This window comes from Anaeromassilibacillus sp. Marseille-P3371 (assembly GCF_900169665.1).
Taxonomy (GTDB): domain Bacteria; phylum Bacillota; class Clostridia; order Oscillospirales; family Acutalibacteraceae; genus Anaeromassilibacillus.
Map to the genome: position 1 here is coordinate 1402820 of NZ_LT835157.1, position 57671 is coordinate 1460490.

The following is a 57671-nucleotide window of genomic DNA, read 5'->3' on the forward strand; positions in this document are numbered from 1 at the left end:
GCGATGCTGGTGTTCGGCTACGTCTTCCAGGCGTTGTTGTATTCCTATGAGGTTCGTGTTTCGTACCTGTCGCTTTTGGTTATTGGCCTTGTGGGGTCTGCGCTTTCTGTTATAGGGGATTTGGCATTTTCATTGATTAAACGCAGTTGCCACATTAAGGATTTTAGCGAAATCATTCCTGGACACGGCGGGATTTTGGACCGCTTTGACAGTGTGATTTTTGTGGCGCCGTTTATCTATTTTCTTGTGCAGTTTTTACCGATCGTGATATAAAACGAGAGAACGGTTCATAATACTTCATAGAGGGGCCGGCCGGAGCTGAATTTGCAGACGGCCCGCCCTTCGCCCTGAAAGGGGATTTTTCATGAAACAGATGCTATCTATATTGGGATCTACGGGTTCCATCGGCACACAGACCCTCGACGTGGCGCGTCGTCTGGGGATGCGTGTCTGTGCGCTTGCGGCGAATCGCAACGTGGAGATGCTTGAAAATCAGATACGAGAATGGAAACCGCAACTTGTTGCGGTTTTTGACTTAGATGCGGCTAAAAGGCTCCGGCTTGCAGTCGCAGATACCCCGGTCCGTATCGTACAGGGGATGGAAGGGCTTTGCGAGGCGGCGTCCATCGCCGCCGCGGACGTTATCTGCAATTCTGTGGTGGGAATGGTGGGGTTGCGTCCAACATTGGCGGCAATTGCAGCCAAAAAGGATGTGGCGTTGGCCAATAAAGAGACACTCGTCGCAGGCGGCGCCCTGGTTATGCAGGCGGCGCGTGAAGCTGGTGTCCGAATTCTGCCAGTGGATAGCGAGCATTCGGCAATTTTTCAGTGTTTACAGGGATGCCCGGAAAAAAAGGCGTTGGGGCGTATTATCTTAACAGCATCCGGTGGCCCATTCTTTGGGAAAAGCCGTGAAGAGTTGAAGGCTGTTACACCGGAACAGGCGTTAAAACATCCCAACTGGAATATGGGGGCAAAGGTAACCGTCGATTCGGCTACATTGATGAATAAAGGTTTGGAAATCACAGAAGCGTTCTGGTTATTTGATGTTTCGCCGGAGCAGATCGATGTGGTGGTCCATCGGGAAAGCATCATCCATTCTCTGGTTGAATACGTTGATCATTCAGTGTTGGCGCAACTGGGGGTACCGGATATGCGAATTCCTATCCAGTATGCTCTTACGTGGCCGCAACGTTTTCCTTCGCCGGTGGAGCAACTCGATCTGGTGAAGTGTGGGGTATTGCACTTTTCTGAGCCAGATGAGGATACTTTTACCTGTTTGCGGGCTTGCAAGCAGGCACTTTTTCGCGGCGGTTTGGCATCTACAGCCGCAAACGGTGCAAATGAAGAGGCGGTCCGGCTCTTTTTAAACCGGAAGATCTCCTTTTTACAGATTGGAGAACTGGTCATGCAGGCGATGGAGCATCAACCGGATGCACAGGTCGCATCCGTTGAAGATATATTGTCCGCCGATCAGGCAGCACGTGAATTTGTGCGCCATATGGTGGGAGTTTGAGGTGATTGTTATCGTACAGGTTTTATTGGTCATTATCGCAGTTCTGCTCTTTGGCTTTATCATTTTTATCCATGAATTTGGCCATTTCATGACAGCAAAGTTAAGTGGAATACGGGTCAATGAATTTGCAATTGGCATGGGACCCACATTGTTCCGCTTTCAAAAAGGGGAAACGACCTATGCTCTTCGGTTGTTGCCCATCGGCGGTTTTTGTGCTATGGAAGGGGAAGATGAGGACAGCGACGACGAGGGTGCTTTTAATAATAAGCCGGTTTGGAAGCGAATTCTTGTAGTTGTTATGGGCGCGGTGATGAATATCATCCTAGGTTTGGCTTTGATGATGATTCTACTTGTACAGCAGCCGGCTTTTAGCTCTACGACCATAGGAGAATTTCAAGAGGGTGCAGCGACCCAGGCTGCTGGGTTGCAGGTCGGTGATACGTTCACAAAGGTGGATGGCTACAAGGTTACGACGGACCGCGATTTGAGCTTTGCCCTTGCGACAGCAAATCCGGATGCTGTAGAAATTGAGGTGCTGCGCGACGGTCAGACGTTGACTTTTTCAGATGTGAAGTTCCATACAAAGGACAATGATGGAACAAAAGTCTTGATGTTGGACTTTTATGTGAATCCTATTCCAAAGAATGTGGGGACTTTAATTACAAAGTCGTTTCAGGATACGGTTTCCACTGTGCGCATGGTGTGGTATAGCCTTGCTGGGTTGGTGACCGGTAAATTTGGCTTGAACGACATGGCGGGGCCAGTCGGCGCGGCAAGCGCTATTGGAGAAGTTGCTTCGCAAGGATTGCAGCAGAGCTTTGGAACAGCCATCAACAATATTTTATATATGATGATGATTATCACGGTCAATTTGGGCGTAGTGAATCTGCTTCCTTTCCCGGCGTTGGATGGAGGCAGGTTGGTATTTCTCCTGGTGGAAGCCGTGCGCCGTAAGCCGGTCAATCCAAAGTATGAAGGTTGGGTAAACGCTGCGGGATTTGTCCTTTTGATGTGCCTAATGGTGGTTATTACCTTTAGCGACATCCTGCGGCTTGTGACAGGAAAGGGGATTGGCGCATGAGACGGCAGTCCAAGCAGGTATTTGCAGGAGCGGTAGCCATCGGAGGTGGGGCGCCGGTCAGTATACAGTCCATGCTAAATATTCCCGCCTCGGACATAGATGGAAACGTGCGGCAAGCGATGGAGCTGGAACGCGCTGGATGTGAAATTCTGCGCGTTTCCATCCCAGATCGGCAGGCTGTTTCCCTGATACCGGCGATCAAAAAAGCGATTGGGATTCCATTGGTAGCGGATATACATTTTGATTACCGGCTCGCCCTGGAGTCCGCAGCCGCGGGAATTGACAAAATACGTATCAATCCTGGAAACATCGGGGGAAGCGATCATGTTAGAGCGGTAGCGCAAGCCTGCCGCGAAAGGGGAATCCCAATACGCATTGGTGTAAACTCCGGTTCTGTCGAAAAGGAGATTTTAGCAAAATACGGTGCCCCGACTCCAGACGCTCTGGTGGAGAGCGCGCTTTATCATGCCTCTCTATTGGAGCGCTTTGACTTTACAGACATTGTTCTGTCGATCAAGTCCTCCGATGTGGATACGATGATTCGGGCGTATGAGCTCTGTGCAGAGAAATGCAGGTATCCGCTTCATTTGGGAGTGACAGAGGCGGGCACAGAACGAATGGGATTGGTAAAATCTTCGATCGGGATCGGTTCCCTCCTGCAGCGCGGGATTGGAGATACCATCCGCGTATCTTTGACAGCGAATCCGGTAAAGGAAATTGCCGCCGGTATGGACATCCTGAAGGCGTTGAATTTGCGCCAAGAAGGGATTCAGTTCGTTTCCTGTCCCACCTGCGGCCGAACCAAAATTGATCTGATTGCTATTGCAGATGAGGTGGAACGACGTTTAGCACATTGCAAAAAGCCGATTAAGGTTGCGGTGATGGGCTGTGTGGTCAATGGACCGGGGGAAGCCCGTGAAGCGGACATCGGGATTGCCGGTGGTGATGGCGTAGGGCTGCTCTTTAAAAAGGGAGAAATTGTTCGCAAGGTCCCAGAGGACAAGCTGGTAGATGAGCTTGTTCGAGAAGTAGAAGCTCTTTGAAATTTGTGAAATGGTTGGGGGATTTTTCTGTCGTTCGATGGAGATATATGCGTCCCTTTTGTTGCGACTTTGTTTGTAAAAACATCCCCTTTATCAAATGGAAAATATCCGAAACAGGGAAAGGGTGTCCGTTGCGCTGCCCAAAAAGTGCATGGTTCAATACTTGTATATGTATTTTCGATCTTCGGAGGATGTTGGAACTTGAAAACTTTTGGTGAATTCTTTGGCCCTTACATAGAGCTCTCTGGATATCCGGAGAGTATGCATCGCGGTGAACTGACTGGTTTGCAAATTGATACGCGCAATCGCGTGTTGACGGCGAAGGTGGCGTTTCCAGCACTTGTAGACCGCAATACGCTGTTTCGAGCAGAAAAAGAGATCTCCCGTTGTAAAACCTTGCAACTTCATCGGGCAGTGCTGGACCCGCAGTTCCCGAGAGAGAGTTTTACGGTGGACTATTATCCAAATCTGGTTCAGGAATTAAAACGGCGTGATGCCAGTATCAATGGAACATTGAATCAGTCCTCCGCACGCTTAGAGGGGGACCGGTTTATCGTAACGCTTAGCCACGGAGGCGGAAATTTGCTGCTTTCCCGGCATGCGGACCGAATGCTTTCCGAGATCATTCGAGAGGAGTTTGGCGTTTCAGTCCAGGTGGAGTTCGACGGAACCTTAACACTTGATAGCGACAGCATAGTCTACATAGAAAAGCAGAAAAAGCAGGAGGAAACGGTACGCCGCGAGGCGGTGGTGCAGGAGATGGAAGCATATGAGCAAAGCATGGAGAAGGCTTCTTCTCCCACAAAAAAGAATAAAAGCATCAGTGTTCGAACCCAAGAGACGATGTTGCCTACCATTTTGATCGATACAGCGAAGGCTTTGTATGGGCATCCTGTCAAGGCTAAGCCTATGCCAATCAGCCGGATTACGCCGGATATTGGCAGCGTTACCATTTGGGGAGAGATCTTTTCGGTGGATTCAAAATTGACGCGCGATCAAAATCGAAAGATCTACTCGATCAATCTTACTGATTATACGGGCTCGATCACTTTGAAGATGATTGAGCTTACTACCCAATGTAAAATGCTGGATACGCTGAAAAAAGGGATGTCAGTCATTGTGCGCGGCGATGTGGAATATGACAAATATGACCATGAGATCGTTTTGCGGCCCAAAGGGCTATCTACTGTAGAACAACTTAAAATTGTAGATGATGCTCCTGAAAAGCGTGTGGAACTGCATTTGCACACCAATATGTCCAGTATGGATGGCGTGAGTTCTGCGGAGGACTTGATTAATCGCGCCTATGAATGGGGCCAGCCTGCCATTGCGATTACAGACCATGGCGTTGCACAGGCATTCCCAGACGCGATGAATGCTTTGGAGCGAATTACCGGAAAGGGCGGAAAATTTAAGGTGATCTACGGCGTTGAGTCGTATTTCATCAACGACATGGTTCCAGCGGTCACAGGCAATTCCGAAAACACGCTGGATGACGAATTCATCTCCTTTGATATTGAGACAACCGGTTTGAGCCCTAATAAGGAGCGAATCACGGAAATAGGTGCGGTACGCATTCGCAACGGTGAAGTGGTGGACAGTTTTGACACATTTGTCAATCCACAGATGCCTATTCCGCCCAAGATCACAGAATTGACAGGGATCACGGATGAGATGGTGAAGGACGCTCCTTTGGAAAAGGAAGCGCTGGAACAGTTTTATGCTTTTTGTGGGAAGGATGCGGTTCTGCTTGCACACAATGCAGAATTTGATACTTCCTTTATTCGGATTGCTTCGGAACGCTGTGGGCTGGGGTTCCCTTATGCCTATATTGATACGCTCCCCATGTGTCGGGCAATGCTCAAGGATTTAAAAAATCACAAGCTGGATACGGTGGCAAAGCATTTGAAATTGGACCCATTTAACCATCACCGCGCTTGTGATGATGCAGCCGTACTGGCTAAGATCTTTATTGTCCTGATGACTCGCCTAAAAGAGGATACCGGAGCAAAGACAGTTAAGGATATTAATACCTCATTGGCCGGGGGCGACCCAAAGAAGATGCGCCCTTATCATCAGATTATTTTGGTAAAAAATCAGACAGGTTTGAAGAATCTATATAAATTGATTTCTTTTTCCCATCTCGACTATTTCTTCAAAAAGCCGCGTATTCCCAAGAGCGTATTGACCAAATACCGCGAGGGGTTGCTCATAGGTAGCGCTTGCGAGGCTGGTGAACTGTACCGTGCAATCTTCAATGGGCAGCCTTGGAATACGCTGTGTGACATTGCCGGATTTTATGACTATTTAGAAATCCAGCCGTTGGGAAACAATTTGTTTATGGTACGCAATGGCGACGTGCCGAACGAAGAGACATTGCGTGAATTTAACCGTACCATTGTCAAGTTGGGAGAAAAGCTCAACAAGCCTGTGGTTGCCACCTGCGACGTACACTTTTTAGACCCCAAAGACGGGGATTACCGCAAAATATTGATGGCTGGACAGGGGTTCGACGACGCCGATCATCAGGCGCCACTTTATATGCGCACCACAGCGGAAATGTTGGAAGAATTCGCCTATCTTGGTAAAGAAAAAGCCTATGAGGTGGTTGTCACCAATACCCAGAAGATTGCCGATATGGTGGAGCAGGTGCGCCCCATTCCAGAAGGGGTATTCCCGCCTTTCATTGATGGCGCAGAAGAACAGCTGAATGAAATCTGCTGGAAGCGAGCGAAAGAAGTCTATGGAGATCCGCTCCCGAAGATTGTCCAGGATCGTTTGGACCGGGAGCTTGGGTCGATCAACAAACACGGTTTCTCGGTATTGTACATGACTGCACAAAAATTGGTGGCCGACTCCGAGGCCCACGGATATCTTGTCGGTTCACGTGGTTCGGTTGGTTCATCCTTCGTCGCCAGTATGTCCGGTATCTCGGAAGTCAACCCCCTTTGCCCGCATTATATTTGTCCAAACTGTAAAAATAGTGAGTTTATCACGGACGGAAGTTACGGGTCCGGCTTTGACCTCCCACCCAAAAAATGCCCTAAGTGCGGAACGGATTATAACCGGGACGGCCATACCATTCCCTTTGAAACCTTCCTTGGCTTTGACGGCGACAAGACGCCGGATATCGACTTGAATTTTTCTGGCGAATACCAATCCGGCGCACATCGGTATACGGAGACCCTGTTTGGTAAGGATCACGTTTTTAAAGCCGGTACGATTGCAACGGTTGCGGATAAGACAGCCATTGGATTTGTAAAGAAGTATGCGGAAGAACATAATACGGTGTTGCATCGCGCGGAGGAACAACGCTTGGCGATCGGCTGTACAGGTATCAAGCGGACGACTGGACAGCATCCTGGCGGCATGGTCGTTGTCCCCAAGGGACACGACATCTTTGAGTTTTGCCCTGTTCAGCACCCGGCAAACGATCAGAATTCTGACAACATAACGACACATTTCGACTTCCATTCCATCCACGACACGATCTGTAAGTTGGATGAGCTTGGGCACGACGTCCCGACCATCTATCATTATTTGGAAGAATACACGGGAATTCCTGTGATGTCTGTGTCCATGAGTGACCCGGAAGTCATGTCGCTGTTTGAATCGCCAAAAGCCCTGGGCGTCACAGCAGAGGACATCGATTGCCAGACTGGGACGTTTTCTCTTCCTGAATTGGGGACGCCGTTTGTCCGGCAGATGTTGGTAGATGCAAAACCAAAGACTTTTTCCGATCTATTGCAGATTTCCGGCCTGTCGCATGGTACGGACGTGTGGTTAGGCAATGCGCAGGATCTCATCAAGAAGGGAACCTGTACCATTTCAGAAGTCATCGGTACGCGTGACAGCATTATGACCTATCTCCTGCACAAGGGGCTGGAGCCCAAAATGGCGTTTAAAATTATGGAGATTGTGCGTAAGGGGAAAGCTCCAAAGCTCTTGACAGACGAGCACAAGCAGGCCATGCGGGATCATGACGTGCCGGAATGGTATATTGAATCCTGTTTAAAAATCAAGTATATGTTCCCAAAGGCGCATGCGGCAGCCTATATGATTTCGGCCTTGCGGCTTGGATGGTATAAAGTACACCGGCCGGTGGAGTATTACGCCGCCTATTTTAGTGTACGCGGGGAAGACTTCGATGGCGCGACTGTGATTCAGGGGCGTGAAGCGGTGCGCCGCCGTATGAATGAAATCAGCATGAAGGGAAAAGAGGCGAGCGCCAAAGAGGAAGCGGCCTATTCCACCTTTCAGATTGCGAATGAGATGCTGGCGCGTGGTATTGAGGTGCTTCCTGTGGACCTTTACCAGTCGGATGCGAAAAAGTATCAGGTGGAAGATGGAAAAATCCGCCTACCGTTTTCCTCGTTGGCTGGTGTTGGAGAGGCAGCTGCAACAGCTTTGGCAGAAGCGCGCGAGACAGGAGGGCCATACATTTCCATCGATGACCTACAGACTCGAGCAAAGGTGACGAAAGCGGTCATCGAGATGTTAGCGCAGGCAGGCGCTTTAAAAGATCTGCCGGCGAGTTCCCAGATGACATTGTTCTGATATAAAAATGAGGCGAAACAGATGAGACAAAAGCAAAGGATTGCACCTACGGCTCGGATCGCACGCGGCGCTGTTCTTGTGGGAGATATTTCTCTCGGCGAGAAGAGCTCTGTATGGTACAATGCGGTGGCGCGTGCGGATAACGCGCCGATTCAGATCGGCGCGCACTCAAATATTCAGGATTGTTGCGTACTGCATGTGGACGAAGGCCACCCAATTCGAATTGGAGACGGCGTAACCGTAGGCCATGGAGCCATTCTGCACGGTTGTACCATTGATGATAATTCCCTAGTTGGAATGGGAGCGGTGGTACTCAATGGAGCGCATATCGGTAAAAATTGTATCATAGGAGCTTCTGCGCTGGTCACCCAGGGGATGCAGATACCGGATGGTTCCCTGGTGATGGGGGTGCCTGCAAGGGTGTGCCGCCCTCTCTCGGAGGCGGAAATTGAAAGTAACCGTCATGCGGCGGAAGAATATACCCGCGCCATGGAATGCATGGACGGATAGGAACAATAAGGGGTGGCATAGTGGATGAAAAACCAGATCTTTTTCAGCCATGCGAGTGCGGATAAAGAATTGGTGGAACGTGTGATCGACTTTTTCGTTTCATCGATGGACATTCATAGGCAGGAAATATTTTGCACATCTATGAAAGGGACTTTGCCCCCTGGAAAACCGTTTATCCCCAGCATACAAAGGGCAATTACAGGCTGCAAAGCAGTTGTCATCCTTCTCACACAAGCATATTTGGAAAGTCCATTTTGTTTAGCAGAATTGGGGGCAGCTTGGGCACTGAACCAAGAGATCTACCCTTTGACCGTGTCGCCAGTCACGTACAAAGATTTGGAACGAACGCCCTTAGATGGAATTGAATGTCTGGATCTTCAATCCAAAGATGATCTCGAAATCTTATATGACCGCTGGGCCAAATGCGGGATTGCGTCTAGGAATTTCGGTGTGTTTCAGAAGGGATTAAACCAGTTTTTGTCCGATAGTCCTATGGATGTAGGTATATCAAGGGACAAAAAGGGAAAGGTGGAGCCGTCCCAGGGATTAAAGCGTTACATCGAGACATTGGAAATGAAAGCAAAACGGGGGGATTTGCAGTCCCAGTTCCTTTTGGGCTACATGTATTCCGAAGGGATTCTTGTCCCATTGGATGAGAGAAAAGGAATCGACTATTTACGGGAGGCTGCCGGTCGGAACGAGCCGGCGGCACAGTACCGCTTGTCCAGTTTGTATTACAAGGGGATTGCCGGGCGGCAGGATTTTGATAAAGCCTTTGAATGGGAAGAGAAAGCGGCCCAAAATGGATATGTTCCAGCGATGGAAGGTTTGGCGTGGTTGTACAGAACGGGATTAGGCTGTAAACGTGATTTAAAAGAAGCCGAGCGCTGGTATGAGCGAGCAATCGAAAATGGATATTCGAGTGCTTACCGGCCTTTGGCGGAAGTATGCGAGCTGCTTTTGCAATTTGATGATGCGGTAGGATGGTGGGAAAAAGCCGCAGAGCGGAATGATTCCTATGCTTGTTATCGGTTGGCAAAGCTTTATAAAGAGGGGTACGGGGAACATCCCCCGGATTATTTGAAAGCCGCGGAGTGGTTCCGAAGAGCATCCGAGCCAGAGTTTAACCAAATTGAGGCGCAATTTGAATTAGGTCAAATGTATTATTTGGGATATGGCTTTGTAAAGAGAGATTTTAAAGAAGCATTGCGATGGTTTCAAAAGGCAGCAGAAGCTGGACAAGTGGATTCGCAATACAATACAGCCTATCTCTATCAATATGGCTTGGGTGTAGAATCGAACCTAGAAACAGCCATTCGATGGTATGAACGGGCAGCCCGGCATGGACATGCGCTGTCCCAAGTCGATGTAGCAAATCTTTATGCCAGCCAGCGTACCGCTTGGGGATATGAACGTGCAAAGTTTTGGTATGAGCATGCTTGCAGCCAAAACTGCTTTGAAGCATATCGAAAGCTGGGCGACCTGTACTATTGGGGCTTGGGGTGCGAGGTTGACCGGGCAAAAGCCGTGCGTTATTATCGAAAAGCCGCGGAACAGGGCGATATACTTTCGAAAATCAAATTGGATGAGCCGGTTGACTAAAGGTAATTACAAAAAAGATAGGAGAGTGTGAGTTGGGTAACTACACGACGCTGTTGCTGGATGTGGATGGCACACTGCTGGACTTTGAAGAGGCGGAGCGCGTTGCATTGGAGGCGACTTTTCGCCGTCATGGCTATCCGCTGGATCACTCGATCAAAAAGATGTACCATAGTATCAACCGTAAACTTTGGAAGCAATTTGAGCGTGGAGAAATCTCCCGGGAACAAGTCATCTATAGCCGGTTTGTCGATCTGTTCCAAGCGGCCGGTATCGAAGGAGACGGCCGTGCATTTGAGGATGAATACCAGGAAGAATTAGGGCGTGGGGCGTTCTTGATTCCTGGCGCGAAGGAGATTTGCGCCTATTGCGCACAATTCTGTGATCTGTATATTGTGACCAATGGGGTATCACGCACGCAATACAGCCGTCTGCGCGACTCTGGACTGGATCGCTTTATGAAAGGAATTTTTGTCTCTGAGGATGCAGGGTATCAGAAGCCGATGAAGGAATACTTTGATTATGTATTTGCACGCATTCCCGGATTCTCCCCGAAGAAAACGCTGATTGTCGGCGATTCATTGAGCTCTGATATTCAGGGTGGAAACAATGCCGGAATCGATACCTGTTGGTATTGCCCGAAGGGTGGAGAGGTTCCTGCGGGGGTCCGGGTAAATTATACGATCCACCGCCTGGATGCTCTGAAGGATTTGATTGGATGAAGGCCTGCATAAAGCAGGCCTGTTTTTTAGGAATAGCCTCTGAGGTTTCCTTCTGGAAAGATGTTGCAAAAAGGTTGACACAGTTGATTTGCTATGATATTATATTACCACGCTAAAGCGAGGCGCGAAATGCTTTGCTCCAATTTGAATCAGAAACGGTAGGTTTTTATGAAGAAATACAATAAGATCACGCCAGAAGGGACAAAGGATTTGCTCTTTGAAGAATGTCTAGCGCGGCGCTACGTAGAGCAGACATTGTCCCAGGTCTTTTCGTCCCGTGGCTTCAACGAAGTGGTTACGCCGGGGTTGGAGTTTTACGACGTATTTGATCCGGATTTCTCGGGTATTAGCCAGGAGACCATGTATAAGATGAGCGACCGGCATGGCCGTTTGATGGTGATGCGGCCGGATTCTACGATTCCAATCGCACGTCTGACCGCCACTCGATTGCAGAAATTGCCGAAACCAGTGCGCCTGTATTATAATCAAAAAATTTATCGCAGCAATCCGGGCCTGACGGGCCGAAATAACGAGGCAACACAGACCGGTATTGAGCTGTTGGGCGCACCGGGGCGCCGGGCGGATTTGGAAGTGATTGTCACTGCGGTAGAAGCGTTGAGCCGTTGCGTGCCGAATTTCCGCTTAGAGTTGGGACACGCGGGTTTTTTCCGGGCCTTAGCTGCACAGCTGCCTATCAATGATGACTTGCGGGAAGATATCCGCAGTACAATTGAATCCAAGAACTATGCGGCGTTGAATACAATTTTGGATAAATTGGAAAATAGTTGTTCAGTTGATGCGATGCGCCGTTTGCCGCGGTTGTTTGGCGGCGAAGAGGTCTTTGCACAGGCTGCACCACTCTGTAGCGATGACGCGTCTAGTAAGACGCTGGCTTATCTACATGAGTTGTACCGCGCGTTGGTAGACCTAGGCCTCGGCGACCGCATGATTGTAGACTTGGGGCTGGTACAGCGCAATGACTATTATACAGATATTATTTTTAGCGCCTATGTGGAAAATGTAGGCGATGCCGTTCTGTTAGGGGGGCGCTATGACAACCTTTTGGCGCAGTTTGACGCACCGATGCCTGCGGTCGGATTTGGAATCAACGTGGATGTGCTGGCGGAATTGTTGCTCAAGCAGGGCCGGATTCAGGCGCCGCCTCCAGTGGAGATTTTGGTACACAGCGACGAAGGATATGAGATCAAGGCGTTGCAGTATGCATCCCGTTTGGCAGGGGAGGGGCGTAAATGTGAAAGTTCCGTGTTTGAGACGAGGAAAGAAGCGCTCGATTATGCGAAGATGCGTGGGATTCGCCGGGTTGACTGTGTGTGTGACACGGTGGAAACCATCGATATCGTAGAGGAGACAGTATGAAACCATTAAGAATCGCCCTGACCAAGGGCAGGCTTGAAAAAGACACCGTAGCCCTGTTGGAACGCATTGGCTACGACTGTGGTGCAGTACACAATAAGGGACGAAAATTGATTTTGCCAGTGGGAAACAGCTTGGAAGTGGTTCTTGCAAAGGCGGCAGACGTCATTACCTATGTAGAGCACGGCGTATGTGATCTGGGAGTGGTGGGAAAAGACACCATTATGGAAAATGGCACCAGCTTTTATGAGGTGCTGGACCTAGGTTTTGGACGCTGCAAATTTGCATTGGCTGCACCGAAAGGCAGCGATTTTTTCAGCGGTTATACCAGCCGCACCATTGCTACCAAGTACCCCAACGTTGCGCGCAATTACTTTGAAAGCAAAGCGATGGATATTCGTTTCATTAAGATTGAAGGCTCGGTGGAACTGGCGCCTCTTTTAGGGCTGTCCGATGCAATTGTCGACATTGTAGAAACCGGCACAACGCTAAAAGAGAATGGTTTGGAAGTCGTGGACACCATCTGCGATATTTCAGCTCGACTGATTGTGAACACTGCAAGCCTAAAATTGCGCAAGGCGGAAATTGAAGAACTAGTTGCGCAAATGGAACAGGTAAAGGAATATCAGTAAGGAGGACGGAAACGTTGATCCAGTATGTGAAGGAAGGCGGGGCGTTTGGCCGCGCTTTTATCGAACAATTGAAGGAACGCAGCGCAAACTCCGGTAAAAAAGTGGACGATGCTGTTGCAGAAATCATAGCAACTGTACGCCGTGACGGGGATGCAGCTGTGCGCATGTATACAGAACGATTTGACGGAAGCGCGCCAGAAAAACTGGTGATTGAGCAGGCGGATATGCGGGAATTGGTCCGGGCATGCGATCCGGCCTTTGTGGCGGCGTTGGAGCGGGCGGCAGATAATATCCGGGATTTCCATGCACGGCAAAAGCAACAGAGCTGGTTGCAAACGGAGTCCAATGGAGTCATCATGGGCCAACGTGTGCGCGGTCTGGCTCGCGTGGGGTTGTATGTACCCGGTGGAACGGCCGCTTATCCGTCCTCTGTACTCATGAATGCGATTCCCGCCAAAATCGCCGGAGTACGGGAGCTGGTGATGGTAACTCCGCCTGGGAAAGACGGAAAGCCTAACCCAGATATTATGGCTGCCGCCTTAGTTGCCGGCGTGGACCGTGTATTCTTGGTAGGCGGCGCACAGGCAGTTGCTGCTCTGGCATTTGGCACAGAGAGCATTCCGAAGGTGGATAAGATTGTCGGCCCGGGGAATATTTTTGTGGCTACTGCTAAGCGCCAGCTCTATGGGACCGTGGACATCGATATGATCGCCGGTCCAAGCGAAATTTTGATTCTTGCGGACGATACAGCGTATCCAGAGTTCTTGGCAGCTGATCTGATGTCCCAAGCAGAACACGACCCCTTGGCTTCTTCAATTTTGCTCACGACTTCGGAGCGCATCGCGGAGGAGACGATTGCGGCTATTTACCGTCAAATAGAGCGCCTATCCCGAAAGGAGATCATTCAGCAATCTCTTGACAACTTTGGGGCGGTGATGTTGTGTGGCGATATGGAGGAAGCAGTTGCATTTGCAAATGAACTGGCGCCAGAGCATTTGGAGGTTTGTGCCGCCAATCCGATGGAATTCATTGGGAAGATTGATAACGCGGGATCGGTATTCCTTGGAAACTGGTCGCCGGAACCGCTGGGCGACTACTTTGCCGGACCCAACCATGTACTTCCCACCAGTGGGACAGCGCGATTTTTCTCGCCGCTTTCCGTGGACAGCTTTGTCAAGAAATCCAGTTTTATCTATTATACAGAGGATGCTTTGATGCAGGCCAAAGAGGATGTTATCAAGTTGGCTGAGACAGAAGGCCTGACCGCGCATGCCAATTCCATCCGTGTGCGCAGTAATCGCGTGTCGTCTGATTGATGTGCGTGAATAAGAACGGAGGGACGACAATGCCGTATATGCTCAACAACAAATTAAAGGATCTGCAACCGTATGATCCGATTGCAGGGAATTATTCCATCCGTCTGGATGCCAATGAATCCTTTTTAGAGTTGCCTATGGAACTTTTGGAAAAAGCGCAGTACTCCATGGCAGATGTAGCGTTCAATCGGTATCCCGACCCATATGCCACCGAACTTTGTGAGAGCTTTGGGGCTTACTATGGCGTGGACCCAGCACTTGTGACAGCGGGCAATGGTTCAGACGAATGGTTGTTTATCATTGCTACATCATTCCTGATGCGGGGGGACAAACTCTTGACCGTGGAGCCGGATTTCTCCATGTATCGCTTTTATGGTTCCTTGGCAGAGGCGGAAAGCGTTGTTTATAAGAAAAAAGAGGATTTGTCCATCGATGTAGATGATTTGATCGTCCAAGTTCGTGAAAGCGGCGCGAAAGTCGTTTTGTTTTCCAATCCTTGCAATCCGACTTCCCTGGGATTGCGCCGGGAAGAGGTGCGAAAGCTGATCACCTCCGTTTCTGCGCTCGTCGTATTGGATGAAGCGTACATGGACTTTTGGGATCAATCCCTTTTGGGGGAAGTCGCACAGTATGACAATTTGATCATCCTGCGGACATGTTCCAAGGCGTTTGGTATGGCGGCGATCCGCCTTGGATTTGCTGTTGCAAATCCGACGCTGACGCGGACATTACGTGCAGTGAAGTCGCCCTACAATGTGAATGCCATTACGCAAAAAATGGGCGCTTTGGTTATGCGCTCTCCGGAATTGCTCCACCGTGCACTGGATGAGATCATCCTGTCTCGTAAGGCATTACAAGCTGGCTTAAAAGATCTGGAAACGAGGTATCCTGAGCAGATGTACGTCTATGACAGCTGCACCAATTTTGTGTTGGTGAGGATGCCGCGGGCGAAAGAAATCTTCGAAGGACTTCTATCGAAGGGAATTGCCGTGCGTTTTATGGGCGATACGCTCAGAATTACTGCGGGCAGCGAAGAAGAAAATGCGCAATTGTTAAAAAATTTAGAATCTCTTGTTTCATCCTCCACAAATCCATAAAAATGGTGTAAAATAAATTGGATTCAAAAAGCGAGGTACAGCTATGAGAACCGCACAGGAAACTCGAAAGACAAAAGAAACGGATGTTGCAGTATCGCTTTCACTGGATGGCGGCGCTGTGGACATTTCGACCGGAATCGGTTTCTTCGATCATATGTTGAGTGCTTTTGCCGTACATGGCGGGTTTGGACTACAGGTCAAAACCATAGGAGATCTGTACGTGGATGGGCATCACACCGTGGAGGACACTGGAATCGTCTTGGGAAAGGCGTTTGCACAGGCCTTTGGAGATCGATCCGGTATTGCACGTTTTGGTAGCTTTTATGTGCCGATGGATGAGGCGTTGGCCTTTGCAGCGGTCGATGTCAGCGGAAGGCCGTTTCTGGCTTTTCGGGCAAACTTTTCGCAGGAGCGTACAGGGGAATATGATTTGTGCCTGACAGAAGAATTCATGCGTGCGTTTGCTACCAATGCTGGTATAACCCTGCATGTCCGTTTGGAGTATGGCGCCAATGCGCACCACGAAGTGGAGGCTATCTTTAAGGCGGTCGCACATGCTCTCCGGCTTGCATCCACCCAAACCGAGGAAGGAGTTCTTTCCACCAAAGGTTCCCTGTGACGTTCGGTCTGTAACTCCTTTTTGTAACGGAATCTTATGGAAATACGGAATAGGAGGTAGGCAAGAAGTATGGTTATTCTGCCTGCAATTGACATCAAAGATGGTAAATGTGTTCGCTTGGTACAGGGGAAGTACGACTCCGCTTATACCGTTGCGGAGAGTGCAGCGGATACGGCCAAAGCCTTTGAAGCGATGGGTGCGACGTGGCTCCACATGGTGGATTTGGACGGTGCAAAAGATGCTGTTCCAGTCAATACGGACCTGATCTTTGAAGTATTGAAGCAGTGCAACTTGAAGGTTGAGTTGGGCGGCGGAATCCGTAACATGGAGACAATTGATTATTATATGCAGCATGGAATCTCCCGTGTCATTTTAGGTTCTGCTGCATTGAACAATCCTGCACTTGTCAAGGAAGCTGTTTCGAAATATGGGGATAAAATTGCCGTCGGAATTGACGCGATCGACGGAAATGTTGCAGCGGAAGGCTGGACGCAGACCTCCACAGTGAATTATATTGATTTGGCGAAGCACATGGAAGATGTCGGAGTAAAGTATATTATTTTCACCGATATTTCTCGTGATGGAATGATGGATGGCCCCAATTTTACAATGCTGGACAAGCTCAACCGGTCGGTTTCCTGTAAGGTGATTGCCAGCGGTGGGGTCAGTAGTTTGACGGATATTGTGGTACTCACGGCATTGAAGCTGCACGGTGCGATTTGTGGCCGTGCATTGTATACCCGTGACCTCAGTCTACGCCAGGCGGTTGACCTTTGTAAAGGAGTCAAGGAGGCATGACGGAAGCGATGAATCGAATCGATGATGCCTTTATCGAGCGCTTCTTCCAGAAAGCAGACCTTCTGCCTGCCATTGTACAGGAAGCCGGTACAAATGAAGTGCTGATGCTCGCCTATATGAACCGGGAATCCATGAAAAAAACCCTTGAGACAGGATATACCTGGTTTTACAGCCGTTCCAGACAAGAGCTTTGGAATAAAGGGGCAACTTCCGGCCATTTACAGAAGGTAATCTGTATTCATGGGGATTGCGACGATGATACGTTGTTGGTACAGGTAGAACAGACAGGGCCAGCTTGCCACACTGGCGCGCATAGTTGTTTTTTTCATAAGATTTGGCAGAGAGAAGCACCAATCTGAAGATATGTAGAAGGGATGAGTGGTTATGAACGACACCTTCAAAAACTTATATGAAACTGTTTTGAGCCGAAGGGATAGTCATACGGAGGGGTCTTATACCTGTTATCTTTTTGAGCAGGGTTTGGATAAAATCCTGAAGAAATGCGGAGAAGAGTGCAGCGAGGTTATCATCGCGGCGAAAAACGGCGAGAATCGCGAAACTGTGATGGAGATCTCAGATCTGCTCTATCACTTGACTGTTTTGATGGTACAATCCGGCATTTCCATGGAGGAAGTGGAGGCCGAATTGGACAAGCGCAGCAACAAGACCGGTAATTTGAAGAAATTCCATACAGTGGATAAAAATAGTTAAAGGTAAAAAGCCAAAAAAAGAGTCCAGCAGAACATTTCCTGCTGGACTCTTTTTGTACCTCGAAAATCCCCGGCAGAACCGGTGGAAAAGCCTTGTAAAAAGGCTTTCGCTTCAAGCATCAGGCAAAGTGAGTCGTTAACGACAATCTTTGTTGACAGAAAGTTACCGCGAGAACGGTGATGCCCGTTTACGGGCTATGGGGCAAGTGATGCAAGCGGGAGAATGTAGCTCCATGCCTTTTGAGACGCTTGCCGGTAATAGGTGCTGATAGGACCCTTTTAAACCACCGGACTAGCCGATGGTTATGACTACGAATCCCTTTGATACGTTGCAGATAGATCCAATAAAATGATTTTAGACGCATAGGAATGGCAATCGTAGGAAACCATCTACGGCCGCTACAGTTATATACATAATATACTTGCGCCCAAAATGAAAAGTAGGATTCCTAAGATAAACGAACAGATCCATCGAACAGCCTCATGCTGGAAAACTCGTATACCTTTTTGAGCCAAGTTCTGTAGGATTACATAAATTACAGCGATTAGAACCATGCCAATTGCAGCTCCAATCGCTCTGGCCAGAACGATTTGCAACATTTTTGTGCCCACCCCTGGAATTAAAAAGCAGTTGAACGCCTTGAATCATATGCCAGAGTTTGAGTGACATGATACCGGAATATAGCCTGCCTTTTGGTGATCCAATTTCTATGATTACATCTATGTTGGATTTGTAAATGTGCATTCCTCGGAATCAGGATACCTTTAGCAGATAATCCCACGAGGGGATCGTCTTGCATCCGAAACGAAGAGAAGCAATATGGCCTTTTAACGGCGATCGTATGCTATATCGATGGAATGAAAGTCCAGCATGCGCCTATGAATGCGGCGAAGTCGGTCGGATTCCTGCGCTAGACACTCGGCTTCCAGATCATTGAGCGATTTTATGTGGAGCCCGGACTCGCGCTGCTTGGCGGAAGAAAGAATACGGACTTCCTCGTACGGGATTCCAGAGAGATATTGCGTGATCTCGTATTTGAGACTCTCAAAACGGAAGGTGACCACAGCTTCCGTGATGCGAAAATTCTCTGCCAATTCCCCTTTAAAGCGTAGATAGTCTTTCCATGTATGTAGTGCTGGATACCGTTCCCGAACAAGGGGGAGGAGAACACGTGCGGGGAGAAGAAGTTCGGCGGCCCCTTCATTCGCCTGCCACTCCAAAAAACGGTCCTGATTGGGGCGCGCTTTTTCAAAGCAGTTGAACGACTTAGCCGGGCCATCGCGATGGAGCGTGACATGAATCAATTCATGGCCACAGGTAAAATTATTTTCACGCCAGGATAGATTTCCATTGAGAAGGATAATGTCCGGACCGCCGTCGGTGGAGAGACAGGAAACTCCCTTAAGGCCGGGGGTTTTGAAAGGAGGAAATCCCAGGGCAAGGTTCGGGAGTGCTTCACATAGCGAGATCATGTCCAATGGTTGATCCGACTCCGGAATGTTTAGGCGTTTGCGCAATGCACAGATCGCCCGATAGAGCTCCGCTTTTGTGCAGTGCCGGTTCATTTCTGTGCGTGTCTCCTTTTTAGCTTCTTGATCATGTCAATGGCCAAACGGATGTCATCCGGGTCAATATCATTTTCTTGCGCTTCGCGTGCGAAATTAAAGTACACATTGCTGAGTTTCCCTTCTTGGGGAGGGACCTCCCAACCGATCAGGTAATCCGGTGTGACTTGAAGGACTTCTGCCAATCGGGCAACTTTATCTGCACTCAGGCTTGCAATTTCGCCGCGTTCCCAACGGGAAACGGTGGCGGCACTGACACCTACCGCTTGGGCGACTTTTTCCAGAGTAAGTCCTTGATGGATTCTCCGGTTCTTAGCGCGATCCTTCCACTCCATGCAATCCCCTCCTTATGAACGAAATTTGCAGATGAGCATTTTGCCACGATCGTGGAAAAACGTACATTTGTTTTTTATTATGGCACAGCTTTTGCTTTTTTGCAATCATTATTCTGATTTTTTGGAGGTTTTGTATTGCTTTCTTTGCCAATTTATGTAATAATATAAAACGTTGGATAAAAGGGAGGATACATATTCTCTTTCGAAGTGGAGTTTTTTGAGAGTTTGTTCGGAAAGACTTGACAGAGCTGAAAAGTGTATGTATAATAACTTTTATGTAATTGAGTTACTATTAACCCCTGCCTTTCGGCGGATGGGAGGGAAAATAAATGGCTGAAATCAGAATTAAGGACAATGAGTCCCTGGAAAGCGCGCTCAGAAGATTCAAGAAGCAGTGTGCAAGAGCGGGTGTCATTGCTGAAGTTCGCAAGAGAGAAGCTTATGAGAAGCCTTCTGTCAGGCGGAAGAAGAAGTCCGAAGCGGCCCGTAAGCGTAAGTACAGATAACGTTTACAGGAATGAATTTCACAAAAAGCGGGCTTAAAGCCCGCTTTTTTAACGTTTTAAGAAAGCGTCCGCCAGACGCTTTCGATCCAATACGGGAGGTGCCCGATGGCGTTGCTTTTGCCCACAATAGCAGTAGAGAATTTGCTGGATGTCACACCGGCTATGCTGACCGCATTGGAGGTGGACACCATCCTTCTGGATGTGGACAATACGTTGGCTTATCACGGTTCTCAGGAGCCTTTTCCGGGAACGGTTGAGTGGTCGCATGAGATGCGCCGCCAGGGATTTCGCGTGATGATTCTATCAAACAATTTTGCGAAACGGGTGGCCCCGTTTGCAGCGAAGTATGATCTGCCGTTCTTATCCTTTTCGATCAAGCCATTTCCGATTGCGTATCTTCGCGCAATTCGCAAACTAGGGGCTAAAAGGGAAAAGACGGTTGTGATCGGTGACCAGGTGTTTACGGATGTGGTGGGGGCCAATCTCTCACGAATGAAATCGGTTTTACTCACCCCACGTGGAGCAGAAAAGGGCTTTTCTATCCGTATTCGCCGTGCATTGGAGAAGCCGGTCCGCAGGCGGCTTGCCCAGCGACAGGGGAAAAAGGGGGGAGACGTATGAAACGAGTTTTGGTGATTCTAGGTCCGAACCTCAATATGGTAGGCGTCCGAGAAAAGGGCGTCTATGGCGATGAGACAGCAGAAAGTATCAATCTACAGATTTTGGAACATGCAAAAAAGCTGGGATATACGTGCGACATCTTTCAGTCCAACCACGAAGGTGACATCATTGATAAAATTCATGCCAGTCGGGGAAACTACGATGGAGTGGTGCTGAATGCTGGCGCGTTGACCCACTACAGTTATGCGTTGCACGACGCGATTTCCTGTGTGCGCATTCCGTTTGTGGAAACACATATGTCCAATATCCATGCACGGGAAGAATTTCGGCATAAATCTGTTATTGCGGATGTATGCGCAGGTCAGATTTGCGGTTTTGGCAAATACAGCTATTTTTTGGCATTGGATGCCCTCAAGAATCTGATGTGAGATTCGCGTATTGTGAAAAATTTGTCTTGAAAAATGGCAGGAAATATTATACACTAAAGGATAGTAAATTAGTTATTGGAGGATACGGTCATGATATCTGCAGGAGATTTTAGAAATGGCGTGACTTTTGAAATGGATGGCAACGTTGTTTCCATCATCGAGTTTCAGCACGTGAAACCCGGCAAAGGCGCTGCTTTCGTCCGCACCAAAATTCGTAACGTCATTACAGGCGCCGTTACAGAAAAGACGTTCAACCCGAACGACAAATATCCAACCGCTTTCGTAGAGCGCAAGGACATGCAGTATCTGTACAATGATGGGGACCTGTATTATTTTATGGATTCTGAGACCTTTGAGCAGATTCCGATCAACAAGAGCGTTTTGGGCGACAACTTTAAGTTTGTCAAAGAGAACATGGATTGCAAGGTTCTCTCCTATAAGGGGAATGTGTTTGGTGTAGAACCGCCGAACTTTGTCGAACTCGAAGTGGTCAAGACAGATCCGGGCTTTAAGGGCGACACCGCAACCAATGCTACCAAGCCGGCTACCTTGGAGACAGGCGCGGAAATCAAAGTCCCGCTTTTCATCAATGAGGGAGAGACAATCCGTATTGATACCCGTACAGGTGAATATATGGAGCGCGCATAACGCACAATACATTGGGATTCTTTTGAAGGAAGTGTCGTTTTCGATGCTTCCTTGCCTACGTTTTTGCTTTTGGCCGCTTAAAGCGGTGGGAAGAATTGATTTGAATGAAATTAAAGGAGGCACAAGTCATGACGAACACTGAGAAAGTTGCGTACATCCGTGGTTTGGCAGAGGGCCTAGAGCTCGACGACAACAAGAAAGAGGTCAAGGTTCTGAACGCGATCATCGAATTACTGGACGATATGGCAATGTCCCTGTCCGACCTGGAGGACGGCTATAATGATATGGCCGATCAGCTCGATGCGGTTGACGAGGACTTGGGCTCGCTGGAAGATGACTTTTATGGAGACGAAGAGGACGATGAGGATGAGGACGAGTGCTATTATGAAGTGACTTGCCCGAATTGTCATGAGACGATCTGCCTCTCCGAGGACATTATTGAGGATGGTCAGATGGACTGCCCGAATTGTGGCGAGACGCTGGAGTTCGACATCGATGAGTGCGATGAGGACAGTTGCGGCTGTGGCTGCGAAAGTTGCAGTGAATAATTTTTAGAGCTTCGGACGAGAGGGCACCGTATCTGCTTGGGCGGATACGGTGCTTTTTCCAATATCATCTTTCTTGCAAAGCTTTTGCAAAAAAATAAAAGAGTTTTTATGAAGCAAAAGGAGGAATTTGCCATGAATTTCATGAAACGTTTGACAGCGATGGCGCTTTCATTGTGTATGTTGGGGGCGGTTTTGACTGGATGTGGCTCACAGCCGGAGGAGGCCAGCAGTCAAGCGCCGGAGAGTGTGCCAGCGTCTTCATCGGAGGGCTCAGAAGATCCTTCCAGTTCTCCGAAAGAAACGATCACAATCAAAATTGCCGCGCAAAAGGGACCGACCGGACTTGGTATGGTTAAGTTGATGCAGGACAGCGAAGAAGGTTCCACAGTAAATACTTATGACGTGACGATTGCCTCTTCCCCGGATGCGGCGGTTTCTATGATTTCCAGTGGAGAAGCGGATGTTGCGGCACTGCCCACCAATACAGCTGCCATTCTTTACAATAAGACGTCTGGGAATGTTCAGCTTGCTGCTCTCAATACATTGGGCGTACTCTATATTGTGACAAATGGAGAAGACATCAGCAGCATAGAGGATCTAAAAGGAAAGACGGTTTATTCTTCGGGTCAGGGTGCCACTCCGGAATATGCTTTTAACTATATTCTGACTGAGAATGGTTTGACACCCGGGACAGATGTAACCGTAGAATATAAGGCAGATCACAGTGAATTGGCAGCAAGCATCCTGTCCGGTGATGCAAAGATCGCAGTGTTGCCAGAGCCCTTTGTCACACAGGTGACGGCAAAAGATCCGAATGTCCAAGTCGCTTTAAATCTCACCGATGAATGGAATAAAGTTGCAGGGGACAAGAGCGTGTTGACCATGGGATGTCTGGTAGTGCGTAAGGACTTTGCGGAACAGAATAAGGAGGCCTTTGACGCCTTCCTGGATGAATATAAAGAATCGGTTGATTTTACAAATAATCACGTCGATGAGGCGGCAGAACTTTCCGAAAAATATGACATCATGCCAGCAGCAGTTGCAGAAAAGGCCATTCCAAACTGCAATATTGTTTACATGGATGGAGAGGAAATGCAGAAAAAAATGCCAGACTTCCTGAATATTCTGTTCACAGCCAATCCAAAGTCCGTTGGAGGAGAGTTGCCGGGTGAAGATTTCTACTATATCAAATAAGGCGGCCTCATCCCAGAGCCGTATAGCAATATGCATGCGGAAAGTGTTGGTAGCTTTATTTTGGTTGATTCTCTGGCAGATTTTATATTTGGTTGTCAAACAGGAGATACTGATTGTATCTCCTGTTCGCGCATCACAGCGGCTTTTGGAGTTGGCAGGGGAAGGGGAGTTTTGGCTCACAGCGATGTATTCCATGCTGCGAATTGTTTCCGGATTTCTATTGGGCGTAGGAATTGGAACTCTTTTGGCAGCCTTGACGTCAATGTCGCGCTTCCTGTACGACCTTTTCCATCCGATTGTCAGTATTATAAAAGCAACCCCAGTGGCTTCTTTTATATTGCTTGCTTTGGTTTGGATTGAATCCCCTTACGTGCCGGTCTTTACATCTTTTCTGATGGTATTGCCCGTTGTATGGGGGAATGTATCCAATGGAATTGCAAAAACCGATCGGAATCTTTTGCAGATGGCAGCGGTCTACCGTTTTCATACAATGAAAACCATCCGTCGAATCTATCTGCCGTCCGTCATGCCTTATTTTACGGCTGCCTGTACGACCGGCATGGGGCTGTCTTGGAAGGCGGGCGTTGCCGCAGAGGTCTTGGCCAACACGAAACACTCCATCGGCGGCAATATCTATAATGCAAAGATCTATATTGAAACGGCCGACCTCTTCGCATGGACTGCAGTTGTCATCGTCATTAGCGTTGTACTGGAAAAGTTGATGGTGAAGCTGATGAAAGCCGTTGGAAAAAAATACAATCTTTCGTGAGGAACCTACATGAATGTTACCATACAAAATGCCTGTAAGGCGTATGAAGGGCGGGCAATATTGGATCAATTTGATTTAGAATTCCCTCAAAAGGGTACGATTTGCCTATTAGGTCCTTCGGGTTGCGGAAAAACAACTCTGCTAAATTGTATTGCAGGTTTGGAGATGTTGGATTCTGGCGCTGTTTTGGGGATAGAGGATCGCAAAATCGCATACATGTTCCAAGAAGACCGTTTATTACCTTGGATTAGCGCACGTGAAAATGTGGAAGTTGTATTAAACCATCCACATATAAAAACAGCCGAACGATGGTTAGAAGCCGTTGGATTGAAGGATGATATGGAAAAGCGTCCAGCGGAATTGAGCGGTGGGATGCGTCAACGTGTGGCGCTTGCCCGAGCGTTGGCATTTGGTGGGGAGATCTTTCTATTGGACGAGCCGTTCCGAGCTTTGGATCATAAGACGCGCCTGCGGATGCAGACTCTGCTTCAAAAGCACACACAGGAGGCCCTCAAAATTCTGGTGACACACGATTTGGAGGAGGCACGTTCTTTGGCAGATCAGATTCTCTATTTGGAAGGACCACCCTTGCGTGTCGTACATTCGGAAATACAAGGGGCTCAACGCAAGAATGCCTGATATTGGCTCCATTTTTGTAGCGATTTGGAAGAAGATGTTCCTTTTATGGGAAATCTATGCTATAATCGAAAACAGACCCTTTTGTAAAAGGATGCCAAAGACCGCGTCCTGGTAGTTGCCAGGTCGATAAGGATGCGGCGCTTCAGCGCTGTGGATCATGATACTGTGGGGGAATGGTAATGAGACAAAAGAGGGCGAATATATGGTCGGCCCTGCCGCAGGTGTTTTTTGACATTGTTTGGGTGTATTTCAGCTATTGGATTGCTTTAATGCTCCGGTTCGATGGGAAAGTGCCCTGGTGGGAATTTGAGTATTTTCAAATTCAAATTCCGTGGGCGACCGGTATCTGTCTGATTGTGTTTTTTCTGTGTCGATTCTATACAACGATGTGGCAATTTGCCAGCCTTGATGAATTGATTCAGATTTTTTTTGGAGTATCCATCTCGAGCGTTTTAATTGCTGCGATGGGGTTCACCATGGCAGATCCTGTGTTTCATACAAATCGTTTGCCGATTCCCGTATATTTGATGGGGTGGGCATTGATGTTCCTGTTTGTCGGCGGTTCTCGGTTTGCCATTCGATTGTGGCACCGGCGGAAGCGCCGCCTGTCCCAGCAGGATAGCGAAGAGTTCCATCGGGTTATGGTGGTTGGGGCCGGTGAGATGGGGTCTATGGTCATAAAGGATATGAAATCCGCCCCAGAGAGCAAGGGAATTCCAGTTGTAGCAATCGACGATGATAAAAGCAAGCGAGGGACCCGCATCCACGGCGTAAAAGTGGTGGGTGGCCGGGAAAGCATTCCGCGGATGGCTGGCCGTTATAACGTCGATCAAATCGTTCTGGCCATTGCCTCGGCCAAGCGGGAAGACCGTCAGGATATTTTGAGCATCTGTGCGAAAACCGGGTGCAAATTAAAAACGATTCCTGCGCTGTATGAGATGATCGAGGGGGATATGGAGCATCCCGCAGTGCGCGATGTAGATATTTTAGACTTGCTGGGGCGCGATGAGGTCAACCTCAATGTGGAGGAAATCAGCGGTTATTTGAAGAATAAAACGGTATTGGTTACAGGAGGCGGCGGATCGATTGGTTCGGAATTGTGCCGTCAGATTGCACACTTCCATCCCAAGCGCCTGATTATATTTGATATTTATGAAAATAATGCCTACGATCTTCAGAACGAACTCTTAATGAAATTTCCAAATTTGAATTTGGAGGTTTTGATCGGTTCTGTACGTGACCGGGCACGTGTTGAGCATATATTTGAAGTATGCCGGCCCGATGTGGTTTTCCATGCTGCTGCGCACAAGCATGTCCCGTTGATGGAACTGAGCCCAGGCGAGGCGGTCAAAAACAATGTCTTTGGTACGCTCAATGTTGCTCAGGCTTGCGATCAATACGGAGTGAAACGGATGGTCATGATCTCGACGGACAAGGCAGTCAATCCTACCAATATCATGGGAGCGACCAAACGTATCTGTGAACTGATTATTCAATATTGCAGCCGCCACAGCCAGAATACAGACTATATGGCCGTGCGATTTGGCAATGTTTTGGGAAGCAACGGCAGCGTTATTCCGCTGTTTAAGCGGCAAATTGCAGCCGGTGGGCCAGTAACCGTTACACATCCTGACATTATTCGCTATTTTATGACCATCCCGGAAGCGGCGCGGCTGGTCATTCAGGCCGGCGGAATGGCACACGGCGGAGAAATATTCATTCTCGATATGGGAGAGCCAGTCAAGATCGTGGATTTGGCCCGCAACCTGATTCGTTTGTCAGGATTGGAGCCGGATGTGGATATTAAGATTGCGTATACCGGTTTGCGTCCGGGAGAAAAGCTCTATGAGGAGCTTTTGCTGGACAGCGAGGGCGGTTGTCAAAAGACTTCGCATGAATTGATCTACATTGGCAAGCCGATCCCATTTGACGAGGATACCTTCTTAAATGATCTGGAACAATTGCGTGGCGTAGCCGGGGTGGACAATGTAAAAATGATTGAGATTGTACACCGGTTGGTGCCAACTTATACAGGTCATGCAGAGCGCAGCGATGCCTTAGCTGCTGAATAAACATTTTTGTAACAAAACTGAAAGATTTTGGATGCCTCCCTTGTATTGTGTATGTATAGGGGAGGCATTTTTACGGTTATTTCCAGTCGCTGCCGAGTGAATTTTTTCTTGAATTCCCACGCATCATCGCATATAATAGACTTCATGGAACAGAATTCTAAAGTTTATGACTAAAATTTGTTCGGATTCAGAGCTTTTACATAGGAAATCAAGACAAATGTTTCCTGAGACAGAGAAATCAATAAGAAAAGGAGCGTACACACGTGAAAAAATGGAGAAAGATTGCGGCAGCTGTACTCGCGGCAGCCATGTTGTGCAGTAGTGTCGCATGTTCGAGCGCCCCGCAGAAACTGGAGGATTCATTGGTGACAAATGATTTTGTTTCCAGTGAAATTTCAGTAGAGAATTCTTCCGCGCCTCAATTGTCCAGCGAGTTGGAAGAGGTGTCCTCTGCAATGAATTCATCTGTATCCGAAAAGGCTGTCACAGAGAGCTCTCAAACGGAATCGACCGTAGAGACCAGTAAACCAGAGCTGGTGGAGGGCACTGTCAGTAGTCCATCTTATAATGCGCCGGCGACTACTACGCCCGTTGTACAGGAACAGGAGATGCGGGCGGTTTGGGTTCCCTATCTTAGCTTGGATATGACCAAGGAAGCGGATAAGAGTTATGCTGCTTTCCAGAGAAAGTTTAATGACATCATTGCTAAGGCCAAAAATAGCGGCGCGAACACACTGGTTGTACATGTGCGTTCTCATGGAGACGCATACTATCCTTCCAACTATTATCCGTGGACGCATTTCTTGAGCGGTACCCAGGGGGTGGGACCGGGATACGATCCTTTGGCTTACATGGTTTCTGCAACGCACCAGGCTGGTATGAAGTTCCACGCATGGTTTAATCCACTGCGGATCAAAGCAGGAAATTATCCGCCGGTTGTCGCTTCAAATAGCCCATACAACCAGTGGAAAAATGATCCGGTCAAATCCAATTGGACGTTCACAAAGGATGGGGCCATTTATATGAATCCTGGGTATTCTCAGGTGCGTGATTATATTGTAAATGGAATAAAAGAGGTCGTCCAAAAGTATGATGTCGATGGAGTACAATTTGATGACTATTTCTATCCGTTCAATGTGAATTCGGCAGATGTAACTCTTGACAAAGCGGCCTATCAACAGAGTGGTTCAACCTTGTCCATTGGGGCATGGAGGACGCAGAACATCAATAGCTTGGTGGCTGCTGTATACAAGATGGTAAAGGAGACAAAGCCAAATGTTGTGTTTGGCATTTCTCCACAGGGCAATATTGCAAACGATCTCAATGCAGGTGCAGATGTGTATACATGGTGCAGTAAGCCAGGCTATATCGATTATATTTGTCCGCAAATTTATTGGACCTACGATCATCCGACCGCTCCATTTGAGACTCTGGCGAAAAAGTGGAAGAGCCTTGTAACGGCAGATCATGTAAAGATTTACATAGGCTTGGCCCTTTACAAAGCGGGAACGAATTCGAGCGGATGGGAAAAGGCAGATAATATCATCGCCCGGCAGATTCAAACCGCCCGCAGTCTGGATTGCGACGGATTCATGCTTTACTCTTGGGCATATCTTGATCATCCACAGACTGCAAAAGAGATGGCAAATGTGAAGAAGCTCCTGAACGGTTGATTTCTGTATCAGGAGAAATACGGCCCGCCAGCAGGAGTTCTCTGTTGGCGGGCCGTATCACATAAATTCTACAAATCATTACATTCTTTTCACAAATAGAGAAATTCTGGGAAACGTGTGTTATAATAACCTCACGGCGTAAGCGGAAGCCAGCGCCGCAGGAACTTGCAGACTTCCGATGCCAGGGAGGACATTGAAACGTTCAGAGGATGATCGGGCAGGTGCCTTTGAACTGGTTTTAAACTCCATGCGAGTAGGAGAATGCCATAGATAGCTTCATGGCATAAGTGGAATCCAGTGCCGCGGGAACTTGCAAGCTTCCGATGCCAAGGAGAACATTGAAACATTCAGAGGATGATCGGGCAGGAGGCTTTGAACTGGCTTTAAACTCCATGCGAGTAGGAGAATGCCATAGATAGCTTCATGGCATAAGTGGAAACCAGCGTCGCGGGAACTTGCAAGCTTCCGATGCCAAGGAGAACATTGAAACATTCAGAGGATGATCGGGCAGGGGGCTTTGAACCGGCTTTAAACTCCATGCGAGTAGGAGAATGCCATAGATAGCTTCATGGCATAAGCGGAAACCAGCGTCGCGGGAACTTGCAAGCTTCCGATGCCAAGGAGAACATTGAAACATTCAGAGGATGATCGGGCAGGGGGCTTTGAACTGGCTTTAAACTCCATGCGAGTAGGAGAATGTTATAGATAACCTCACGGAGTAAGCTGGAAAGGATTTTACAATGTAAAGCCGGCAAGGGATGAAACACTGGATGAGATTCCTTTGACAAAACCAGGAATAAGATCAGAATTGGCTGCTTGGCGGCGATTTTATACATGGGGAGAGACGCATGAGTCTAATCAATGTAAAAGATATTCGAAAGGTTTATCGAGTGGATGAGGAAAAAATTGTTGCGCTTGGCCGGATTAATCTGCGGATTGAACAAGGAGAAATCTGCTGCATCCTTGGAACTTCCGGTTCGGGTAAATCTACTTTGCTGAACATTATGGCGGGGTTGGAAAAACCGACAAAGGGTAGCGTATGGATAGCGGGGAAAAATGTGACGCAGTTCTCTGAGAAGCAATGGGCCTTGTTTCGTCAAAGAAATATCGGCTTCGTGTTTCAGTCGTACAATCTGATGCCTACCCAGACTGCGATTGAGAACGTGGCGATGCCGTTGATGTTTAAAGGCGTCAACAAGCGCACAAGAACCAAAGAAGCGATACATATGCTCAAAGCGGTAGGTCTTGCCAGCCGTATGATGCACCGGCCGACACAGATGAGTGGCGGCCAGCAGCAACGTGTCGGCATTGCTAGGGCATTCGTAGCAAGGCCGAAGATTGTTTTTGCCGACGAACCCACCGGAAATCTGGACAGTAAGACAAGCCGGGGGGTTATGGAAATCATGGTTCGTATGGCAAAACGATACCATGAGACATTGATTATTGTTACGCATGATGTCAATATTGCGAAATATGCAGATCGTATTATCAACCTGCATGACGGCAGTATTGTCAGTGATGAACCGAATCAGTCCATTGTTACCCTTGAAAATGAACAAAAAGAGCCGGCTTCTGCGGCTGTAAATGAATGAGGAGGAGCTTTATGAACAGGATCGTGAAACAGGGAATCTCGCTGTTTACTATGCTGGTGCTGCTTTCCGCCATGTTGGCGTCCGCCGTGCCTGCTTTTGCGGCAGATAAGGAGTATGAGCCTGACCCCGTGGTATACAGCGACAAACAAACCGTGTCCAAGAATACGCCGTTTGAAGCGACCTTTGTTTTTGACCATTCGGATTATTCTTCAGCTACAAGCGTGGAGAGAATTGACATAGATGTCAGTAGTGTTACCAGTTCGATTTCCTTGGGAAAGAAAAGCTATACGACTGACAAAAATGAGATCCTTTGGACCAATGATACCGACATTGAGCTGCCGACTTCTTCAGAGGATGAGGACTCCACAAGGGTGGATTTTGGTTATAAGCTGACAATCCCAGAAAAATATATGAAACGTGTCAATGATAAAGTGGGAACTTTACGTTTCAAGATCTCTTACTACGATAAGAATAATAGCAAAATCAATTCTTTTACCGTCCAAAAAACGATCTTTGATCCTGTGGGAGATGGCACCAGCTCTGACGATGAAGATGAAGAGGATAATCCCATTCTGACAGTGACTTCCTACTCCACTGACCCTGCCAGCGGAATTAAGGAAGGCGATGCTTTCAATTTAAAAGTGACCGTAAAGAATAACAGTAATGTTGTCTGCAACAATATTGTGGCTGCTTTTGACAATGCCAATGCCCCTGAAATCGCTATGCGCGGTGCAACGGACACGCTCTATATCGATTCTCTACCTGCACAGGCCACAGCGACTTTAACCTACCCCTTGGTTTGTTCTGCAAAGATGGAGACAAAGAGTTATCCGTTATCGGTCAAGTTTACTTCAAGTGATTTGGCCGCGGATGCCAGTGTTGCTCCCCGCATGTTTATTCCAGTACAGGGGACCAAAGTCAGTGCGGATGAAGAGGAAAGCTCTAATTCGAGTGTTCCGCAGATTATCATCGAAAGCTACGATTATGGTGGGATGTCGGTTACGGGTGGTACGGAGTTCATGCTGACCATGAATTTCCGGAATACCAGCCCGAATATAGCCATTGAAAATTTGAAGATGACAGTTTCTTCGGCTCCGGATGGGGATGAGGGAATTGTAGCATTTACACCGTCCCGGTCATCCAATACTTTTTTTATCCAGAATGTTAAGGGTGGAGGTAGTTTCCAGGAGAAAATTGCCCTCTATCCGAAAGTGGATGCGGCGCCAAAGTCCTATGGTGTGACGATTGATTACACATATGAGGCGGTTGTAGATGGGATTCGCAAAGCGGACTTGAAGGGAACGGAAACGATCTCCATTCCTTTGACACAGCCTGACCGCTTTGAAATCAATCAGGTGGATCTTTTTGGTCCGATCTATATGGGCGATCAAGGTCAGCTCAGCATTAGCTATGTCAATAAGGGAAAGAGCAAAATCTTTAACCTGGCGGTAGATCTGGAGGGTAACTTTACTTCAGAGGATATGTCGACCTATATTGGCAATGTGGAATCCGGCACGGGCGATTCGTTCGATGCATCGCTTACGCCAATGGACGTGGGAACCATGGCGGGGACAGCGACCTTTACATATGAGGATTCAAACGGGGAAACAAAAGAGATCAAAAAAGAATTTTCCTGCGATGTCATTCCCCTGCCTACGGATATGGGCGGCGAGGTAATCGGTGGAGATATGCCGGTAGATGGCGATGTGACAGCGGCTGCTGGACCACCGGCATGGGCCATTGGACTGACTGTCTGTGGCGGTGTGCTCTTGTTGATTGTGATTTTGGTCTTTGTGCGTAAAAAACTGAAGGCTAGAAAGCTTCGAATGTTGGAAGCTGAGGATGACTATGACGACATTTCGCCGGAGGACACTGTAAAATGATGATGCAGCAATCAAACAGCCTCTCCGCTGAGAAAGGAGGGTCCGGGTTTTGAAATGGAAAGATATGATCGGCATGAGCTTGAGCAATCTGTTCAAGCGTAAGGTGCGAACGTTATTGACCATTGCGGGCGTCATTATCGGTACATGTGCGATTGTTGTGATGGTTTCCTTTGGCATTGGAATCAAAGAGAGCATGAACACCATGATGGAGGGGATGGGAGATTTAACCATCGTCCAGATTAACAACTATAATCAGACGCCGGATTCTACCCCGTTGGATGACGACATGATTGCTCAAATTGAAGCAATCCCCCATGTGGCGGCTGTTACGCCGGTATATACATTGGATTGGAATGCAGTGACCATCAATAGCGGGAAGTATGCTTATCAGGGACAAATTTATGGTGTGAATATGAAATCCTTGGCTGATTTTGGCTATACCGTCCAAGAGGGAGTTTTGCCCGGAGAGGATTTCAAGGAGAATATGATTCTCTTCGGGTGGTCGGCTCTTTATAACTTCTACAATACGAAAAAAACCAGCAATAATATGATTTTTGCTCAGCCCGATGCAACAGGAACCATTCCAGATCCATATGTAGACCCTATGGAGGATGAGCTGGAACTGGTGATTAATGAGATGCAGGGCAATTTAGATGAAGGTACGGGGACGACAACAGCGAGTAAAAAGCAAAAACCAGTTAAGTTGGAATGTATCGGTGTGATGGGGGACGATTGGAGCCGGAATCCTCCGCCGGGCTATGCGGTTTTTATGGATGTCAGTTTTGCGAAGAAACTTCAAGAGCAATACAATAAGCTAAATAAGATTGACAGCTCCAATACAAATACGAGTTATGACAATGTTAGTGTGAAGGCAGACAGTGTGGATCATGTTGCCGAGGTGGAAGAAGCCATTCAAGCGCTTGGCTTTGCAGATACCTACAGCATGGAAAGTATTCGCAAGCCTCTGGAAGAACAAATGCGTACCATCCAAATGATTTTAGGCGGATTGGGCGCTATATCGCTTTTGGTAGCGGCGCTTGGTATCACCAATACGATGATTATGTCCATCTATGAACGTACAAGAGAAATCGGCGTAATGAAGGTTTTGGGATGCGTAGTTGGGAACATTCGGACCATGTTCTTGATTGAAGCGGGTACCATTGGATTTTTTGGAGGCGTTTTGGGGCTTGCATTCAGTTACGGTATTTCTTTTGCGATCAATTCGTTTGCTGCCGGAGGGAACAGCATCTCGTTGGGAGGAATCGTCGGTGTGGGTGTGACCGGGGCAAATGTGTCGATCATACCGATTTGGCTGGCTCTTGGCGCTTTGGTATTTGCCACGATGATTGGCTTGGTGTCTGGTTTTTATCCAGCCAATCGCGCCGTTAAAATTAGCGCCTTGACAGCAATTAAACAGGAATAGTGCTTACGTTTAAAACAAAGACGGACACAATCCCGTGTGGAAGTGTCCGTCTTTGTTTGTTTTAGGAGATATGGGAGGAGATTACCTTGTGTTAATATTACTTGCATCTGCTGCGACTTCATAGCCGAGCTTATTGAGTTGATGTTCGATTGCGTCATAAGACGTACCGGAACTATCGTAGTCCACGGCTACCAGATTATGGGAAGGATTTACACTGACGGAAGTAACACCGTGAAGTTGATCCAACCCGCGCTTAATTTCCTTTAAATCGTGTTTTCCACTGACTCGCTCTACAATCATATAAGCGCTTTCACTTGGCATCTTCATCACCTCAAGAATAGCGTTCCCGAGAAGTGAATGGTTATAACGCGGCAAGTTTTGGACGGAATTTCAGGTATAGGTCTATCCATCTTTTTTATGATATTTCCTTGAAAACCAAAGCAGTCACGAATAGAGCCCTTTCTGCGTAGTATGGACTGTATCAAATAGAGAAGGGGGACAAGATGCATGAAAGGAATTGATGTCAGTAGCCATAATACGGTGAATTGGGATGCGGCCAAAGAGGCAGGGTTAGAGTTTGCTATGCTGCGCTGTGGTTACGGAAACGATCAGGCGGATCAAGATGACCGGACTTTTGAAGAAAATGTAAAAGCCTGTGAACGATTGGGGATTCCCTGGGGAGCCTATCTCTATAGCTATGCATTAAACACGGCAGATGCCAAAAGTGAGCTAGCACACCTTTTACGTCTGCTCAAAGGCAAGAAACCGTTGTTCCCGATTGCAATTGACATGGAGGACGGAGACGGTTATAAAGAAAAAAATGGAATGCCTTCCCGTCAAACGCTCACCGATATTATTCACACCATCTGTGAGGGATTGCAAGAAGCAGGTTATCTGGCTGCCTATTATGTCAACAAGGATTGGTATAACCGGATGATCTACCCGGAACAACTGACGGAATATGTATTTTGGTATGCCCGTCCCGGTGTAGATAAGCCGGATGTATCCTGTGAACTTTGGCAAGATGAAATCTCTTCCACAGGAGGGGAATGGCCCGGTGTACAAACAGGGGGAAAGGATGGCTGTGACACGGATATTAGCTTCAAAAATTTCCCAGAAATAATCAAGAGCAAGGGCCTGAATGGCTGGGAATTGGAGAATCCTATCGCAATTGACACGACCATGGATGTACACAAAGCGCGCGGGCAATGGTATGGTGTCAAATGTACGGCTTCTGACCCTTCAAAGATCGAACTGTATGCAGGGACATCCAATATCGTTACCGTGATTCCTGTCCGTAGGACAAAAACAGAGCAGTTTTTCTTGGTGGTTCCTATCGGGGAACCAGGACAATCCACTGGTATTTGGACTCGCTATGGCGGGGATGAGGATACCGCTGCCCGGAGATTTGTCTTTTGGATTTCTTAAGTCGCGGATGAATAGCGTCAGGAGGGTGTCCCAAAACTACGGATCTCTCGATTCATAGGAAAGGGGCATCCTCTTTCTGTTTGGAAAAATATCTGCGTTTCTAAAAAAAGGGGGTATCCTTCCGTCATTTCATGACTTTTGGGACACCCTCCTGTTTCTTTTGCTCTTCAAATTTACCTTTTCTACCAAAGAGTGTAATTTCTCTAAATGCGTACAATCTATTACTGAAGGGTTATTTTAGGTGGACAAATCTATTTAGCCATATGCTTTTTCGATGGAACAAATTTAATTTTATCGTACAGATTGCATACGCCGAGTGCTGGAATTGTGATAAGAAACCAAAGAATGGAAAAGGGAAGACAAACCTGTCCCATAATATTCAATGGTAGATTTGAATAATCCCAAACGTTTTGTTTCCAGGCAACATTGACAATGAGACCGACGACAAACTCCACAGAAGTGATAATTCCAGACCCAATGCAACATTTTACAGCTAAACATTTTCCTTTCATAGAACGATTGCAGATTCGATCAATTAAGCACAGGCAGATTCCACCGGCTACAGACATGGAGAGGTCGGTGTGTCCGCGGCATAAAATTTCCAATGCCGGATAGACGGAACCACCGGTAGCAAACAATAGCGCATTTTTCTTCATTTATCTTTTTTGTGTCCTCCTATCCTAACTAGATGAACATAGTTGTTTGCAAAATGGACAAAATTATACAGATCTCACGCTTGCGATTCTCCAAAAAAACAGTATAATATACTTTAGAATATTTTATGGGAGCCGGAGGCCAGCAGCAGGAAGGAAGCGGCAGCCGGTGGTCGTGAAAGGAAGGTTTGTATGAAAATTTTCAGCGCGCCGGATTATACAGGAATGAGCCGGAAGGCGGCAAATCTCATCTCTGCACAAGTTATTTTAAAGCCAGATTCCGTTTTGGGGCTTGCAACAGGTTCTACGCCCTTGGGGGTTTATGCACAACTGATTGATTGGTATAATAAGGGCGATGTCGATTTTTCGAAAGTGCGTAGCGTTAATTTGGATGAATACTGCGGCCTTGCACCGGAGCATGAGCAGAGTTATCATTACTACATGAAGGAAAATTTCTTTAAGCACATTAATATCCGCTTGGAGAACACCCATGTGCCGGACGGTTTAGCGGAAGATGTTGCAAAAGAAGGCTGCCGGTATGACGCGCTCATCGAATCTCTCGGTGGAATCGACTTACAGCTTTTGGGCATTGGCAATACGGGCCACATTGGATTCAATGAGCCGAGCGAGAGTTATATCAAAGAAACCCACCGTGTCACCCTCAATCAAAAAACCATCGATGCCAATTCCCGCTTTTTTGCCAGCAAGGATGAGGTTCCGAGATATGCGGTAACCATGGGAATCGGCGCAATTATGAAGGCAAAAAAAGTGCTCTTGGTAGCCAATGGTGCTGGTAAGGCAGAAATTCTCTATAAGTCCCTGTTTGGGCCGATCACTCCGGAGGTTCCGGCATCTATTTTGCAGGTGCACCCGGATGTCACCATCGTGGCAGACGAGGAGGCAATGTCTGTCATCCGCGAAAAGCATCCGGAAATGATTGATTAATTGTAAGAGTCGTGTATTTTTATACAAAAAGAGGCCCCTTTTTGGCGTTGTTTTCGCCGGAAGGAGCCTCTTTTTGTATCCCTAGGGAGGAAAAGGGGTTTGCTATAGGAACTCATGTGTATTTTGATAAGGGGGATATTCAAACATAAAGTCGAAGCAATAAGGGGGTTCTCTTTGTAGAACCTAGAAACCATTTGCCTTTCTAAGCAAAAAATGATAGAATAACGTATATCGTATTTTAGCATAGCAATGCGGAAAAGTAGCAGAAATAGCTGAGAACGGGGGAATATATGTGATCTCGGTCATTGACTATGGAGCAGGTAACATTCAAAGTGTAATAAAAGCATTTCATCATATCGGTTGTGCAGTACAGGTGACAGCAGACCCGGAGGTCATTCGGGAATCCAAGGCAGCTATTTTGCCGGGGGTGGGTGCTTTTGGCGATTCCATGAATAGTTTGAAGCAATCCGGCCTTGTTCAGCCGGTTTTGGACTTTATTGAGAGTGGAAAGCCTTTTTTAGGGATTTGCTTGGGTTTACAGCTTCTTTTTGAGGGGAGTGAGGAAAGCCCCGGTGTACACGGTTTAGGGGTCCTCGAGGGGAAAATCCACCGTATACCAGCAAATCGCGGTTTAAAGGTACCGCATATGGGATGGAATTCTCTGGAACTCCGCAACCAAAGTGGACTTTTTTCTGGTTTGGAGGAAGACCCATACGTGTATTTTGTGCACTCTTATTATTTGCATGCAGACGATCCGAGCGTTGTCTCATCAACAACGGAATACGGTGTGCGGATTGACGCCTCGATTCAGCGGGGAAAGCTGTTTGCCACCCAATTTCACCCCGAAAAAAGTGGACGGACTGGCTTGAAGATGTTGCAAAACTTTGTTGCACAGATTGATACAGTTTGAGGAGGAATGGATATGTATGCCAAGAGAATCATTCCCTGCCTAGATGTCAACAATGGGAGAGTGGTCAAGGGGACCAATTTCGTCAATCTGCGCGATGCTGGGGACCCGGTGGAAGCGGCAAAGATGTATGATGCACAGGGAGCGGACGAGCTGGTCTTTCTGGACATCACTGCTTCGGCGCAGGCGCGCAACATTATTCTGGACATAGTGTCACAGGTAGCGGATAGCATCTTTATTCCCTTTACAGTAGGAGGAGGAATCCGTTCCGTGGACGATTTCAACGCTTTGTTGCGTGCCGGCGCAGATAAAGTGTCCGTCAATTCGGCAGCTATCCGAAACCCTGCTTTGATTCAGGAGGCAGCCGATAAATTTGGGAGCCAGTGTGTGGTGTGTGCAATCGATGCGAAGCGCCGTTCGGAAGGCGGCTGGACGGTCTATTTGAATGGCGGCCGGGTGGATACCGGATTGGATGCCATAGAATGGGCGCAGAAGGCAGTTCGGTTGGGGGCAGGAGAGATTTTACTCACCAGCATGGACTGTGATGGCGTCAAGAACGGCTATGATTTGGAATTGACACGAGCGGTTTCGGAATGTGTTCATGTGCCGGTGATCGCCTCTGGAGGTGCAGGGAAAATGGAGCATTTTTATGATGCCTTTACCCAAGGGCAGGCGGATGCAGTATTGGCGGCTTCGCTGTTCCACTTTGGAGAGATCACGATTCCGGAATTGAAAGGGTATCTTGCCGGGCGAGGGATTTCTGTACGCCAGTGAGTTATTTGGCATTTGAGTTCCTGTGTATGAAGGGGATGTCATCCTTCTGCACAGGAACTTTTTGATTTTCAGAGCAGATATTGCGATAATCCCGCATTGGACGGCATAAGAATTAGGGAAGACCGAACAAGTCTATTCGGACGGGTTTGGATTCCCGGATGCCAAGAGGGCAGCTGTACAGCCTCCGCTCCGGGAGCAGAACGAGGAGGGAGATTACACAAATGAAAGGCAAACGAATTGCAGCAGGGCTGCTGGCCGTTCTGCTGATCGGATTGTCCGTTCCGATGCGCGCTGCATCTGCACTTTCAGAAGAAGAGGTCAAAGCGCCTGCTGCTGTCCTGATGGAAGCGCAGACAGGAAGAGTGCTATACGAGAAGAACCCACACGAAAAACGCCCTTGTGCATCGATCACAAAGGTCATGACATTGTTGCTGGTGATGGAAGCCCTGGATGCGGGGAAGATTTCTTTGACCGATACAGTGACGACAAGTGCTCATGCTGCTTCGATGGGAGGATCAGATATTTGGCTCAAAGAAGGGGAGACCATGTCTGTAGACGACATGCTCAAAGCGACTGTAGTGGCGAGCGCAAATGATGCCGCTGTGGCTTTGGCAGAATACGTTGCCGGCAGTGAGGAAGATTTTCTGCGGCAGATGAACGAAAAAGCGCAGGAGCTGGGGATGGCGGATACGACGTTTAAAAACTGCAACGGTTTGGACGAGGAAGGACATTTAACCTCTGCCTATGATGTCGCGGTTATGTCACGGGAATTGATGAAACATAAGAAAATCTTTGATTATACAATGATTTGGATCGACTATGTCCGCGATGGCCAGACACAGTTGGTCAATACCAATAAACTCATTAAATCCTATAAGGGGATTACCGGGCTGAAAACGGGTACAACAGGGCAAGCAGGAAGCTGTATTAGTGCCACCGCAGAGCGCGATGGGGTCCAGTTGATTGCCGTGGTTTTGGGCGCTGCAAACACCAAAGATCGCTTTTCCGCTGCTTCAACCCTATTGGATTATGGGTTCGCCAACTGGTCGGTCGCTACGCCTCAGGTGCCGCCGGAAGCGGTGGCTCCCATTCCGGTTTTGAATGGCATGTCCGATCAAGTGGAGACCACAGTTACAACGGATGGGGTTCTATTAATTCCCAAAGGGAAGGATACGGAGATTCAGTACCAGGTGACAGTGGGAGAAAACTTGACGGCACCGGTTGAAGAAGGGCAAGTTTTGGGGAAAGTCACCTGCACTTTGGATGGCGAAATCCTCAAGGAATATAACATTCTTGCTAAGACTTCCATCCCGGAGATTACCTTTTCCTCTGTTTTTCAACTTTTGTTCCGGCAGCTTGTGTCCATGTGACCATCGGCAAGACCGTGCCCTTTGAAAAAGGGCACGGCTCTCTTTGCCGCCCGTCAAAAATACACAAAATGCACAAGCAAGCAGGATTCACAAATTATTTAATTATAAAATATGTGCCTTCCCTTGCAAATATGGACAAACTATTGTAAAATAACAACATACCCAAGATTGCAATATTTAGGAGGATTTCATATGTCTGTCAGAGTTGATACACAACATCTGTCCGGGTTTGTTGGTGAAAATGAATATAAGGCGCTCGCGCCGCAGGTAAAGCTTGCGCACGAAATGCTTCACAGTGGCACTGGCCTCGGCAACGATTTTATCGGGTGGGTGGATCTCCCGACCAATTACGATAAAGAAGAATTTGCCCGCATCAAAGAGGCGGCCAAAAGAATTCAGTCGGATTCGCAGGTGTTCATTGTCATCGGCATCGGAGGTTCCTATCTTGGCGCGCGCGCAGCCATTGAGTTTTTAAAATCGCCCAATTACAACAACATGAAGAAGGATACGCCCGACATTTACTTCACAGGAAATAGCATCAGCTCTACCGCGTTGAGCGAGTTGCTGGCGATCTGTGAAGGAAAGGACGTCTCCATCAACATGATCTCCAAGTCCGGTACAACGACAGAACCCGCCATCGCATTCCGCGTGTTGCGTGAGTTCCTGGAGAAGAAGTACGGCAAAGAAGAGGCGAAAAAGCGCATTTACTGCACGACCGATAAGGCGCGCGGTACGCTCAAGCAGCTTGCGACCAAAGAAGGTTACGAAACCTTTGTAGTCCCGGACGACGTTGGTGGACGTTACTCAGTTCTGACAGCTGTTGGCCTGCTGCCCATCGCCGTCAGCGGCGCGGATATTGATGCACTGATGGCTGGCGCTGCAAAGGCACAGCAGGAGTACAACAATCCCGATATGTTCACGAATCCCTGCTATCTTTATGCTGCTCTGCGCAATATGCTCTATCGCAAGGGGAAGGAGATCGAAATCCTCGTCAGCTATGAACCCTGCTATACGATGATGTGCGAGTGGTGGAAACAGCTCTATGGGGAGAGTGAAGGCAAGGATAATAAAGGCTTGTTCCCGGCATCCGTGGTGTTCTCTACAGACCTGCATTCCATGGGGCAATACATTCAGCAGGGCCGCCGCTCCCTCTTTGAGACGGTTGTTCTGTTTGACAAAGCAAAGCAAGAACTTTACATCGGCAACGATCCTGAAAATGTGGACGGCCTAAACTTCTTGGAAGGCAAGAGCATGTCTTATGTCAATGAAAAGGCCTTTGAGGGCACGGTCTTAGCACATACGGACGGCGGTGTTCCGAACGTTGTGCTACATGTACCGGATTTCTCCGAAGAGTCCTTGGGTTCACTTATCTATTTCTTCGAAAAAGCGTGTGCCATCTCCGGTTATCTGTTGGGAGTCAATCCGTTTGATCAGCCCGGCGTAGAGAGCTATAAAAAGAACATGTTTGCTCTTCTTGGAAAACCCGGTTATGAGGCACAGAAGGAAGCTCTGGAGGCAAGACTCCACAAATAATTCTGGCGATTTTATCCGCGGAACGCGGAAATACTATCATACAGGGGGAGTTTCAATGGTTACTCTAATCGTAGGTAAAAAAGGTTCCGGCAAAACAAAAAAATTGATTGAGCGCGCAAATGAAGCGGTTAAGACTTCTGACGGAAACGTCGTCGTCATTGAAAAAGGTTTGAAGCTGACTTATGACATCTCCCATCAGGCGCGTCTGGTGGACAGCGACAGTTACAACATCTGTGGGATGGAAGCGTTGGCAGGCTTTATCAGCGGAATCTGTGCTGGTAATTACGACGTGACCGATATTTTTGTGGATTCCACATTGAAGATCATTGGCCAGGATATGAAAGCGCTGGAGGAGTTTGTTGGCCGTATGAACAAGCTTTCCAAGGAAGACGAGGTCAACATCATCCTGTTGGTTTCTGCGGATAAGGGTGAACTTCCAGAGGGAATTGAAAACCTCGCAACGCAGATTTAAACCGTTTGATGTATGCGATACCGCCGGTGCTTTTACGGTACCGGCGGCATCTTTGCGTGTGTTTTGTGGATATTTCAAATTTTTACCTATAAATTGTATTGACAAAGCGTAGAGGAACCTATATAATAAGCTAATGTAGCGCCGAGGTGTGAAAAATGCTTCTTGAACTCGAAGACGTGTTTTTACAGGAGGGTGCCAGTCGTTCGTTTTGTGGCTCAATCGATCTATCATCCGTCAATATAAACGGCGCTTATCCATTTGTTGCGCCGGTTGAGGTTGAGGGAAAGGTTGAGAACCGCGCGGGACTTGTGCAGTTGGATGTGAAGGCGAAATTTCAGTTTTCAATTCCTTGCGACCGGTGTGCAGTCCAAGTAGAACGGCCATATAACTATCCTTTTTCGCATGTGCTGGTGTTGTCCTTGGAAAATGAAGAGGACAGTGGCGAATACATTCAGGTGAGTGATTATAAGTTGGACTTGGACGAACTAGTCCGGGCGGATATTTTGTTGGAGCTTCCGACAAAGTTCCTTTGTAAAGAGGATTGCAAGGGTTTATGTCCGCAATGTGGAAAGAATCTGAATGAAGGCGCATGCAATTGTCAAACACATCAGATTGACCCCCGTATGGAGGTCCTTAAACAACTGATAGATAGCTAAGCTTTTATAAGGAGGTGCTGACCATGGCGGTACCAAAGCGGAAAGTATCCAGCGCAAGACAGAATAAGAGACGTTCCAATGTGTGGAAGCTCGACGCTCCTGCACTGATGAAATGCCCGAAGTGCGGGGAGTACAAGGCGCCTCACAGAGTGTGCGACAACTGCGGTTTTTACAACGGCAGAGAAGTCATCAAGAAGGAAGCCTGATTTTTTGATTTCCGAAGGATAGAGAAGGAGAAATCCTTCTCTATTTTTTTGCTCTGAACAGGGGGGAGAACATGCCTGTAAAAATTCTGGCGGTGGAGGCAAACAGCCCTGCCCGGCATGCTGGGATTCAGCCGGGGGAAACCCTTGTCTCTATCAATGGCAATGAGATATGTGATATTTTGGATTATCGGTTTTATGAGACGGACCGGCATTTGTCGATTGTTTTGCAGAATGAGATTGGGGAAGAACGGACCATTCAAATCCGAAAAGGACAATATGAATCCATCGGGTTGGAATTTGAAACATATTTGATGGACCAGCAGCATTCTTGTACCAACCGATGTATTTTCTGCTTTATCGACCAGTTGCCCAAAGGGATGCGAAAAAGCCTTTACTTCAAGGATGATGATTCGCGTCTGTCGTTCTTGTTTGGAAACTATGTAACGTTGACGAATTTGAAGGAACGTGAGGTAGACCGCATTATCAAGATGCATATCAGCCCGATCAATATCTCTGTACATACAACCAACCCAGAGTTGCGCGTCAAAATGATGGGAAACCGCTTTGCAGGAAAGTCCTTAGACATTCTGTACCGTTTTGCAAAGGCGGGAATTAAGCTGAACTGTCAGATTGTGCTGTGCCGGGACATCAACGATGGGGAAGAACTGGAACGCACGTTGCGGGATTTGACGGGTTTATGGCCGTCGGTCCAAAGTGTGGCGGTTGTTCCAATAGGGCTCACCAAACACCGTCAAGGGTTGTATCCCTTAATCGGATACGATCCGGAGACAGCTCTGGCGGTTGTACGGCAATTGGAGCGCTGGGGAGATCACTGCGAAAAGGAATATGGCCAACGTATCTGTTATGCCGCAGATGAGTTTTATCTAAAAGCGCAATTGCCGATTCCAGCTGCACCCTTCTACGGGGACTTCGACCAGTTGGAAAATGGCGTGGGGTTGATGGCGAGTTTACGGCAGGAATTTTTAGATGCGCTAGAGGATTTTGTTCCGCTAGAAAATCCCCGAAAGGTCACTTTGGCTACCGGTGTGGCAGCGCATCCTTTCTTGGATACATTGCTTGACGAACTGCGGCAAAGATGTCATAATTTAACATGCGATGTGGTACCCATTGTAAATCACTTTTTTGGGGATACTATTACCGTAGCAGGTCTTGTGACAGGCGGAGACCTCCTCAAGCAGCTTCAAGGCCGGAACCTGGGCGACGCACTGCTGTTGCCCGATGTGATGCTCCGCAGAGAAGGGGACATTTTTTTAGACGATGTTTCTTTAGAAGAGCTGTCGGAGGCGTTACAGATTCAAATCATCACCGTACCAAACGACGGTTATGCGCTGTTGGATGCGGTGACAGGGAGGGAAGAAAATGGCTAAGCCAGTTGTGGCGATTGTCGGCAGGCCCAATGTCGGTAAATCGACCTTGTTTAATAAGTTGATTGGTCAGCGTTTGTCGATTGTGGATGATACGCCGGGAGTTACACGCGACCGAATTTATGGAGACTGCGAGTGGGAAGGGCGTAAATTTTCTCTGGTGGATACCGGAGGAATTGAGCCGAGTGCGAATGACGTAATCCTGTCTCAGATGCGCGCACAGGCGCAGTTGGCCATTGATGCGGCCGATGTGATCGTTTTGGTGACGGACATTCGTTCCGGCTTGGTGGCGACGGATGCCGACATCGCAGCGATGCTCCTCAAAAGCGGCCGTCCGGTGGTCCTTTGCGTCAACAAGTGTGATTCGGTTGGAGAGCCTCCGGCCGATTTTTATGAGTTTTACAATCTTGGTCTGGGGGACCCCGTGCAAGTTTCTTCGGTACATGGGCACGGGACCGGAGATCTGTTGGATCGTGTGATCGAGTATCTTCCAGAAGAGGATGGAAGAGAAGAGGAAGGCGAACTGATCCGTGTGGCGATCATCGGGAAGCCAAATGTGGGAAAAAGTTCTCTTGTGAATCGGATTTCCGGGGAAAATCGCTGTATTGTTTCCGACATCGCTGGGACAACGCGCGACGCCATTGATACTGAAGTGGAAAATGCTTATGGGCATTTTATTCTGATCGATACAGCAGGGCTACGCCGCCGCAATAAGGTGGATGATTCCATTGAAAAATACAGTGTGATTCGTGCACAGATGGCGATTGAACGCGCAGACGTCTGTGTGATTATGATTGATGCAACGGTAGGATTCACCGATCAGGATTCAAAGGTCGCAGGATTGGCTCACGAGGCTGGAAAGGGATGCGTCATTGCCGTCAATAAGTGGGATGCAGTGGAGAAGGACGGCAACACTATGACGGCTTACCGCAAAAAGTTAGAGGAAGATTTCTCCTTTATGTCTTACGCGCCGTTTCTGTTTTTATCGGCAAAGACGGGGCAGCGCATCGATCGTCTATTCGAGCTAATTAAACATGTAGCCAATTCCAATGCTATGCGGATAGCGACGGGGATGCTCAATGACGTGTTAGCACAAGCTACGGCACGCGTACAGCCTCCTACAGATAAGGGCAAACGATTAAAGATCTATTATATGACTCAGGCTTCTACAAAGCCGCCGACATTTGTATGTTTTGTGAACTCGGCGGAGTTGTTCCATTTCTCCTATCAGAGATATTTGGAAAACCGAATCCGTGAAACGTTTGGTTTGGAGGGCACTCCGGTGCGCTTCATTGTCCGCGAGCGCGGCGATAAATCATCTGTTTAACGATTTTGTAGGAGGGACGATCCATGAATCTTTTCATGAGCGCTGTTTTGCCGGCACTTTTGACAATGGTGATTGCCTATTTGCTGGGTAGTGTCAGCTCTTCCATCATTTTTACCAAACTGTTCAGCCATCAGGATATTCGAAAGATGGGAAGCGGAAATGCTGGCACAACCAATGTTCTTCGGTCAGTAGGGGCGAAGGCCGCGGCATGTACCTTTGTCTTTGACTTTGTCAAAGGTGTGTTGGCGGTCTTTATTGGAAAGTTGCTCTTTCAATATTTTGCCGCAGCATATCCATTAGCGGGAGTGTCCACATGGGAGTTTGTACAGTATGGCGCCTACTTGGCAGGAATTTTTTGCGTGTTGGGACATGATTTTCCAGTGTTCTTTGGATTTAAGGGAGGAAAGGGTGTTTTAACCAGCTGGGCGATTATTCTGCTGATCGATTGGCGTAGTTTTGTGTTTGTAATTGTTGTGTTTATTTTGGTGGTGTTGTTGACAAGAATCGTCTCAGCAGGTTCTATCAGTGCAGGAATTGCGTTCCCGATCTGTACGTTTCTATTCAACTATCTTGTAGACCTCCGCATGTTTCAGATTGGCAGCCCGACGTACTGTGCTTTGAGCATGGTAGCAGCATTCTTCTTGGGAGGGCTGCTGGTATGGAAGCATCATGAAAACATTGCACGTTTGCGTGCAGGTACAGAAAAGAAGCTCAGTGTGAAAAAGCATTGACGGCTTTGCAATCTCTACATAACAAAATGAAGAATCAAAGAGGCCGTGGAAACATCCGAACGATGTTTCCACGGCCTCTCTATGCAACTGATAGAAAACGAAAAAAGGAGTCCACCTCTGGACTCCTTTAAGCTTCTTTGTTCAGTTTAGACGGCACGGGTAACCTTGCCGGAACGCAAGCAACGGGTGCAGGCGTAAATACGCTTGGGGCTGCCATTTACAATCGCCTTCACACGACGAATGTTGGGCTTCCAAGTTCTGTTCGCACGTCTGTGAGAATGAGAAACCTTGATACCGAAAGCAATATCCTTGCCACAAACATCACATTTTGCCATGAGTCTGCACCTCCTTTAACGGGCTCATCAAATTTGTAACAGTAGTATTCTAGCAGATTCCTCTGGCAATTGCAAGCTTTTTCGCAAGAATATTTCGCAAAACGGCAAACATTTCCACAAAATTGCGTGTCAACCACCCATATCTTGTATTTTGCGGCCAAACGTATTATAATGAAACGACAAAAATGTGATGCCTGCGGGTAGGTCCTTTTTAAACCAATACTTTTCCGCACAGAGAAGGGTAGGGACCCTGCGGAGGGAATCACAGGGTTTTATTAGATGCATCGTTGTTTGGCGATGAAACTGGAAATCACGGTTTGAATGTTGGTTTTCCGCTGGGCGGAGCTACAATGGAAAAAGGGAGCGTGTTTTTATGCTGTTTAGTGTCATTCGCTCGTTGTTCAGCGGAGGTTCCGTTGACTTTATGAGCATCTTAATGCAGATTGTGGCGGTATTGTTCGTCATCTTCTGTATTTTACCTCTGCACGAATTTGCCCATGGATGGGTGGCTTATAAGCTTGGCGACAATACAGCAAAATATCAGGGGCGTTTGACGTTTAACCCGATTGCGAGTGTTGACCCCATGGGCGCGTTGTTCCTGTTGCTTTTTGGTTTTGGTTGGGCAAAGCCTGTTCCAGTGAATCCAAATAATTTTAAGAATCCCAAACGTGGAATGGCGATCACAGCGTTGGCAGGTCCAATATCCAATTTGCTGGCTTCCTTGATTGGCGCTTTGATTTATATCGGTGTCTTGCTGGCGACCAATTTTGGTGCACCGACTTTTGTATGGGTTTTCTTTCAGTATTATATTATCATCAACGTTGGGTTGGCGGTGTTCAATCTGTTGCCCATTCCCCCGCTCGATGGATCACGGATTGTGGGTGCATTTCTCTCGGATCGGGCGCTTTACAGTTATTACCGGTATCAAAATATGATTATGATGATTCTGATGCTGGTCCTTTTTACGGGGTTGTTGGATGGGCCCATCGGATTCCTACAAAATATCTGTTACAATGGAGTTATGTGGTTGGCAGAACTTCCCTATCAGCTTTTGGGGTTGTTATAATACGGGGGAGCCATGGAAAAGCTATCCTATAAGTTGGAGACGTTTGAGGGGCCCTTGGATCTCCTGCTCTATCTGATTACCAAGAATAAGCTCGATATTTGCGATATTCAGATTTCAGAGCTTTTAGATCAATATATGGAGCAGATCAATGCCATGCAGGAAGCTGATATGGACATTGCCAGTGAGTTTTTGGAGATGGCGGCCCGCTTGGTATACATGAAAACGGTTTCACTTCTTCCAAAACATGAGGAGATGGAGGCACTCCGGCAAGAGTTGACCGGTCAGTTGCTTGAATATCAGGAGTGTAAGCAAGTGGCGGCACAATTGACAGAGCGGTTTAATTATAATATTTATGTGCGAGAACCAGCTGAAGTGGAACCGGATAAGAGCTATAAACGGCATCATGATCCCCGGGAGATATTGGCAGCTTACTTGAGTGCGGCAGGGCGGGGAAAGCGGGTGTTGCCGCCTTCGCCACAGTCGTTTTCTGGAATTGTTACCCACCGGATTGTGTCCGTTACTTCACAGATTGTCTACGTACTTCGAAGATTGTGGAAAGTGAAATCCATTGCGTACGAGAGCTTGTTTGTTGAAAAGCGGGAAAAGTCCGATCTGGTGGCAACCTTTTTGGCGGTACTGGAACTTGTCAAGGGGAAACGCGTGCGTATTGAAGGAGAAGGCGAAGCGGCTACAGTAAATTTGATGGATGGCGGTGAACGGCATTGGAAATCAAAAAGATCCGAGGAGCAATAGAGGCAATCCTCTTTGCCAGCGGGGATTCGGTTTCGACGGACCGCGTGGCCCAGGTGCTTTCTTTGGACCGGGCGACCGCAGCCAAGCTCTTGCAAAGTGTGATGGATGATTTTAATAAGGAGGATGGCGGGGTCCGCATTGTGAAATTGGAGGATTCTTACCAGATGTGTAGCAATCCCATCTATGCGGAGGAGATTCGTCAAGCGCTGGATCTTCATAGAAATACACCGCTTTCACAGGCCGCGATGGAGGTATTGGCGATTGTCGCCTATAATCAGCCGGTGACAAAGGCGTTTGTGGAGCAGATCCGGGGTGTGGACTGCTCTGGCGTGTTGGGAAGTTTAACAGCAAAAGGGCTGATTGAGGAACGCGGGAGGTTGGAGTTACCAGGACGGCCTTTGCTCTATGGGACGACGTCTGACTTTTTGCGGTGCCTCAATATCTCTTCCCTCAACGAACTCCCACCCTTGCCACATAAGAAGGAGGAGTCTGAGAAGGAGCGTGAGGGGGAAGATGAAAGCTAAGGGGGCGCGTCTATGACGGCTTTGTGGATTAGCCTTGGAATCTTATTGGGGCTGCTTTTTCTTATGATCTGTCCGGTGGCGGTTACGGCGGACTTTCGGGAGAAGCTGGAGATCAAGGTGCGCTATTTGTGCTTTACTTATCAAGTGGCGCCACAGAAAAAAAAGCCGAAAAAAGCTAAACAGAAACAACCAGAATCGAAGAAAAAGGAGCCACAGGAACACAAGAAATCAAAATTTCAGGAAATACTGGAACAGAAGGGTGTTTCAGGTTTGTTGGAACTCCTCCGTCAAGTTGGCGAAGTAGCGGTGGGAGTGGCTCGCAAGCTTTTTTCACATCTAGTCGTGACGCGCCTGCATTTAGAAATTGTGGTGGCAGACGAGGATGCCGCGCAGGCTGCCCTGCATTATGGCTATGTATGTGGTGTAGTCTGTACGGCGTTGAGCGTTTTCTTGCAAAACAGTGTCTGTAAACGTTACCATGTGCAAATCACACCGGATTTTGATCGGAAAGAGAGTCGTGCTGTTCTGGAATTTCAGGCGCGTATCCGGCTTCTCTTTTTAATCACAAGCAGTTTAAGCGCTTTTTGGCATTTTATCCAGATTCAAAAGGATAGTGGACAAGCGGCACAGCGCGCGTCATAAAGCTGGAGTTACCCGTGCAGAATAAACGCCGTGTGCCATAGAAATACAAGGATTATAACCATATTGAAAAAGGCGGTGTATCAAACATGAGCGACCATCCGATCGAAGGTATGATGAATACCACCTTGGAAAAAATTAAGCAGATGGTGGATGTCAATTCCATTGTTGGAGATCCGATTACAGCCCCGGACGGCACCATCATCATCCCCATTTCCAAGATCTCTTATGGCTTTGCATCCGGAGGTTCGGATTTCCCTTCTAAAGTGCAAAGTACCAAGGAGTTTTTTGGAGGTGGTACCGGCGCAGGAATCTCCATAAATCCGATCGCATTTCTGACGATTTCCAATGGGAATGTGAAACTTTTACAGATCGATCCGTACAACAGCTCGGCTGACCGGATTGTCGGTATGGTGCCGGACGTTGTGGACAAGATCAGCGGCCTTGTCAGCAAAAAGAGTGAGGAAAAGAAAGCGAAAAAATCGGAAACTTCCGCAGAATCCCCGGCAGAATAAAATCGAATACTAAAATGAGCAGCCGCCTGCATATACCTTTTATGGGCAGGTGGTTGCTTTGTGTAAAAAATCAATTTGTTTTCTCTTGGCAGGTGCTTTCATTTTTTGGATGTCTGTCCGCGTTGCGCCGGTTGCATATGCAGTAGGGGAACCTCAGGTATCAGCTCAGGCGGCAATTCTTATCCATGCAGACAGCGGGCAGGTGCTCTATGAGAAAAATGCGGACGAACAGCGTTCGATGGCTAGCACAACTAAGATTATGACAGCCTTAATCGCTTTGGAGACAGCTGCAACAAATGACCCAGTGGTCACGATCACCGAACCGATGGTGCGAGTGGAGGGGTCTTCCATGGGGTTGCAGCCTGGGGATCGCCTGACGCTGAAAAGCCTGGCGGCTGGGATGTTGATTGTCTCCGGAAATGATGCAGCAAATTCAGTGGCAATTGCGGTGGCTGGTTCGACGGAAGCTTTTGCAGAGAAAATGAATCTGCGTGCCCAAGAGCTGGGCATGGAACATACGCATTTTGTTACGCCTTCGGGGTTGGACGATGAAGCGCATTATTCCACCGCGCGCGATATGGCAACATTGGCTGCTGCGGCAATGAAAAATCCCGATTTCGCGGCCATCGTGGGGCAAAAGGCGATGAACATTTCCTTTGTCTCGCCGGAGCAGACCCGGCGGTATACCAATCATAATAAGCTGTTGAGCATGTATGAGGGCTGTATTGGTGTAAAAACAGGGTTTACAAAGAAATCGGGCCGTTGTCTGGTTTCAGCGGCGGAACGCGATGGGGTGCGCCTGATCGCAGTAACTTTGAACGCTCCGGATGATTGGAACGATCATATTGCTCTGATGGATTATGGATTCACTCAGTTGGAATCCTTTCCGGTGGACGACAGTGGTTACTGTGTCGCCTTGCCGGTCACCGGCGGGTTGACTTCCACTGTGCAGGTACAAGGGACCAGGGGAGAAACGGTCGTGATTCCGCGGGGGGCAGCGGCACGCGTTGAGCGTCTTGTAGAGTTACCGCGCTTTGTATATGCACCCGTGATGGAACAGCAAGCGGTTGGACGGGTACGTTATGTATTGGACGGCCAAACGATTGCAGAGACGGCGCTACTTGCGCAAGCGTGTGCGGAACAGCCTCCCCAGGAGAAACCTTTCTGGGAGCAGGTATGGGAGTCCATACGGAGTCTGTTTCAGATGGATTGAGAAATAACAAAAGGATGTTGAATGGATGGCTAAAGAAATAAGATTACAGAAAATGCTCGCCGACTGCGGCATTGCTTCTCGCCGTAAGGCGGAGGAAATGATTGCAGCCGGCGAGGTGCGCGTCAACGGAAGCATTGCAAAGGTCGGGGATAAGGTGGACCCGAAGAAAGACAAGGTCACAGTAAAGGGGAAACCGGTGGAATCCCGTGCACAGGACGTATACATTATGCTTCACAAGCCACGCGGTTTTATCACAACTATGAACGATGAGATGGACCGGAAATGTGTGGCAGAGCTGGTTCGGGAGATCCCTGAACGAATTTATCCGGTGGGCCGGCTGGATCGGGATTCCGAGGGGCTCCTTCTAATGACAAACGACGGTGCATTCGCCAATGCGATGATGCATCCTTCTAAGCATGTGCCCAAAACATATCGGGTGACAGTACGTCCTTCCATTACGGAGGATCAACTCACTCAGATGGCAGTGGGAATTGAGATCGAGGGAAGAAAGACGGCGCCCGCCGATGTACGCGTGTTGTCCCAGGAACCGGGACGAGTCGTGCTGGAGATGGTGCTGCACGAGGGGCGCAATCGTGAGATTCGAAAAATGTGTGAGGCACTGGGCCTTGAAGTTGCGCGTTTAAAGCGGATCGCCATCGGCCCCGTACGCCTGGGGATGCTTCAGCCGGGAAAATGGCGGGAGCTCACTGGAGAAGAAGTGAAGCGTTTAATGGCTGGAGCGAAGTCGGACAAGCATGTCCAGCAAACTCAAATAAACCGGAAAGGGGAAGCAAAACATGATTACTATTCTTCCACTACAAGATTCCAAACGGGTGGAGGCAGTGTTGGAAGATCTGCCGGACAGAGGGGACAACGCCGCCGTTTTGGTAATGGGCGATCCGATAGATGAGCTGGGTTATGTAGCGGTGGATATGAAGGATTCCGTTCTGCGGATGCGTAAAATGGAAGTATTCGGCTCGAATTTGGAACAGCCGGATCTGAACGCCCGCGTTTGTTCAGACAGCTTGATGCGGGCCGCTGCATCCTATGGAGCTAATAAAGGGGCCTATCGCATAGAAACAGAGATTCCGGGTCTGGGGATGCTTTTGAAGGGAGTCGGTTTTCTTCCTGAAGGAAAAAAGTTTGTTTGTGACTTGTCAAAGATTGTGAAAATCTGTAAAGATTGAGGATGAATTCCCGAAGAAACTCTTGTCAAGACTTTTGGAATATATTATAATGAAAACAATTGTGATAATCTATTTATTGCGATAACTTTTCATTGTATTTTTCAACTGTTTATTCACCGATTCGGTGGACAAGCAGAGTAGCACCCAACCGATAGAATGGAGGAATTATCATCATGAGCACAGGAAACAGTGCGGAACGGCTGCAGGCTTCCCGCGAGGCTGCGGCAAAGACGAAGGGGTTCCAGCGCATCACCGCCTTGTTTGACGAAGGCACCTTCAATGAGGTCGACAGTTTTGCAAAGTCGGGCGACGGTTCTGCGGAAGTTGTAGCGGGCTACGGTGAAGTGGACGGCTGTCCGGTATATGCCTTTGTCCAGAACAGCGACGTAGACGGCGGCGCAATGTCCAAGGCACAGGCGGCGAAGATCAAGAAGATCTATGATTTAGCAGTCAAAACCGGTTCGCCGGTTGTAGGAATTTATGATTCCATCGGAGGCCGCCTGAACCAGGGAGCGGATATGCTGGCCGCTTACGGCGAAATCCTTTTGGGAAACAACAACCTCTCCGGTGTTGTGCCGCAGATCTCCCTTGTGCTCGGACCATGCCTGGGTACCTCCGCGATGATTGCTGCGAGCGCAGACATCGTTGTGATGACGGAAAAAGCACAGTTGACCATTGACACTACCGGTAAAGACGGCGCTGCAGACGACGCTGCAAAGCTGGGAATCTGCCATGTGGTAGCGAAGGACGACAAAGAGGCAATGGAGCAGGTTCGCAAGTTGCTGGCGGTTCTTCCCTCCAACAATCTGGCTGGCGCACCGGTGTTTGAATCCTCCGACAGCGCGGAAGCATCCCTTGCCGCAGGTGCGGATGCCAAAAAGGTTGTGGAAGCCATTTCGGACAAAGGCAGCTTTGTTGAGTTGAACTCCGCTTTTGGCGCTTCTGCAGTGACCGGTTTGGCGCAGATAGATGGCTCTACCGTAGGAATTGCTGCATTAAACGGCGTTTTGGATGCAGACTCCTGCTCTAAGGCAGCGCGGTTTGTACGCTTCTGCGATGCTTTCTCGATTCCTGTGGTTACATTGGTAGATGCCAAGGAATTCACTTCTGTGCGTGAGGCTGCAAAGTTGAGCAATGCCTATTCGGAGGCAACAACCGCCAAGATCACGGTCATTACAGGGGAAGCATATGGCCCGGTATATATTGCAGTTGCCGGCCGTGGCGCAAATGCCGACTATACAATGGCTTGGGCGAATGCAGTGGTTTGTCCGTTGGCGCCGCAGACAGCGGCAATGTTCCTGTGGAGCGACCGCTTAAAGAAGTCCGGCAATACGAAAGACGCCCGCAATAAACTGATTGAGGAGTATAAAGCGACGGAGGCAACCCCGTTTGCAGCTGCGGCCGAGGGCTTTATTGAGGATATTATCAATCCTGCGGAGACGCGCGCAAGAGTCATCGCCAACCTCGAGATGTTGGATGGCAAGCGTGTGTCCAGGTTGCCGAAGAAACACTCCAATATTCAGATTTAAGCGTCTGTTTGTTATGATTTAAATTTTGTCATTACTGTCAGGAGGATTACGATATGAAAACGCTCAAAATTACAGTAAACGGCACTCCTTATGATGTGCAGGTAGAAGAAGTCAGCGGCGGCGCTGCTCCTGCAGCACCGGCGGCTGCTCCGGCTCCAGCTCCAAAAGCTGCTCCGGCTCCGAAGGCGGCTGCACCGGCGGCTGGCGCTGAGGTGGTTTCCTCTCCGATGCCAGGTACCATTATGTCGATCAATGTAAAGGCTGGCCAGGCAGTCAAGAAGGGCGACGTGTTGGTTGTTTTGGAAGCTATGAAGATGGAAAATGAGATCATGGCGCCCCATGACGCGACAGTTGCAGCTGTTCATGTCAATAAAGGCGACAGCGTTGAGTCCGGTACGGCGCTCGTTTCCCTCCAGTAAGAGTTTTTACACAGATCCGGAATCATATTTTAGGAGGGACGTATCAAACTATGGCTAATAAAAAAATTGGAATTACCGAAGTTGTGTTGCGTGACGCGCATCAGTCCCTGATTGCAACCAGAATGCCGATCGGCGATATGCTGCCGATTTTGGAAAAGCTGGATCAGGTTGGTTTTCATTCCTTGGAGTGTTGGGGCGGCGCTACGTATGATGCTTGCCTTCGGTTTCTGAACGAAGATCCGTGGGAGAGACTGCGCACAATCCGTAAGCATTGCCCGAATACAAAGCTGCAGATGTTGTTCCGTGGCCAGAATATGTTGGGCTATCGTCATTATGCAGACGATGTTGTGGAATACTTGGTACAGCGTTCCATTGCGAATGGTATTGACATCATCCGTATTTTTGACGCTCTAAATGATATTAAGAATTTGCAGACTGCGATCAAGGCAGCAAAGAAAGAGGGCGGCCACGCACAGGTTGCAATTTCTTATACGACAGGTCCGGTCTTTACGACCGATTACTATGTGAAGTATGCGAAGCGGATCGAAAATGCGGGTGCGGATTCGATCTGCATTAAAGATATGGCGGCGCTTCTCACGCCGTATGAGACCTATGATTTGGTCAAGGCTTTGAAGGGCGCTGTTAAGATTCCGATTCAGCTGCATACACATTATACTTCCGGCTTAGCTTCCATGTGCTTGATGAAGGGAATCGAAGCGGGCGTCGATATGATCGATACAGCGATGTCCCCGTTGGCACTGGGCACGTCCCATGCGCCGACAGAGTCTATGGTTGCAGCTTTGCAGGGCACCAAGTATGATACAGGCTTAGATCTCAAACTGTTGAACGAGATCCGTGAATATTTTATGCCGTTGCGTGCTAAGTACATCAAGAGCGGCCTTCTGGACCCCTCCATGCTGGCTACCAATACTAAGGCTCTGGTATATCAGGTTCCAGGTGGAATGCTTTCCAATCTGCTGTCTCAGTTGAAGCAGGCGGGAAAGGCCGACAAACTCGAGGATGTGCTCAAAGAAGTGCCGCGTGTGCGTAAGGATTCCGGTTACCCGCCGTTGGTCACACCGACCTCTCAGATCGTTGGTACACAGGCTGTGTACAATGTGATTACTGGAGAGCGTTACAAGATGTGCACGAAAGAATTCAAGGATCTTGTCGCTGGTAAGTATGGTACCACACCGGTTGCGATCGATCCGGAGTTCCGTAAGAAGATTATTGGCGATGAAACGCCGATCACTTGCCGCCCGGCCGACTTGTTAGAGCCGGAGCTTGAAAAACTCCGCGCAGAGGTTGCTGAATGGTCCGAGCAGGAAGAGGATGTGCTCTCCTATGCACAGTTCCCGAAGGTGGCATTGGATTTCTTCAAGAAGCGTAGAGATGCAGAATACGGTATCAATAGTTCGCTTTCGAATGCGGAGAAGCAGGTACATCCTGTATAAGTTTATATGAGTAAAAATGCCCCAGGGCAACAGATTGTTATCTGCTTGCTCAGGGGCATTTTCTTAAATCTTTTACCAGATGTGTTATTGTATCATATAAAGCGATATGCCTGGAACATAGGATGTTATATGGGCGTTTGGAGTGGTTTAATAGGGAACTTTTGAATGGGAAGTTCTCGGCGACAGAGGGAGGAGGGCGTACGATAGATGAAAAATGAGCTGGAAAAATGTATGGCGGGCGAATGGTATAATTGTCATGACCCAATTTTTTTAGAGTTTAAACGTAAAGCGCGGAGTTTACTTGCCGCATATAATGCGTTGCCATATGATGAAAAGGAACAAAAGAGAAAAATATTGGAAGAGATGTTGGGTGGTTTAGGAACAAACGTGTCCATTGGAACATCGTTCACATGTGACTATGGGCGTAATATTTATTTGGGGAATAACGTGTCCATCAATATGAACTGTACCTTTGTGGATTGCAACTGTATTGTGGTAGGCGATAATGTTCTGATTGCCTCCAATGTACAAATTTATACAGCAACCCATCCGGTAGAGTTGGCAGAGCGATTGACGCCTAATTGGTCTCCGGAAAGTGGGGAATATTTTTGCCGGACCTATGCACTTCCCGTTGCCATTGGAGATGGCTGTTGGATCGGCGGAGGCGCCATTCTTCTGCCAGGCGTGCATATTGGAAAGGGAAGCGTCATTGGAGCGGGAAGCGTCGTCACCAAGGATATACCAGAAAATAGTGTTGCTGTGGGAAATCCATGCCGTGTTCTCCGACGGATCAATGAAAAATCAGATTCTGCGCTCTATCCACTCGATTGAGAGGAGAAATAATCTTAATAGGAGCCCTGTACGGTTTGAATGCCTTCTTTTCCACGTTCAAATACAGGATGTATGTCCTGTAGGACGGAACGGGTAGAAAACGAAAATGTACGGTAACAGAGAGAATTTTATATCATGGAGCAATGAACTGAGTTAAAGCTGGAAAACCCCCGGCGTTCGAACGAATGCCGGGGGTTTTGAAGCTTATTATTAAACTTTAATGATAAAACCATCGGATGATTGGAACACCGAGGTTTCACATCATAATCGAGAATTATTGTGTAATGCCGCTGAATACAATACCGCGGGAAGCATCTAGCGTGACGGTTGTACCACTTTTTAGAATCTGTGTAGCATGTGCAGCGCCCGCAATGACAGGTTTGTCCAGAGCAAGCCCGACAATCGCTGCATGAGAATTGGAGCCACCCTGCTCTGTGATAATACCAGTAGCAGACTTCATTAAGGTCAATACCCCATTGGTGGTCTGTGGGATAACCAAAATATCGCCGGTTTTGAACGTGGCATGCGCTTCTTCTTCGTTGTTGCAGACACAAAGATTGCCACACACAATGTTCTTGGTCACACCCATGCCGGAAAGAAGAACGTCACCGACCAACTGAACCTTCAAAAGGTTTGTTGTTCCAGAGATACCCAGAGGCACACCTGCGGTGATGACGGTCAAATCGCCATTTTTGACAAGGCCCTTACTGCGTGCTACATCTACCACGTGATTGAATAACTCATCTGTGTTGTCTTTTTCATCCACCATAATTGGGATAACGCCCCAAGAAAGATTCATTTGGCGAAGGACAGTCGGGTCGGTTGTCCCACTGATGATCGGACAGCAGGGACGGTATTTGGAAATCATGCGGGCGGTTTTTCCTGATTTAGAAACAGTCATGATGGCAACAGCCCCAAGATCATGGGCGGTTGTGACGGTTGCATGGGAAATTGCCGAGGTTACATTGGGCTGTTCGTCGATATCGCGCTTTTTAAACCGATTTTTATAATCAATGTCCTGTTCGGTACGTTCAGCAATCGTGGACATCGTCTTAAGCGCCTGAATCGGATACTTACCCGCGGCGGTTTCGCCGGAGAGCATAATTGCACTGGTGCCGTCATAAATTGCATTGGCGACATCAGTGGCCTCTGCACGTGTGGGACGAGGATTCTTCATCATAGAATCAAGCATCTGCGTGGCGGTAATCACCTGTAGACCGGCGTTGTATCCTTTTTTGATAAGTTCCTTCTGAATGACCGGAATTTCCTGAAGTGGGATTTCAACACCAAGGTCGCCGCGGGCGACCATAATGCCGTCGGATACACGCAAAATTTCGTCGATATTGGA

General features: G+C 48.2%; 58 protein-coding genes and 1 pseudogene (2 of these 59 running past the window's edge). 53 read left to right on the forward strand and 6 right to left on the reverse strand.

Annotation, left to right across the window (positions count from 1 at the left end; translation table 11 throughout):
• The 16 genes from B9Y59_RS05015 to hisE all read left to right on the forward strand — a co-directional run.
• Positions 1-273: the 3' portion of a phosphatidate cytidylyltransferase gene (locus B9Y59_RS05015; RefSeq protein ID WP_085532150.1), read on the forward strand. 546 nt of this gene lie to the left of the window's left edge; 273 of the gene's 819 nt are visible here — the last part of the coding sequence; its start codon lies off the left edge, out of view; it ends in the stop codon at positions 271-273.
• 91 nt (positions 274-364) lie between these two features.
• On the forward strand, positions 365-1516 hold the full coding sequence (locus B9Y59_RS05020) for a 1-deoxy-D-xylulose-5-phosphate reductoisomerase (RefSeq protein WP_085532152.1): 1152 nt from the start codon (positions 365-367) through the stop codon (positions 1514-1516).
• Position 1517: 1 nt separating this feature from the next.
• Positions 1518-2597 (forward strand): M50 family metallopeptidase, encoded by a 1080-nt coding sequence (locus B9Y59_RS05025; RefSeq protein WP_242967251.1) that lies wholly within the window; start codon positions 1518-1520, stop codon positions 2595-2597.
• Complete coding sequence (gene ispG / locus B9Y59_RS05030; RefSeq protein ID WP_054324079.1) at positions 2594-3640, forward strand: flavodoxin-dependent (E)-4-hydroxy-3-methylbut-2-enyl-diphosphate synthase; 1047 nt, start codon at positions 2594-2596, stop codon at positions 3638-3640. Before B9Y59_RS05025 ends, ispG begins: the two co-directional genes overlap by 4 nt.
• Positions 3641-3841: 201 nt before the next feature.
• The gene (locus tag B9Y59_RS05035; protein WP_085532156.1) at positions 3842-8197 is read left to right on the forward strand and encodes a PolC-type DNA polymerase III; all 4356 of its coding nucleotides are present in this window, start codon (positions 3842-3844) and stop codon (positions 8195-8197) included.
• Between the two features lie 21 nt (positions 8198-8218).
• On the forward strand, positions 8219-8707 hold the full coding sequence (locus tag B9Y59_RS05040) for a gamma carbonic anhydrase family protein (protein ID WP_085532158.1): 489 nt from the start codon (positions 8219-8221) through the stop codon (positions 8705-8707).
• A gap of 24 nt (positions 8708-8731) precedes the next feature.
• A complete protein-coding gene (locus tag B9Y59_RS05045) occupies positions 8732-10309 on the forward strand; it encodes a TIR domain-containing protein (protein WP_085532160.1) in 1578 nt (525 codons plus the stop codon).
• A 32-nt stretch (positions 10310-10341) separates the two neighbouring features.
• Positions 10342-11028 (forward strand): YjjG family noncanonical pyrimidine nucleotidase, encoded by a 687-nt coding sequence (locus B9Y59_RS05050; protein ID WP_085532162.1) that lies wholly within the window; start codon positions 10342-10344, stop codon positions 11026-11028.
• Positions 11029-11196: 168 nt separating this feature from the next.
• Positions 11197-12405: an ATP phosphoribosyltransferase regulatory subunit gene (gene hisZ / locus B9Y59_RS05055; RefSeq protein ID WP_085532164.1), complete on the forward strand. Its 1209-nt coding sequence runs from the start codon at positions 11197-11199 to the stop codon at positions 12403-12405.
• Positions 12402-13034 carry an ATP phosphoribosyltransferase gene (gene hisG, locus B9Y59_RS05060; RefSeq protein WP_085532166.1) on the forward strand — a complete coding sequence of 211 codons (633 nt, stop codon included), beginning with the start codon at positions 12402-12404 and terminating at the stop codon, positions 13032-13034. Before hisZ ends, hisG begins: the two co-directional genes overlap by 4 nt.
• A 14-nt stretch (positions 13035-13048) precedes the next feature.
• Entirely contained in the window at positions 13049-14350 is a 1302-nt protein-coding gene (gene hisD / locus B9Y59_RS05065; protein ID WP_085532168.1) for a histidinol dehydrogenase, read from the forward strand.
• 29 nt (positions 14351-14379) lie between these two features.
• Positions 14380-15447 carry a pyridoxal phosphate-dependent aminotransferase gene (locus B9Y59_RS05070; RefSeq protein WP_085532170.1) on the forward strand — a complete coding sequence of 356 codons (1068 nt, stop codon included), beginning with the start codon at positions 14380-14382 and terminating at the stop codon, positions 15445-15447.
• Positions 15448-15490: 43 nt separating this feature from the next.
• A complete protein-coding gene (hisB, locus tag B9Y59_RS05075) occupies positions 15491-16066 on the forward strand; it encodes an imidazoleglycerol-phosphate dehydratase HisB (RefSeq protein WP_085532172.1) in 576 nt (191 codons plus the stop codon).
• Between the two features lie 69 nt (positions 16067-16135).
• Positions 16136-16864 (forward strand): 1-(5-phosphoribosyl)-5-[(5-phosphoribosylamino)methylideneamino]imidazole-4-carboxamide isomerase, encoded by a 729-nt coding sequence (hisA, locus tag B9Y59_RS05080; protein ID WP_085532174.1) that lies wholly within the window; start codon positions 16136-16138, stop codon positions 16862-16864.
• Entirely contained in the window at positions 16861-17223 is a 363-nt protein-coding gene (gene hisI / locus B9Y59_RS05085; RefSeq protein WP_085532176.1) for a phosphoribosyl-AMP cyclohydrolase, read from the forward strand. Before hisA ends, hisI begins: the two co-directional genes overlap by 4 nt.
• Before the next feature lie 25 nt (positions 17224-17248).
• Positions 17249-17575 (forward strand): phosphoribosyl-ATP diphosphatase, encoded by a 327-nt coding sequence (hisE, locus tag B9Y59_RS05090; RefSeq protein WP_054324070.1) that lies wholly within the window; start codon positions 17249-17251, stop codon positions 17573-17575.
• Positions 17576-18402: 827 nt separating this feature from the next.
• On the opposite strand, the gene B9Y59_RS05100 is transcribed toward hisE, so the two are convergent.
• Both B9Y59_RS05100 and B9Y59_RS05105 read right to left on the reverse strand, forming a co-directional pair.
• Positions 18403-19140 carry an ImmA/IrrE family metallo-endopeptidase gene (locus tag B9Y59_RS05100; protein ID WP_085532178.1) on the reverse strand — a complete coding sequence of 246 codons (738 nt, stop codon included), beginning with the start codon at positions 19138-19140 and terminating at the stop codon, positions 18403-18405.
• Complete coding sequence (locus tag B9Y59_RS05105) at positions 19137-19475, reverse strand: helix-turn-helix domain-containing protein (RefSeq protein WP_054324067.1); 339 nt, start codon at positions 19473-19475, stop codon at positions 19137-19139. The genes B9Y59_RS05100 and B9Y59_RS05105 overlap by 4 nt, the downstream gene beginning before the upstream one ends.
• Positions 19476-19804: 329 nt before the next feature.
• Between B9Y59_RS05105 and rpsU the strand changes: the two genes are divergently transcribed.
• From rpsU to B9Y59_RS05170, 13 genes are all read left to right on the forward strand, one after another.
• Positions 19805-19981, forward strand: a complete 177-nt coding sequence (gene rpsU, locus B9Y59_RS05110) for a 30S ribosomal protein S21 (RefSeq protein ID WP_054324066.1) — start codon at positions 19805-19807, stop codon at positions 19979-19981.
• Between the two features lie 105 nt (positions 19982-20086).
• Entirely contained in the window at positions 20087-20602 is a 516-nt protein-coding gene (locus B9Y59_RS05115) for a YqeG family HAD IIIA-type phosphatase (protein ID WP_054324065.1), read from the forward strand.
• A complete protein-coding gene (aroQ, locus tag B9Y59_RS05120) occupies positions 20599-21030 on the forward strand; it encodes a type II 3-dehydroquinate dehydratase (protein WP_054324064.1) in 432 nt (143 codons plus the stop codon). Before B9Y59_RS05115 ends, aroQ begins: the two co-directional genes overlap by 4 nt.
• 90 nt (positions 21031-21120) lie before the next feature.
• A complete protein-coding gene (gene efp / locus B9Y59_RS05125; RefSeq protein ID WP_085532180.1) occupies positions 21121-21678 on the forward strand; it encodes an elongation factor P in 558 nt (185 codons plus the stop codon).
• A gap of 128 nt (positions 21679-21806) precedes the next feature.
• Positions 21807-22226, forward strand: a complete 420-nt coding sequence (locus tag B9Y59_RS05130) for a CD1247 N-terminal domain-containing protein (protein WP_054324063.1) — start codon at positions 21807-21809, stop codon at positions 22224-22226.
• 132 nt (positions 22227-22358) lie between these two features.
• On the forward strand, positions 22359-23420 hold the full coding sequence (locus B9Y59_RS05135) for an ABC transporter substrate-binding protein (protein WP_242967252.1): 1062 nt from the start codon (positions 22359-22361) through the stop codon (positions 23418-23420).
• Positions 23421-23463: 43 nt separating this feature from the next.
• A complete protein-coding gene (locus B9Y59_RS05140; protein ID WP_242967346.1) occupies positions 23464-24189 on the forward strand; it encodes an ABC transporter permease in 726 nt (241 codons plus the stop codon).
• Between the two features lie 9 nt (positions 24190-24198).
• A complete protein-coding gene (locus B9Y59_RS05145) occupies positions 24199-24828 on the forward strand; it encodes an ABC transporter ATP-binding protein (protein WP_085532182.1) in 630 nt (209 codons plus the stop codon).
• A gap of 179 nt (positions 24829-25007) precedes the next feature.
• Entirely contained in the window at positions 25008-26900 is a 1893-nt protein-coding gene (locus B9Y59_RS05150; protein WP_054324060.1) for a nucleoside-diphosphate sugar epimerase/dehydratase, read from the forward strand.
• Between the two features lie 263 nt (positions 26901-27163).
• Positions 27164-28573: a glycoside hydrolase family 10-like protein gene (locus B9Y59_RS05155; protein ID WP_085532184.1), complete on the forward strand. Its 1410-nt coding sequence runs from the start codon at positions 27164-27166 to the stop codon at positions 28571-28573.
• Positions 28574-29421: 848 nt separating this feature from the next.
• Positions 29422-30165 (forward strand): ABC transporter ATP-binding protein, encoded by a 744-nt coding sequence (locus B9Y59_RS05160; protein ID WP_085532186.1) that lies wholly within the window; start codon positions 29422-29424, stop codon positions 30163-30165.
• An 11-nt stretch (positions 30166-30176) separates the two neighbouring features.
• Positions 30177-32048 (forward strand): COG1361 family protein, encoded by a 1872-nt coding sequence (locus tag B9Y59_RS05165; protein ID WP_085532189.1) that lies wholly within the window; start codon positions 30177-30179, stop codon positions 32046-32048.
• Positions 32049-32097: 49 nt separating this feature from the next.
• Positions 32098-33471 carry an ABC transporter permease gene (locus B9Y59_RS05170; RefSeq protein WP_085532191.1) on the forward strand — a complete coding sequence of 458 codons (1374 nt, stop codon included), beginning with the start codon at positions 32098-32100 and terminating at the stop codon, positions 33469-33471.
• Between the two features lie 81 nt (positions 33472-33552).
• On the opposite strand, the gene B9Y59_RS05175 is transcribed toward B9Y59_RS05170, so the two are convergent.
• Positions 33553-33792 (reverse strand): heavy-metal-associated domain-containing protein, encoded by a 240-nt coding sequence (locus B9Y59_RS05175; protein WP_054323152.1) that lies wholly within the window; start codon positions 33790-33792, stop codon positions 33553-33555.
• A 186-nt stretch (positions 33793-33978) separates the two neighbouring features.
• On the opposite strand from B9Y59_RS05175, the gene B9Y59_RS05180 reads away from it, so the two are divergent.
• Positions 33979-34899, forward strand: coding sequence for a GH25 family lysozyme (locus tag B9Y59_RS05180; protein WP_054323151.1), 921 nt, complete (start codon positions 33979-33981; stop codon positions 34897-34899).
• 251 nt (positions 34900-35150) lie between these two features.
• On the opposite strand, the gene B9Y59_RS05185 is transcribed toward B9Y59_RS05180, so the two are convergent.
• Positions 35151-35555 carry a putative ABC transporter permease gene (locus tag B9Y59_RS05185; protein ID WP_054323150.1) on the reverse strand — a complete coding sequence of 135 codons (405 nt, stop codon included), beginning with the start codon at positions 35553-35555 and terminating at the stop codon, positions 35151-35153.
• Positions 35556-35744: 189 nt separating this feature from the next.
• On the opposite strand from B9Y59_RS05185, the gene nagB reads away from it, so the two are divergent.
• The 11 genes from nagB (at position 35745) to plsY (ending at position 45858) form a co-directional block, all read left to right on the forward strand.
• On the forward strand, positions 35745-36497 hold the full coding sequence (gene nagB, locus B9Y59_RS05190) for a glucosamine-6-phosphate deaminase (protein WP_085532193.1): 753 nt from the start codon (positions 35745-35747) through the stop codon (positions 36495-36497).
• A gap of 292 nt (positions 36498-36789) precedes the next feature.
• Positions 36790-37407 carry an imidazole glycerol phosphate synthase subunit HisH gene (gene hisH / locus B9Y59_RS05195; protein ID WP_054323148.1) on the forward strand — a complete coding sequence of 206 codons (618 nt, stop codon included), beginning with the start codon at positions 36790-36792 and terminating at the stop codon, positions 37405-37407.
• 12 nt (positions 37408-37419) lie between these two features.
• Positions 37420-38178 (forward strand): imidazole glycerol phosphate synthase subunit HisF, encoded by a 759-nt coding sequence (gene hisF / locus B9Y59_RS05200; protein WP_085532195.1) that lies wholly within the window; start codon positions 37420-37422, stop codon positions 38176-38178.
• Between the two features lie 221 nt (positions 38179-38399).
• Entirely contained in the window at positions 38400-39548 is a 1149-nt protein-coding gene (locus B9Y59_RS05205) for a D-alanyl-D-alanine carboxypeptidase family protein (RefSeq protein WP_054323146.1), read from the forward strand.
• A gap of 192 nt (positions 39549-39740) precedes the next feature.
• Complete coding sequence (locus B9Y59_RS05210; protein ID WP_085532197.1) at positions 39741-41081, forward strand: glucose-6-phosphate isomerase; 1341 nt, start codon at positions 39741-39743, stop codon at positions 41079-41081.
• A 55-nt stretch (positions 41082-41136) separates the two neighbouring features.
• Positions 41137-41553 carry a hypothetical protein gene (locus B9Y59_RS05215; protein ID WP_054323145.1) on the forward strand — a complete coding sequence of 139 codons (417 nt, stop codon included), beginning with the start codon at positions 41137-41139 and terminating at the stop codon, positions 41551-41553.
• A 155-nt stretch (positions 41554-41708) separates the two neighbouring features.
• Positions 41709-42209, forward strand: coding sequence for a YceD family protein (locus B9Y59_RS05220; RefSeq protein ID WP_054323144.1), 501 nt, complete (start codon positions 41709-41711; stop codon positions 42207-42209).
• A gap of 23 nt (positions 42210-42232) precedes the next feature.
• Positions 42233-42415, forward strand: a complete 183-nt coding sequence (rpmF, locus tag B9Y59_RS05225; RefSeq protein WP_054323143.1) for a 50S ribosomal protein L32 — start codon at positions 42233-42235, stop codon at positions 42413-42415.
• Between the two features lie 71 nt (positions 42416-42486).
• On the forward strand, positions 42487-43803 hold the full coding sequence (locus tag B9Y59_RS05230) for a DUF512 domain-containing protein (RefSeq protein ID WP_085532199.1): 1317 nt from the start codon (positions 42487-42489) through the stop codon (positions 43801-43803).
• Positions 43796-45127, forward strand: a complete 1332-nt coding sequence (der, locus tag B9Y59_RS05235) for a ribosome biogenesis GTPase Der (protein ID WP_054323141.1) — start codon at positions 43796-43798, stop codon at positions 45125-45127. The genes B9Y59_RS05230 and der overlap by 8 nt, the downstream gene beginning before the upstream one ends.
• Before the next feature lie 23 nt (positions 45128-45150).
• The gene (plsY, locus tag B9Y59_RS05240; RefSeq protein ID WP_085532201.1) at positions 45151-45858 is read left to right on the forward strand and encodes a glycerol-3-phosphate 1-O-acyltransferase PlsY; all 708 of its coding nucleotides are present in this window, start codon (positions 45151-45153) and stop codon (positions 45856-45858) included.
• A gap of 146 nt (positions 45859-46004) precedes the next feature.
• Here the strand turns inward: plsY and rpmB are convergent, their stop codons facing one another.
• On the reverse strand, positions 46005-46193 hold the full coding sequence (gene rpmB / locus B9Y59_RS05245; RefSeq protein ID WP_054323139.1) for a 50S ribosomal protein L28: 189 nt from the start codon (positions 46191-46193) through the stop codon (positions 46005-46007).
• A gap of 373 nt (positions 46194-46566) precedes the next feature.
• Here rpmB and B9Y59_RS05250 point away from each other — a divergent pair, with 373 nt between their 5' ends.
• The 12 genes and pseudogenes from B9Y59_RS05250 to B9Y59_RS05305 all read left to right on the forward strand — a co-directional run bounded on the left by B9Y59_RS05250 (position 46567) and on the right by B9Y59_RS05305 (position 56323).
• Positions 46567-47259: a site-2 protease family protein gene (locus B9Y59_RS05250; protein ID WP_054323138.1), complete on the forward strand. Its 693-nt coding sequence runs from the start codon at positions 46567-46569 to the stop codon at positions 47257-47259.
• Between the two features lie 12 nt (positions 47260-47271).
• Positions 47272-48012, forward strand: coding sequence for a segregation and condensation protein A (locus B9Y59_RS05255; protein ID WP_054323137.1), 741 nt, complete (start codon positions 47272-47274; stop codon positions 48010-48012).
• A complete protein-coding gene (gene scpB / locus B9Y59_RS05260; protein WP_054323136.1) occupies positions 47982-48536 on the forward strand; it encodes an SMC-Scp complex subunit ScpB in 555 nt (184 codons plus the stop codon). Before B9Y59_RS05255 ends, scpB begins: the two co-directional genes overlap by 31 nt.
• Before the next feature lie 12 nt (positions 48537-48548).
• Complete coding sequence (locus B9Y59_RS05265; RefSeq protein ID WP_085532203.1) at positions 48549-49178, forward strand: DUF2953 domain-containing protein; 630 nt, start codon at positions 48549-48551, stop codon at positions 49176-49178.
• A gap of 86 nt (positions 49179-49264) precedes the next feature.
• Positions 49265-49690 carry a GerW family sporulation protein gene (gene ytfJ / locus B9Y59_RS05270; protein WP_085532205.1) on the forward strand — a complete coding sequence of 142 codons (426 nt, stop codon included), beginning with the start codon at positions 49265-49267 and terminating at the stop codon, positions 49688-49690.
• Positions 49691-49799: 109 nt separating this feature from the next.
• Positions 49800-50903 carry a D-alanyl-D-alanine carboxypeptidase family protein gene (locus tag B9Y59_RS05275; RefSeq protein WP_143255242.1) on the forward strand — a complete coding sequence of 368 codons (1104 nt, stop codon included), beginning with the start codon at positions 49800-49802 and terminating at the stop codon, positions 50901-50903.
• Positions 50904-50928: 25 nt separating this feature from the next.
• A pseudogene (locus B9Y59_RS05280) lies at positions 50929-51648 on the forward strand (pseudouridine synthase); the annotation flags it as partial.
• A 100-nt stretch (positions 51649-51748) separates the two neighbouring features.
• Positions 51749-52090 (forward strand): hypothetical protein, encoded by a 342-nt coding sequence (locus tag B9Y59_RS05285; RefSeq protein ID WP_143255243.1) that lies wholly within the window; start codon positions 51749-51751, stop codon positions 52088-52090.
• 173 nt (positions 52091-52263) lie between these two features.
• The gene (locus B9Y59_RS05290) at positions 52264-53619 is read left to right on the forward strand and encodes an acyl-CoA carboxylase subunit beta (protein ID WP_085532211.1); all 1356 of its coding nucleotides are present in this window, start codon (positions 52264-52266) and stop codon (positions 53617-53619) included.
• 53 nt (positions 53620-53672) lie between these two features.
• The gene (locus B9Y59_RS05295) at positions 53673-54038 is read left to right on the forward strand and encodes a biotin/lipoyl-containing protein (RefSeq protein WP_054323130.1); all 366 of its coding nucleotides are present in this window, start codon (positions 53673-53675) and stop codon (positions 54036-54038) included.
• A 50-nt stretch (positions 54039-54088) separates the two neighbouring features.
• On the forward strand, positions 54089-55492 hold the full coding sequence (locus B9Y59_RS05300) for an oxaloacetate decarboxylase subunit alpha (RefSeq protein ID WP_085532213.1): 1404 nt from the start codon (positions 54089-54091) through the stop codon (positions 55490-55492).
• 207 nt (positions 55493-55699) lie between these two features.
• The gene (locus B9Y59_RS05305; protein ID WP_085532215.1) at positions 55700-56323 is read left to right on the forward strand and encodes a sugar O-acetyltransferase; all 624 of its coding nucleotides are present in this window, start codon (positions 55700-55702) and stop codon (positions 56321-56323) included.
• Between the two features lie 274 nt (positions 56324-56597).
• On the opposite strand, the gene pyk is transcribed toward B9Y59_RS05305, so the two are convergent.
• On the reverse strand, positions 56598-57671 hold the 3' portion of the coding sequence (gene pyk / locus B9Y59_RS05310) for a pyruvate kinase (RefSeq protein WP_054323127.1). The gene runs 675 nt beyond the window's last position; only the last 1074 of its 1749 coding nucleotides appear in the window; its start codon lies off the right edge, out of view; its stop codon occupies positions 56598-56600.

Bases quoted from the DNA above. Each gene is read 5' to 3' on its own strand.
- B9Y59_RS05020 (WP_085532152.1), top strand. From the start codon at position 365: ATGAAACAGATGCTATCTATATTGGGATCTACGGGTTCCATCGGCACA.
- ispG (WP_054324079.1), top strand. From the start codon at position 2,594: ATGAGACGGCAGTCCAAGCAGGTATTTGCAGGAGCGGTAGCCATCGGA.
- B9Y59_RS05040 (WP_085532158.1), top strand. From the start codon at position 8,219: ATGAGACAAAAGCAAAGGATTGCACCTACGGCTCGGATCGCACGCGGC.
- B9Y59_RS05045 (WP_085532160.1), top strand. From the start codon at position 8,732: ATGAAAAACCAGATCTTTTTCAGCCATGCGAGTGCGGATAAAGAATTG.
- hisZ (WP_085532164.1), top strand. From the start codon at position 11,197: ATGAAGAAATACAATAAGATCACGCCAGAAGGGACAAAGGATTTGCTC.
- hisG (WP_085532166.1), top strand. From the start codon at position 12,402: ATGAAACCATTAAGAATCGCCCTGACCAAGGGCAGGCTTGAAAAAGAC.
- B9Y59_RS05070 (WP_085532170.1), top strand. From the start codon at position 14,380: ATGCCGTATATGCTCAACAACAAATTAAAGGATCTGCAACCGTATGAT.
- hisB (WP_085532172.1), top strand. From the start codon at position 15,491: ATGAGAACCGCACAGGAAACTCGAAAGACAAAAGAAACGGATGTTGCA.
- hisA (WP_085532174.1), top strand. From the start codon at position 16,136: ATGGTTATTCTGCCTGCAATTGACATCAAAGATGGTAAATGTGTTCGC.
- hisI (WP_085532176.1), top strand. From the start codon at position 16,861: ATGACGGAAGCGATGAATCGAATCGATGATGCCTTTATCGAGCGCTTC.
- hisE (WP_054324070.1), top strand. From the start codon at position 17,249: ATGAACGACACCTTCAAAAACTTATATGAAACTGTTTTGAGCCGAAGG.
- B9Y59_RS05100 (WP_085532178.1), bottom strand. From the start codon at position 19,140: ATGAACCGGCACTGCACAAAAGCGGAGCTCTATCGGGCGATCTGTGCA.
- B9Y59_RS05105 (WP_054324067.1), bottom strand. From the start codon at position 19,475: ATGGAGTGGAAGGATCGCGCTAAGAACCGGAGAATCCATCAAGGACTT.
- rpsU (WP_054324066.1), top strand. From the start codon at position 19,805: ATGGCTGAAATCAGAATTAAGGACAATGAGTCCCTGGAAAGCGCGCTC.
- B9Y59_RS05115 (WP_054324065.1), top strand. From the start codon at position 20,087: ATGGCGTTGCTTTTGCCCACAATAGCAGTAGAGAATTTGCTGGATGTC.
- aroQ (WP_054324064.1), top strand. From the start codon at position 20,599: ATGAAACGAGTTTTGGTGATTCTAGGTCCGAACCTCAATATGGTAGGC.
- efp (WP_085532180.1), top strand. From the start codon at position 21,121: ATGATATCTGCAGGAGATTTTAGAAATGGCGTGACTTTTGAAATGGAT.
- B9Y59_RS05130 (WP_054324063.1), top strand. From the start codon at position 21,807: ATGACGAACACTGAGAAAGTTGCGTACATCCGTGGTTTGGCAGAGGGC.
- B9Y59_RS05135 (WP_242967252.1), top strand. From the start codon at position 22,359: ATGAATTTCATGAAACGTTTGACAGCGATGGCGCTTTCATTGTGTATG.
- B9Y59_RS05145 (WP_085532182.1), top strand. From the start codon at position 24,199: ATGAATGTTACCATACAAAATGCCTGTAAGGCGTATGAAGGGCGGGCA.
- B9Y59_RS05150 (WP_054324060.1), top strand. From the start codon at position 25,008: ATGAGACAAAAGAGGGCGAATATATGGTCGGCCCTGCCGCAGGTGTTT.
- B9Y59_RS05160 (WP_085532186.1), top strand. From the start codon at position 29,422: ATGAGTCTAATCAATGTAAAAGATATTCGAAAGGTTTATCGAGTGGAT.
- B9Y59_RS05165 (WP_085532189.1), top strand. From the start codon at position 30,177: ATGAACAGGATCGTGAAACAGGGAATCTCGCTGTTTACTATGCTGGTG.
- B9Y59_RS05175 (WP_054323152.1), bottom strand. From the start codon at position 33,792: ATGCCAAGTGAAAGCGCTTATATGATTGTAGAGCGAGTCAGTGGAAAA.
- B9Y59_RS05180 (WP_054323151.1), top strand. From the start codon at position 33,979: ATGAAAGGAATTGATGTCAGTAGCCATAATACGGTGAATTGGGATGCG.
- B9Y59_RS05185 (WP_054323150.1), bottom strand. From the start codon at position 35,555: ATGAAGAAAAATGCGCTATTGTTTGCTACCGGTGGTTCCGTCTATCCG.
- nagB (WP_085532193.1), top strand. From the start codon at position 35,745: ATGAAAATTTTCAGCGCGCCGGATTATACAGGAATGAGCCGGAAGGCG.
- hisF (WP_085532195.1), top strand. From the start codon at position 37,420: ATGTATGCCAAGAGAATCATTCCCTGCCTAGATGTCAACAATGGGAGA.
- B9Y59_RS05205 (WP_054323146.1), top strand. From the start codon at position 38,400: ATGAAAGGCAAACGAATTGCAGCAGGGCTGCTGGCCGTTCTGCTGATC.
- B9Y59_RS05210 (WP_085532197.1), top strand. From the start codon at position 39,741: ATGTCTGTCAGAGTTGATACACAACATCTGTCCGGGTTTGTTGGTGAA.
- B9Y59_RS05215 (WP_054323145.1), top strand. From the start codon at position 41,137: ATGGTTACTCTAATCGTAGGTAAAAAAGGTTCCGGCAAAACAAAAAAA.
- B9Y59_RS05220 (WP_054323144.1), top strand. From the start codon at position 41,709: ATGCTTCTTGAACTCGAAGACGTGTTTTTACAGGAGGGTGCCAGTCGT.
- rpmF (WP_054323143.1), top strand. From the start codon at position 42,233: ATGGCGGTACCAAAGCGGAAAGTATCCAGCGCAAGACAGAATAAGAGA.
- B9Y59_RS05230 (WP_085532199.1), top strand. From the start codon at position 42,487: ATGCCTGTAAAAATTCTGGCGGTGGAGGCAAACAGCCCTGCCCGGCAT.
- der (WP_054323141.1), top strand. From the start codon at position 43,796: ATGGCTAAGCCAGTTGTGGCGATTGTCGGCAGGCCCAATGTCGGTAAA.
- plsY (WP_085532201.1), top strand. From the start codon at position 45,151: ATGAATCTTTTCATGAGCGCTGTTTTGCCGGCACTTTTGACAATGGTG.
- rpmB (WP_054323139.1), bottom strand. From the start codon at position 46,193: ATGGCAAAATGTGATGTTTGTGGCAAGGATATTGCTTTCGGTATCAAG.
- B9Y59_RS05250 (WP_054323138.1), top strand. From the start codon at position 46,567: ATGCTGTTTAGTGTCATTCGCTCGTTGTTCAGCGGAGGTTCCGTTGAC.
- B9Y59_RS05255 (WP_054323137.1), top strand. From the start codon at position 47,272: ATGGAAAAGCTATCCTATAAGTTGGAGACGTTTGAGGGGCCCTTGGAT.
- B9Y59_RS05265 (WP_085532203.1), top strand. From the start codon at position 48,549: ATGACGGCTTTGTGGATTAGCCTTGGAATCTTATTGGGGCTGCTTTTT.
- ytfJ (WP_085532205.1), top strand. From the start codon at position 49,265: ATGAGCGACCATCCGATCGAAGGTATGATGAATACCACCTTGGAAAAA.
- B9Y59_RS05275 (WP_143255242.1), top strand. From the start codon at position 49,800: ATGTCTGTCCGCGTTGCGCCGGTTGCATATGCAGTAGGGGAACCTCAG.
- B9Y59_RS05290 (WP_085532211.1), top strand. From the start codon at position 52,264: ATGAGCACAGGAAACAGTGCGGAACGGCTGCAGGCTTCCCGCGAGGCT.
- B9Y59_RS05295 (WP_054323130.1), top strand. From the start codon at position 53,673: ATGAAAACGCTCAAAATTACAGTAAACGGCACTCCTTATGATGTGCAG.
- B9Y59_RS05300 (WP_085532213.1), top strand. From the start codon at position 54,089: ATGGCTAATAAAAAAATTGGAATTACCGAAGTTGTGTTGCGTGACGCG.
- B9Y59_RS05305 (WP_085532215.1), top strand. From the start codon at position 55,700: ATGAAAAATGAGCTGGAAAAATGTATGGCGGGCGAATGGTATAATTGT.